Consider the following 57,671-nt stretch of genomic DNA (forward strand, 5'->3'; position numbering starts at 1 on the left):
GCGCTGTACATTCCGTGCCGGGCGAGTTCCCGATCTCCACGACCACGTCGGTCCCATCGCGCCGTACGGCGACATGAGTCGACACCATTCCCGCGTGTTTCATGACGTTTGTCAACGACTCCTGCACGACGCGATAGATCGTCAGACCGTACGCCGGGGACGGAACGAGAAGATCACTTTCGATCGACCTTGTCACCGGGAGCCCGTTAGTCTCGGTGCGGTCCAATAACGCATCCACATCGAACAAACCTGGCGCCATGGCCGGAATATCCTCGGCGCCAGTCCCATCGTCGTCGTACCGCAGCATGTCGACCATTGCGCGAATCTCGGCCAGCGAGCCACGGGCTGTCGAGTGGATAACGTTGACCGGCTCCTTCGCCAGATCGGGCTCGCTTTCTAGGGCAGCGCCGGCAGCGTCGGCCTGCACCGCAATCACGCTCATGCTGTGTCCCAGCACATCGTGAAGCTCACGGGAAATTCGAAGCCGCTCCTGGGCAACGGCAAGGCGCGCAGCATCCTGTCCGTGTTGGTGCATGTAGACGATGCGCTCGCGCCAGACCCTCCCCGCTCGTCCTAGCAGCCAGACGCCGCCAAACACCAGCACGATAAACAAATAGTCCGGTCCGCGCACAAGCCATTCGCCGACGAGGAGCGAGGCCACCAGGACCGCGCCGGCCAGCGCTGCCCATTGCTCGGAGCAGTACGACGCCGTCGAGTACATCGCGATGACCAGAGCCGCCAGGGACCATTGCGATCCCGGAGCCTGTGCCAGCGACGTTTGAAAGAGATCCGCGGCCGCACATGCGAAGGCCGGTACGAGCGGGAACCGACGTCGCCAGGCCAACGAACAGGTCATGACGACGGCAGTCGGGACGGTGACTATGAGTGGCCCTTCGTCCGGCTTGCCGGCCAGTGTCGAGGTAAATGCGATCGCCAGCATGAATACGCCCAGCGCGATGTCGGGGCCGAGTAGCCCGCCGAGCCTCAGTTGCCGCCATGCAGCAACACGCGTGCGCATGTCCATGATCTTAGATCGGTCGGGCCCCGTCGTCGTCCTCCCTTTGGCGGACACCCGCACCAGAAGTTGGCCCTAGCGGAGGACGCGACCGAACCGGTTCCGGAGTGACGCTGAGACTCCAACAACCGCTGAAGGAGACTTCGATGTACATTCCGTGGCTCACCCGAAATATTGCCGCCGGCAGCATGCTGACCGGGGCAGTGGCGCTGGCCGTTGGCAACATCCTGCCGCTCGTGAATCATCCGGCCGACGACAGTTTCGCCGCCATGCTTGCGATGGTATCCAGCAGCCCGTCGCTGTGGCTGTTCGCCGCCATTCTGGCGATCGCGGGACCGATCCTATGGCTGCCAGGTATTCTGGCGACCGCTCAAAGCGCGCAGGATCGCGGCCGTCGTCTGACGTCGATCGGTTCCATCCTTATGGCCGTCGGTTTGGTAATCGGCGTCGGGCATTTCGCGTTGTACTTCGGTGTACTCGGTTCGGCAGTGTCCGGCGGTCTTCCTCTGGACGCGGCACAAAAGATGACTACCGCCGAAGACAGCTACATCGTGGGCAGCGTGCTGCTCTGGGCGTTCCTCGTGGGGCTGACCGTCGGGGTTCTCCTGCTTACGCTAGGAATGCGGATGTCGCAGTCGGTCCCGATCTGGGTCCCGGTCGCGGCGCTCGTCTTCGTGCTCAGCACCTTCTTGGGCGGTCCGGTGGCGACCCTCGTCGGCGTAGCGGCGCTGCTTCTCACGTTCGGATCAATCGCCATTGCATTGTTGCGAACTACGCCCGCGGGGGCCACCGCGACCGAGGCTCGCATGCTGGAGTCAAAGAGGCCGGTCTCGCCATAACGAACGCAAAAAGAATGAAGTCGCGTTAGCGCCGGGGACAATGCGATGATTCCTTCAACAATTGTGGAGGGCCCTACTTGTCATCAGTTCCACTCAGCGAGGAGGTCGTCACCGCGCGACTGCGCGCGGCTGGCTGCGTCTTCGCTGAGGAGGAGGCGCAGATGCTGCTAGCCGAGGCTGGGACGCCGGCCGACCTGGTGGCCATGCTCGCTAGCCGCGAGTCGGGCGCGCCGCTGGAGGTCGTGCTGGGCTGGGCGGAATTCTGCGGTCTGCGAATCTTGGTCGACTCAGGAGTGTTCGTGCCCCGTCGACGCACTGCGCTGCTCGTCCAGGAGGCCATCGCGCTGATAACGCCACACGACGTCGTCGTCGATATTTGCTGTGGCTCAGGCGCAATCGGCGCGGTACTCCTGAAGCGGCAACCCCGCATCGACCTCCGCGCCGTGGACAACCACGCCGCCGCCGTCCGCTGCGCCCGACGCAACTGCGGTCCAGACGGACAAGTGCTTCTGGGCGACTTGTACGAACCGCTGCCGGTCACCTTGCGCGGCCGCGTCAACCTCATCACCGCGAATGCGCCGTACGTCCCCACCGACTCGATCAGCACGATGCCGCCTGAGGCTCGCCTCTACGAGCCGATGGTGGCACTGGATGGCGGGCCCGACGGGCTCGACATGCAGCGCCGGATCGCAGGCGGAGCACCAGAGTGGCTGGCTCCTGGCGGATCGCTCATCATCGAGACCAGCAGACAGCAGGCACCACGGACAGCCGACCTCGTACGCGCCAGTGGCATGCAGGCACGCGTCGTACGATCGACCGAACTTGACGCCACCGTCGTCATCGGCGCTATGTCAACCTTTGCGCGTTAGCCCGGGCCGCTCGTACCGACGGGCTACCCCCCGCGACGATCGCTGGTAGAAGGGGTTCAATAGGCCGTATGAGGGCAAGCACTCAAGATGTCTCATACGCCAACAAACAGCTCGGATTCGCCCGCGGCGCTCATCTGTTGCGAGTGAGCCTGAGTTACTCACCCGGTACGACGTTGCACTTCGAGAGCTATGAACGGACGAACCGGGAGTTCGAAATCCGGCTCGCCAATATCGAAATCACGCACGGCACAGGACATGTGTGGCCCAGCGCCGATCACGATGATGCGCACCAGGCCGGCCAGCTCTGGCGCGGGGACTCGCAGGCAGGTGACGCGGCCGCACATCTGATTGCGCTACTCCGGGCTGGACCAGTGCGGGGTGCGGTCGCGAGTACGGACGGCATACTCGCGATCACGTTTGCGAACAAAGCGCGGATCAGAGCCCTGCCGGAAGATAACTACGAAGGTTGGGAACTTGACGGGCCGAAGGGTCTGAAAATAATCAGTTGCCCCGGCGGTGAGCTCGCGATCTGGACGTAAGCGGCAGGTATGGTCGCCGGGTGACTGCGTCCAGCTTCTACGACCTCGACGTCCGCGCGGCCGATCGACTCGGTCGCCGCGCCGGGGTGCTCCTCACCGTGAATCGCCCCGCACGGGTACCCGAAGAACTCCTTCACGCCGCATGTTCCGCGCTTCTGAGCAACGCCGCCCCCGAGTCCTGCCTGGATGTCGTGGTGCGTAGTCCGGTCGCTGATGTTCGCGACCGGGAGCTATTTGCGAACCTACGGTTCGCCGACAAGGCGGAGATCGACGCGGCCATCGCGACCTATCTCGGTCGGCACGGCTACGACGCCACGCCATTTGGTGCGTTCTGTGCACTCACCACCGCTCGCTACGTGTTGCTACGGAACGGCTCGACGCCGGCGGTTCTCACCGCGCAGGACATCATCTTCTGGCGACATCACCTGCACCACGACGATCGGCATGTGCTGGACGATCTGTCCGGTCTATACCGGACCTGGATAGACTGCCGCGCGCAGCGGCGGTCTATCGACGCGACAATTGCCCGGTTAGGGGACGCGTGGCTGGGCACTCACCCATCGGTCCCCATGGTCGACTTCAACTGACGTGAGTCACGGAGAATGGGGTATGGACTCAAGATCGTCGCGCAACCACGACCGTCAAGCAACAATGAGCGGAGACACCGATGGCGCAGGATGCCGTTACGCCACCGAGCCTCGTCGCTGACTGCGGAAGCTGTTTTGGCCTGTGCTGTGTTGCACTGCGACTGGATGAGTCCGCCGACTTCCCCGTCGACAAGCCGGCCGGCGAACCGTGCCACAACTTGCAAGAGGATTTTGGCTGCGCTATTCATGCGCGCCTGCGCCCCACGGGATGGAAGGGCTGCACGGTCTTCGACTGTTTCGGCGCCGGGCAGCAGGTCTCGCAGGTGACGTTCGCCGGTGTTTCCTGGCGCGATGCTCCCGAGATCGAACACTCGATGTACGCCGCGCTACCGGTCATGCGTCAACTGCACGAGATGCTCTTCTATCTACACGACGCGCGCAGAGTCTCGCCCGACGGTGCGTTGGCGGCGGCGTACGACGAGACGGTCGCGCACACGGCCGATCCGCCCGAACGACTACTCGCGCTCGACGTCACGGCGCTACGTGCTCGGGTCTCGCCCCTGCTGCGCAGTGCGAGCGCGGCGTATCGACGTACGGTCCGGCGGCGCCTCTCCAACGTCGTACCGCGCAAGGTCCATCCTGGTGCAGATCTGATGGCCGCCGACCTCCGCGGCATGGACCTGCGCGCTGCCGATCTACGTAACGCCTACCTCATTGGCGCCGACCTCCGCAGGAGTGATCTGCGCCACGTGGACCTCCTCGGCGCGGACCTGCGCGACGCCGATCTACGCGGGTCAGATCTCCGCGGGGCGATATTTTTGACCCAGCCTCAGCTCAACGCAGCGGCAGGCGACGCCAGCACCGAGATTTCGCCGGCACTGGTACGACCCTCGCATTGGATTGAACGCGGCGAATTCGCACCGGGTTCGGCGGAAATCTAGCGTTTTTAGCGGTAGCGTCGGACGAAGTAGTCAGCGTGCGTCGGTATACAGGCCCGTCGCCGGAGGTATCTGGTTACATCGGCCATGGTCAACCGGTATACTCGCAGGTTGAATACACTATTGCTCCTCGTCGATGGGTGGTGTCCGATGAGCCCTGTTGCGTCCGCGAGTTCGGCACGCTCGCAGTCGATGTCGGATCTTCATCGTTGGGCTCTCGAGAGCGCTCGCTATCGCTCGGCTAACTCCGACGCCCACGCGGCAGTACGTGAGCTGAGCCGTCACCGTGAGCGTGCGACCCGTCAACAGGACGAAGTTCTCGGCGGACGGGTGGCCCTTGATCGTCTGCTTGTCGACGACGAGCCCGATCATCGCCTGCGCGTGCAGAAGGTCGTCGACCTGCCGCTATTACAGAACAAGCTTGTTCAGATCGCGCAACGCACCCGTCACGAACTGCTCAGTCTGCACTCCGGCGACGCGCCGTCCGAGGAAGCGTTTGTATCGGCGCAACGAACCGATCGTGAGCTCGTCGATCGCGGTGTCCGGCTCCGGATCGTCTATCCGCTCGAGTTCGCGCAGCTGCCCCGGGTCCGCGACTACACCGAGACCATGCAAAACCATGGCGCCGAGTTTCAGTTCGCCGATGCGGTGCCCTACCGGATTATCGTATCCGATGCGGCGCGCGCGGTCGTGCCGATCGTTCGCGGCCACCGCAGTGAAGGCGCCATCATTACCGGCGAACCGGCACTCGTCAGTGGTTTGCGTCACCTCGCCCGCGGCATCTTTCGCAGCGGCCGCAACCTGCGCGATATCGATCTCGGCGCGGCCAGTGGCCGTCCAACCGAGCTTGAGCTCGAGGTCATTAGGGCGATGAGTCTAGGGTTGGCCGACGATGCCGCTGCGCGGCGACTGGCGGTCAGCGAACGCACTTTTCGCCGCTACGTCGCCCAAGTCTTCGAGCGCCTTGGCGCGACGAGCCGATTCCAGGCCGGCGTGCGAGCCGTGGAGCGCGGCTGGCTCTAGGCCTGCCTATACACGGTTTTCCGATACAAAGCAAGACTTTGATTCACATTGGCCGGAATAGGACAAGTCCGGCCAAGGAGATGGCACAAGGTGGTCCCGGTAGGTTTTCATAGACACACGCCGGTGAACCGCCACTCCCCCCGTAAGCGGTTGATCGTCGTGAGGACAAGCTAGAACCGTAGACGACAAAAAGGATCAGCCATGAAGCGACTCATCGCAGGAATCTTCGCGATCGCGACCGTTTTCGGAATCGGCGTCGCCGTTACGGCTCCACCAGCCCAATCGCAGAGCTCCCCCATCGCATGCGGAATTTGCTGGAAGTAGTTAGCTAGTCCTCACCTTCACAAGGACCGATCCTCTCGAGGACCGGTCCTTGTGGCGTGTGCGGGCGTCGGCCGGCCTCGGGCGCCAGAATTTGAGGTAGTTCGACCTGCTCACGGCCAAGCTCACGGGTGTCGGCCGCGAAGTACGTAGACTCGTACGACGAGACCTGAAACTGCGTGATTTTGCGCCGTACACAGGAGGTCGATCTATTCCCACCGCAACGTCCGCTCGCCTTCGTCAGCGTCGACTGGTCGTGACACTTTCCGTCCTCGGGCTCCTGGTCGTATTGCTATATCTGGCGTTTCGACCAGCCGCCACGGACGGGCATCGGATGTCGGCACCTTCGCTGCCTGCCCAGTTCATCAAGGCCGCAGTCGGCCCGGCGCAAGCAAGCGAACGCGAGTACGGCGTACCGACGTCTGTCGCACTGGCGCAGGCGATCTTGGAGTCCAATTGGGCGCAGTCCGAACTGACAAGAGAGGGCAACGCCTACTTCGGTATCAAGTGCGGAAAGGACAACGGGAAGTACGCAACCGGCTGCCTGAAAAAGCCGACGAGCGAATGTCAACCGGATGGCACCTGCACGAAGGTCATCGACTCCTTTCGCACTTACGCCACGGCGACGGACTCCTTCCGGGATCACGGGCTGTTCCTGGCAAGCAACGACCGCTACGCGAAGGCGTTTCTCTACTCCGCAAATCCGGACCAGTTCAGTCGCGAAATCGCGCTTGCCGGTTATGCAACGGATCCTGGGTACGCCGACAAGTTGATCGCGCTGATGACGAAGTTCAACCTTTATCAGTACAACAACCCGAAATAATCGTCGACCACAAGACTCTTCGGTCGGATTTAGGCGCACACTGTAATTACGTAATCATGTAAGCAGGAGGCGCGAGATGAACAATTCACGACGAGGACCCGGGCGGCCCGGCGGCTGGCAACACGCGAATCTGCCAGACGCTAGCGATGCGGGTGACTGGCTGACCGGTCGCCTTCCCGCCGACTGGTTTACCACCCCACCTGAAGTGACCACCGATCGCGAAGAGATCCTCGTGATCGGCGCCCTACCGATGCCAGGCGATACCTCTCAGGCCGCTGGTGAAGGCCGAGCGGCCCGATTTCGTGAGGACACCAGGACGCAGCGTATGCAGATCGCAGACGAGGCGGAGGAACGCTACGGACGCAAGGTCGCCTGGGGGGTCCGGGTGGGAGACAAGCGAATAATCTTCACGCATCTGGCAGTTCCGGTCATGACCCGGCTGCGCCAGCCCGAACGACAGGTGCTCGACACGTTGGTGGATGCTGGCGTCGCGCGGTCCCGATCCGATGCGCTGGCATGGTGTGTGCGCCTTGTCGGCGAACACACCGAGGAGTGGCTGGTCAAGCTGCGCGAGGCGATGGCGAACGTCGATGACGTTCGCAGCGAGGGCCCTGCTGTCTAGCCAAGGACATATGGCAACCTTGGGTTTCGACGTTTACATTCAAGGCTCGCCCGGGGGTTTCATCCATGCCCATCCTTCATGTCGGCGCACGCACGCTCGACAGCCACGACCTCACCGACCGCGCTCATCGACTGGCCGGCGGACTGCGCGCGCTGGGTCTAAATGAGGGTGACGTTGTTGCCGTCGTTCTGCGCAACAGCGTCGAGTACGCCGACGTGATCAACGCGGGCAAGATCGCCGGAACCTACTACTGCCCCGTCAACTGGCACTTCACCCCCGAGGAGATCGGTGCGCAGATCGCGGACTGCGGCGCACGGGTTGTCATCGGTCACGGCGATCTGCTGAGCGCCGCGGCAGCAGCATTGCCCGGCGACGCGACGTTGCTCTCGGTTGGTGACGGCGGCCCGCCCTCAGCTCAAAACTATGACCGCTGGCTTGCCGAGCAGGCGACGTACGACGGTCCCGAGGTCGCCCCGCGCGGACACATCGCCTATACCTCCGGGACGACAGGGCGTCCCAAGGCCGTCGTGCGTGGCGTTTTCCCACCCGAGGAGCGATCCTGGCGGTTGCAGCGCATGCAGGATGTAGTCGAAGCGACCTTTGGCATCAAGCCAGGCTGCCGCGTGCTGATGCCAGCACCGATTTATCACAGCGGACCATCGGTAATCATGCAGAACGCGCTCACTCAGGCCGAGGTCGTCGTCGTACACGAACGGTTCGACGCGGAGGCCGTGCTCGCGGACATCGAACGACACAAGATCGACACGCTCTACCTCGTGCCGGTCATGTACGTCAGAATGCTGCGTCTGCCGGCCGAGACCCGCGCGAAGTACGACGTGTCGACGCTGCGTTTTGTCGGTTCAACGGGCGCCCCGTGCGCGCCGGACATCAAACGCGCGATGATCGACTGGTTTGGCCCAATCATCAACGAGACCTATGCCTCGAGCGAGGCCGGCATGGTTACGGTTATCGGCGCGGAAGAAGCACTGGCGCGACCGGGCAGCGCCGGGCGGGCCATCCCCGGCGCGGAAGTCAAGATCTTCCGTGAAGACCACACCCCCGCCGATGTCGGCGAGGTCGGGCTCATTTACGTACGGCAGCCGGCGTACCCGGATTTCACCTATCGTGACAACGACCAAGCTCGGCAAGAGATCGAGCACGCCGGAATGATCAGCCTCGGCGACCTCGGCTACCTGGACGACGAAGATTACCTTTACGTGTGCGACCGCGCCTCCGACATGGTGATCTCCGGTGGCGTGAACATCTACCCTGCCGAGGTCGAGAACCGGTTGCTGGCGCGTGCCGACATCGCCGACTGCGCGGTCTTCGGCGTACCGGATGCCGAATTCGGCGAACGTCTCCACGCCGTTGTCCAGCCGGTAGGATCCGCGCCGCTCGACGCCTCGGAGCTCATCGAGTGGATGCGAGCGGGACTCGCGTCGTACAAGGTGCCCCGTTCGATCGAAATAGCAGAGCTACCTCGCGACGACAACGGCAAAATCGCCAAGCGGAAGCTGCGAGCGAGCTACTGGGAAGGCCAAGAACGACGGGTATAGATGGCGCCACGGCGTGATGCGCTTGCGAGTCATTGCTGCTCACCAGGCACGATTCATCGAACTGTTCAGATGATCAGAACTGTGCAACACTGGGGCTTGTAGGACCATTCGGATCTGGATGTCTCTCTCCCCCCGACTAGACCCGCCGAATGTTGACCTTCGGTACAACTCCTCCCCGAGATGTGCCGAAGGGTGTCCGGGGCCGGTGACAGATCGCCCCGCCACGCCGCGCGCTTACGCTACGACCCGATCACCAATGTCGGCACACCAAGAGCATGGTCTTTGACTGTGAATACGCGCGTGCCCTTCTTGCGACCCGTCCGTAGCTCAGATATCTCGACTCCCTGACCGGCCAGCCGTTCGTGAGCGGCGGCCGCGTCGCGTGCCCGCCACGCGAGTCCCCAAAACCGGTCGTCCTCGTCGTCGCCCACCTTGCGCAGGTCGACGACAATCTCGACTACTAAGTCCCCACAACGGAAGAACAGCTGACGCGCGGAACGCTCGACGAATGTACGGTCCAGTCTCAGATCAAGACCCATTCTCGCGCCAAACAACGCGACCGCGCGGTCCGGGTATGTCGTATGCACGACGATGTGGTCCAGCCCCAAGATCGCGGCGGCGGCATCGTCTGGGTCGACCGCCGGCGGCTCCTCCCGCTCGATGATTCCGAGCGTGAGGCCATTCACGTCCGTGGTGGCGCTCCGGCCGTCCACGACGAGCTCGACACCCCGACGCTGGATGAGCCGCGTCGTCGACGCGAAATCGTCGGCGGCGAACACCGCCGAACGTACGCCCGACTTCTGCGCAGACTCGATCACTAATCCAATGTTCGGGGTCTGGCATCTGTTGTCCGCGTCGGCGGCGCGCCCCAGCAGAGCTTCGTAAGCCGACCGCGTCGCGGGCACGTCCGTTGACGCGATATTGACGTGGTCCAGTGCCCGGATCATGCGAGGATCCAATTCGTCGTACGACGGCGCGCAAATTCAGTCATGAAGCCTTTATGTCACACGACCGCGCCGCCGTTGTCGCCGCATGGCGTCCGAACAGGAAAAGGAATAGACCGGGTGATGCTCGGGCTAGTACCTTCGAGGGACCGCGACACCGCCGGAGGAGCTAAGACCCTTGAACGCTCCGCATTTCACCTCCTCTCGCGCCGATCGCGCACCGCTCATGTTCGACGTAGTCATTGCCGGGTGCGGACCGACTGGCGCGATGCTGGCGGCCGAACTACGGCTGCACGATGTGCGCGTATGCGTGCTGGAAAAGGAGACCGAGCCCGCGTCGTTCGTGCGGATAGTGGGCCTGCATATTCGCAGTCTCGAGCTGATGGCAATGCGCGGCCTGCTAGAGCGCATTCTCGAACACGGAAGACAACGTCCGGCCGGAGGTTTCTTCGCTGCCATTGCCACACCCGCGCCCGAAGGGCTGGATTCCGCGCACGCCTACCTTCTGGGCATCCAACATCCGGTCCTCGTTGACTTGCTCGAGAATCACGCGCTCGAACTGGGTGCGCAGGTCCGGCGCGGTCGTGCGGTGGCCGATTTCGAGCAGGACGACGAGGGTGTGACCATCGAGCTGGCCGGAGGCGAGCAGGTGCGGACGCGCTATCTCGTCGGCTGTGACGGCGGGCGCAGTACCGTGCGCAAACTGCTCGGCGTCGCCTTCCCCGGCGAGCCCTCACGGACCGAGACGCTGATGGGCGAAATGGACGTGGGGACGCCGCAAGACGAAATCGCGGCCAAAGTGAGAGAAATCGGCGAGACCACTAAGCAATTCTGGATCCGACCCGCAGCTGTTGGGGTCTATCAAGTCGTCGTCCCCGCCGCTGGAGTCAGCGACCGCGCGGAACCACCTACCCTCGAGGATTTCAAACAACAGTTGCGGACCATCGCCGGAACGGATTTCGGCGTCCACTCCCCGCGCTGGTTGTCCCGCTTCGGAGATGCCACCCGACAAGCCGAACATTATCGGGTCGGGCGGGTGCTGCTGGCCGGCGACGCGGCACACATCCATCCACCCACCGGCGGGCAGGGCCTCAACCTGGGCGTTCAGGACGCGGTCAACCTCGGCTGGAAGCTGGCCGCTCACATTCGCGGCTGGGCGCCGCAAGCGCTGCTGGACACTTACCAGACTGAGCGCCATCCGGTCGCCGCCCGCGTGCTCGATAACACCCGCGCCCAGATGGAACTGCAGTCCGCCGAACCGGGACCGCAAGCCGTACGCAGGCTGCTCACCGAACTGATGGACTTCAACGAGGTGAACCGCTATCTGATTGAGAAGATCACTGCGATAGACATCCGCTACGACTTCGGCACCGGCCCCGACCTGCTCGGCCGCCGCCTGCGCGACATCGACGTGGCACACGGCCGTCTCTACGACCTCCTCCATCGCGGCCGCGGACTACTACTGGATCGCACCGACACCCTGACCGTCGACGGCTGGTCAGACCGCGTCGATTACCTCGCGGATCCGACGGCGGCACTGGATGCACCGTGCGTCCTGCTGCGCCCCGACGGCCACGTCGCCTGGATCGGCGACGATCAGCATGACTTGGACGACCACCTGTCCCGCTGGTTCGGCAAGGCCGTCACTTGATGCGCCTGAGGATCGCGCCTTCGGGCCGTCCGCGCTGGCTACAGCCGATGACCTCAGCCTTGCGGCGGCGACCGGAAATCTCAACAGCGTCGCGGATAGGCTCGTGCACATGACTCCTCAGCGCACCGATCAACTTCAGACGCCCGCCCTAATCGTGGATAACGACCTGCTTCAGCAGAATCTCGACACGATGGCGACCGCGCTGCCGGGTGCCAGACTGCGCCCACATGTCAAGGCGCACAAGTGCACTGCGCTTGCGAGGCGGCAGTACGACGTCGGGCATCACGGCTTTACCTGCGCCACGATCCGCGAGGTCGAGGGAATGGCCAAGGCGGGGCTCGGCGAGGACCTACTGCTCGCCAACGAAGTCCTCGACATGTCGCGCCTCGGCGTACTCGTCACCGAAGGACACCGCATCACTGTCGCCGTCGACTCTGCGCAAACCGTCAAGGCCGCGCACGACGCCGGCCTTCGCGAAGTCGTCGTCGATGTCAATGTCGGCCTGCCGCGCTGCGGCTGTGCCCCTGAAGATGCCGGCACGCTCGCGGACCTCGCGCGCAGTAATGGCCTGCACGTGCGTGGTGTCATGGGCTACGAAGGCCACCTGATGATGGCCGAGCCCATTGCCGAGAAACGCCATCGCACCGAAGAGTCTATGGAGCTGTTGCTACGCGCTCACGAGGACGTCGGTGGCGAACTGGTCACCGCTGGCGGCACGGGTACCTATGCGGTCAATACGTGGGCTAACGAAATCCAGGCGGGTTCGTACGCATTGATGGATACGGCTTACGGCTCGCTCGACATCCCTTTTGCGCAAGCATTGTCCGTGCTCGGTACCGTCATCTCGGTCAGCCCGAAGTGGGCGGTCGCCGACGTGGGACTCAAGGCATTGGGAATGGACCATGGCAACCCTTCGATACCGGGCGCGAGGGTGCTCTTCTGCTCAGATGAGCACATTACCTTTGCCCCAGAAGAGCCCGTTTCCGTTGGCGACTTGGTGCATGTCCTGCCGGCGCACGTCGACCCGACGGTCGCGTTGCACGAGGCGCTGTACCTCGTGCATGGGGACGAGATTCTCGAACGCTGGACCGTGGACCTACGTGGCTGGTAGCTCGCCTGAGCCGAACAAGATCAGCGATACCCGCGTCTGGCAAATAAGCGCGAGTCAACGCGATTCCGATTCGAGGTAGGTCAGCTACATCTCGGAAAATGAGGTACATCGGCTCGTAACGCGGTTGGAACTTGCGCTTGTAGGCGTGCAGGCTTCGGAATCCGTACGCCGGCTCAAGTGCCGCACCAAGGAGGTCGAATACCTTCTTGACAAGCGGGCCGGACCCGACGCCCGCGCCGACGAGCGGCGCCCCTGAGAGCGAGACCAGCTGCGCGCCCTCACGCTGAAACTGCAGCATGCTTGAGGAGATGAGGAAGTCTACGGCCAACGCGAATCCGTCGTTGGTACGGCGCATGACATCGAGGGTCCAGCCACGAACCGCACCCCGCGACCCATAGATCGGCAACCACGATACGACCGCGTGCACCATGCCCCCGGGGCCAATGGCCAACGCGACCCGGGTCGCGGGATCCTCGGCCTCCTCGATCCCGCCAAGCGTGAACCCCATCTCTGGCAGCTCTTTTTCCGCGACCCACTGATCACTCAAATTCCGCACCTGGTCGACGATGGCGCGCGGCTGCGAGCGCAGCGGTGCGAGCGAGAAGGAGATCCCCTCGCGGTGCGCGCGGTTCATAGCGGTGCGTACGTCCTGCCACCGCTTGCCCTTGAACTTCAGGTCCGGAAGGTCCACGAGCGCATCCTGCGCGACCTGAGTCGCCGACCACCCCCGCGCGGTGGCCCAGTCTGCCGCCGCGCCATCCGCGCCAAATAGGCAGGGAGTCACGGAGCTCTCTTCACACATATCCGCGAACTCGTCGAGCATCGCGCGGGTTTGATGTGGCGCCGCGATTGGGTTTCCGACCGCGATCGCAACCCCGGCGTGCCGCCGGAAGGCGACGGCCGAAGCGCGGTCCGCGGACAGGAAATGCCAGTTCCCGCGCCAGGTGGACATCCACGAAAGGTTTTGGCCGCCGTATCGCATGAGCAGTTCGCGGGTCTTCGTCGATGACTGCGTCGTGCGTGCTCTGTCGCCACTAGTGGCAGTGGTCGGGCGCAGTCCGAGCAACAGACCGAGCTCGCCAGCCCACAGCAACATCGTGACGAATGCGAACGCCGCCGAGCCACCGCTGATACCGAGGACATCGGGCCACAGTGCGAAGCTCACGCCCACAAAACCGGCGGCACCGACAAGGACCATGAACGCGCAGGTCACGGTGGAGCCGATCCACGCAAGCCGGTGTCCGCGTCGTACGCCATTGGCGAGCACCACAGCACCAGCAATCACGAGCACCTTTTCGATTCCGGACACCACGCCGAGACCGTCCTGGCCGAGCGGCGCATCGAAAACCGCCGCGGTTGCGAGGATCTGGACGGCACCGAGGGCCAGCATGCCGAACGCCGCCGACGTGCGCATCGTGCGTGGCTCATCGCGCAGTTCGGGCTGCCCCGCTGACTGCCGGCTGATGAGCAGCGGCCCGACGAGCAGTCCGGGCACTACGACGATGAGGTGCATGACGTCCGCGAGCGTGCCGATGTACAGGAACGAGATGCCGACGTAGCTCACGAGCGCAAGCCGCGCCCATCCGCGCCACGGCGCCCGAACCAGCGCGGTTGCCGCGGCAGCAACAGCGAGCATTCCGGCCGACGGACCGACATCGGTAGTAAGCACGACTTGATCGGCCCACCCCCAACCGTGCCCAGCCAGCAGTTGCAACAGCCCCGCCGCTCCGATCGCCCCGAAGATGTGCCCGGTAATCGCGACGACGGCTACCCGCGTCGTACCCACGCGGTATTCCGCGTATCCGACGAGCAACGCAAACCCGGCGACGATCGGCAGATAGAACAGCGGCACAAGGCCGAAGAAGGCGCCGGTCACAATCGACCACCAGTGCCCCTCGGCGAACGACGGCGCGCCGTACGCGACGTCGGCATACCAGCTAAAAGACGTCACGTCGGTCCACAAAGCGCCGGTGACGATGCCGAGCAGCAGCGTGATTGCACACACGGTGGAAGTAAACGGGGTACGGCGGATGACCGTACGGATGGAACTGCTGAACGCACCGATACGGGCGAGGTTTTTGGGCATGACTCGACCGTAGGATTTCGCGGTCGGATTTCCGATGGCCCGCTCACCACACTTCAAGGTGGTGCTAACTCCACTGATCGGCGGAAGATTCCGCCCGTCGGCAAATTTGCGGCGATCGGCGTGCCGGTGATCCGGCCGCCGACGACGTCAGGCATGGTGGAGGGATGAGTCGCCAAGTACTAGTCGCAGTAGACGGCAATTCACTGCTTCATCGCGCGTTCCATGCCACAGCCGCGTCTGCCATGCGGACCAGTGACGGTCGAGCCAGCTGGGCGGTGCATGGGTTCACCTCCCTGCTCATCGGCGCCGTCACCCGTGCTGGCGCCGACGCGCTCGTGATCGGCTTCGACGACCACACGACAAGCGTCCGCAAGGACGCGCATCCGTCGTACAAGGCCACCCGGCTCGAGAAACCACCCGAATTAGTCGCACAGATCGCCGGCACAATCAGCATGTTGCGCGATGCAGGCATATGCGTCGTCGTACCGGACGGTCTCGAGGCCGACGACGTACTCGCGTCGGCAAGCAGGGCCGGATGCGCGGCCGGCTGGCGGGTCGTCATCGCTACGTCGGACCGCGACTCATTCGCACTCATCAACGAGCACACGTCGGTGTTACGCCTACTCAACGGCGGCATCGCGGGTAGCCCGGTGCTTACCCCGGACCGACTACACACGATGTACGGCGTACGTCCGGAGCAGTATCGCGACTACGCTGCCATGCGCGGTGACGCATCCGACAATCTCAAGGGAATCCCCGGGATTGGCAAGAAGACCGCTCAAAAGCTTCTGGCGCGCTACGGGAGCACCCAAGCGGCTTTCGACGCCGTAGACGCCGATCCCGGCGGCGTCGGAGCTACTCTCGGTCGCGCGATGGCCACGAAACTTGCCGATGCCACCAATCGTGCGGCATTCGCCACCACGAGCAAGATCATGACCATGCGAACCGACGTACCGCTCGGACTCGACTTCGACGATGCCGATGGACTCGGGCGGCTTCCGCTGTCCCCCGACCTGTTGATCCCGGCACTTGACTCGTGGGAGCTGACGGGGCTTCAAGAGTCCGCACTGCGCACCTTAGGCGGCTTTGCTGCCGTCTCGCGCACCCAGGTCGATCCGTACGCCAACCTTCAGTTCCCGGTCGCTGAGCCACCGGATCACTCCGACGACGCAACGGGGCTCCCCACCTCCAGTACGACCGTGACCGCACAGCCGCGTCGATCCGAGCCGGCCGACCAGCTCGAGCTCACCCTCTTCTGAATTCGCTCATCCGGCAATCATGCTCGATCATCCAGTTCACGTATCCCAAGATCGAGGGCGGCGTAGGCGGGGTCACCGTCCATCAACGGTTCGCGGCCCGATGGTTGTGTGGGAGTCGGCAAAAGCGCCAACCGGTGACGCAGCGGTCGGCGTACTGACTTGGCGCAGGTAACCTCGACCTGCTCGTCGTACAGGACCAACGACATCGTTCGGTCGGTCTGGCCTGGAAGGCTGCACTCCACCTGTCCATCGGCGACCTCGACCAGCAGTCGCATCCCCCACCACCGCACTCGGAACGCCAACCGGGTGATGCCTTCAGGAAGCGCGGGCGCAAGAGTCAGCAGGCTGTGGTGTTCTCGCAAACCGCCAAACCCCTCAACCAAAGCCGACCAGCCACCGGCCAACGACGCGATGTGCAGGCCGTCTTTAGTGTTGTGGTGCAGATCGTGCAAATCCATCAACGCAGCCTCGTGCAAATACCGGTGGGCGAGCTCCAGGTGCCCGACCTCCGCGCACATCACGGCTTGGGTGCACGCCGATAGCGAGGAGTCCCGCACCGTACGCCGTTCGTAGTAGTCGATATTGCGCGCCTTCTGATCCGGGGTGAACGAGTCGCCGCACCAATGCATTGCAAGCACTAGATCGGCCTGCTTAATGACCTGTTTGCGGTAGAGCTGGAAGTACGGCGAGTGCAACATCAGCGGGTATTGATCAACAGAGCCGTCGAAGTCCCATTCGCCGTACCGGGTGAAGTTGCCGCATTGCGGATGTACGCCGAGCTCCTCGTCGTACGGTATGAAGACAGCAGACGCCGCATCCCGCCAGGCGGCAACGTCCTCAACCGAGACACCGAGTTGCGCAGCGTTCTGCGGATGCCGCACGCACGCATCGGCCGCCGCCCGCAAGTTGCGCGCGGCCATCAGGTTGGTGAACACGTTGTCGTCAGCGACCGCGGTGTACTCGTCCGGGCCGGTGACACCGTCGATGTGCCACGCCCCATGCCTGTCGTGATGACCGATCGACATCCATAGCCGGGCCGTCTCGACCAGTACGGCGAGTCCGCACTCCAGTTCCAGCGCAAGGTCGCCGGTCACCAACCGATAGTGCTCGAACGCGGAGGCGATGTCGGCGTTGATGTGAAACGCCGCCGTACCCGCCGGCCAGTAAGCGCTCGCCTCCTCACCGTTGATCGTGCGCCACGCAAAAGCAGCGCCGTCGAGACCCAGTGTCTTGGCCCTGGCACGAGCAAGGTCCAGCGTGGAAGCCCGCCACCGCAGGGCATCCGCGGTGGCATCCGGGATCGTTAGCGTCAACAGCGGCAGTACGTATCCTTCGGTGTCCCAAAACGCGTGCCCGTCATAGCCGGGCCCCGTGAGGCCTTTGGCCGCGATCGCCCGACGCTCGGTGCGAGCACCGGCCTGCAGCACGTGAAACAGCCCGAACCGGACCGCCTGCTGCACCACGGGGTCGCCGTCCACTTCGACATCCGCAGACTTCCAGAAGTCGTCGAGATAGTCGCGCTGCGTCCCGGTCAACCCGCTCCATCCGGCGTACGACGCCCCGGTCAAGGCGGCCTCGACCTGATCACGCACGGCCGGCGCGGACCGTGTCGACGACCAGCCATAGCCGATGTACTTCACGACGCGCAGCTTCTCCCCCGGCTGCAGCGTGCAGACAACCGTCGTACGCGCCCAGTCGTCGCGGATCTCGCTGTCGACCGTGTGCCGGCCGGGCGCCTCGACGACGTGCTCCATACCGGCGCCCATCAACAGTCCGCTGCTTTTGGTGCGGTGCAACAGAACTGCACCTGACTTCGTCACGTCGGCGTCGATCGGGAGCAGCGGCCGTTCGAGCGCTGCGGCCACCCGGGGATCGTCCCCGACATTGACCGGCGGCGCCTCGTTGGCGACCAGTTCTGACTGCAAAATTATCCGTGTCTGCAGGCCGACCGCTTCCACTTCATATTCGATGGCGGCGACCGCGCGGTGCACGAACGACACCAGGCGCGTCGAGGTCACCCGCACATGGCTGCCTGCCGGCGACCGCCAGTCCGCCGTCCGCCGTAGCGTGCCGGCCCGGAAGTCCAGCGTCCGCTCGTGATCCAGCAACTCGCCGTATCGCACGTCGAACGGGGTGTCATCCACTAGAAGCCGCATGATTTTGCCGTTAGTTACGTTGACTAGCGTCTGCCCCGACTCTGGATAGCCGTAACCTGCCTCGGCGTACGGCAGCGGACGCCCCTCGTAAAACGAGCCGAGATACGTGCCCGGTATCGCGTGCGGTTCGCCCTCGTCGAGATTGGCCCGCAGTCCGACATGCCCGTTGGACAATGCAAAAAGGGACTCCATCTGTGCGAGCTGATCGACATCGAGGAAGGTCTCGCGTAGGCACCATGGCTCGACCGGAAACCTCACCGGGTCAGTCACAACAGCTCCTCCAGATCCTGCACCACAATGTCGGCGCCGTGCGCCCGCAGCGCGTCGGCCTGGCCGAGCCTGTCAACGCCGATGACATACCCAAAGTGCCCGGCCCGACCCGCAGCGACACCTGCCAGAGCGTCCTCGAAAACGGCCGCGGCGTGCGCAGGTACGCCGAGCTCAGAAGCGGCCTCGAGAAACGTATCCGGTGCGGGTTTGCCTGGCAAAGACCGCTTCCGCGCCACAACGCCGTCGATACGGGTCTCAAACGACGCAGCCAGGCCGGTGACATTGAGGACTTCCTCTGTGTTGGCGCTGCTCGACACGACCGCGCAACGAAGACCCGCCTTGCGCGCCGCATCGACGAATCGACGGCTCCCGTCGTACACCTTGACACCGTCACGCCGGATCAGGCTCAGCAGCAGCACGTTCTTGCGATTGCCGACGCCATGGACGGTTCCGTCGCCGGGGGGGTCGCCTGGATCGCCCTCCGGCAGCGTGATCGCTCTGCTCGCAAGGAAGTCGCGCACCCCGTCCTCCCGTTTCTTGCCGTCGACGTACGCCGCGTAGTCCGCGTTGGCGTCGAACGGCACGAACGTCGCGTCGCGGTGCTGCAGAAACTGGTCGAACGTCTCCTTCCATGCCGCTCGGTGTAAGTCCGCGGTCTTGGTCAGTACACCGTCCAGGTCGAAGAGGCAGGCTGTAATCGTGTCCGGCAGGCCGCGCACGAGTCAGTCTTCGGTGCGTGTCACGCGCGACTCGCTCAATGCCGCGTCAACGACTAGGCCAGTACCGATCCCGAGCAACCAACTGTCCTTGGCGATGGCTACTCCGGCACCGGTTGGCCGCAGGTACTTGTCATGCAGGGCAGGCGTTTTGATGTACATGCCGACCAACGCGCCTGCGAACCCCGTCAGCGCCAGCCCGGCAAGCCCAGCTGGAACAATCGGTAACAGTAGTGCGGATCCGACGGCGATCTCGCCGACGGCCAGTGCCTTGAGGAACAGCTTCGGCTCGACCTTCTTCACGACCGGGTATGCCCCAGCTGCGGTCGCGTGGATCCCGTTGGCGGTGGCCTCGTCGCCCGAGAGCTTCCCGACCCCGGAATTAAGAATGAAAGCGCCTGCGGCGATCCTGGCCGGGGCCCGGCGAAGCTTTGCGGCTAATGACATCAAGACTCCAATCAACGCGATAACCCGACTGTAGCGAACTCGACGTACCTACGCGTGATTACGTTCGTGGACCAGACGCAACCCGATCAGCGTCAGCATCGGCTCATAGTCACTGATCGTGTCGCATTCTTCGCGCACAACGTCGGCGTACACTCCGGTCGCGACGACCGTCAGATCATCAAGAGACACACCCAACGACTCGCCGATCCGATCCACGATCCCATCGACTTGCCCGGCAAAGCCAAACACCATTCCGGACTGAATCGCCTCGACCGTATTCTTGGCGATGACGTTGCGCGGACGGACTAACTCAACCGCGCGCAGCTGAGACCCCCTACGTGCCAGCGCATCGAGGGAAATTCCCATACCTGGGGCGATCACTCCCCCGATAAACTGGGCCTTATCATTGACTACGTCGAAGGTCGTCGCCGTACCGAAGTCCACGATCACGCACGGACCGCCGTAGAGCGACACTCCGGCCAGCGCATTGACGATTCGGTCGGCGCCGATCTCCCGTGGATTATCGGTCAGGATAGGTACGCCAGTCTTCGTTCCCGGCTCTACTATGGAGACTTGGCAGCCGCCGTACCGACGCGAGATCAGCTCGCGCATCTCGTGCAAGATCACCGGCACCGTCGACGCCACGGCAATCGCATCGATCACGCCGTCGGCGCTTTCGGTACGTTCGACCAAGCCGCTGATCAACACGTGCCACTCGTCGGCGGTACGCCGCTCGTCCGAGGCGACCCGCCAATGCGCCTGCAGACGGTCAGCGTCAAACAGGCCGACCACGGTGTAGTTGTTACGGATGTCCAGACATAGCAGGGTCATACGACCATCATCTATGGACGAGGTCCCCGCGCACCAGCCCAGCCTGTCCGGTCTGCTCGGCGGGGAGGGTCTGCGCGGCGTCAGCTCCGGTCCCGACGATCCGATTGTCGGCGTCGACGAAGACGACGTGCGACTTGAGCGCGCGGGCCTCCGCGTCGGTGACCTGCGCATAGGCAATCAGAATGACGAGGTCACCGGGATGGACCAGATGCGCGGCCGCGCCGTTGATCCCGATGATCCCGCTCCCGCGTTCGCCGGCGATCGTATAGGTCTCCAACCGTGCGCCGTTGTCGATGTCGACGATGTGCACGAGTTCGCCCGGCAGAATGTCCGACGCTTCCAGCAGGTCTTGATCGATCGTCACCGAGCCAACGTAGTGAAGGTCGGCCTGCGTGACAGTGGCGCGGTGGATCTTGCTCTTCATCATGGTTCGCAACATGTCAGCGTGCCTCCCTGTCAACGAGGACGGCGGCATCGCCGAGCGACAGGCCCATGTTGTCGAGCAGCCGCGTCGTACCGACCCTCGCGGCTACTAACAAACGCGCCTCGGCCCCGGGCTGCGGCGTACCCATGTCGGTATTGGTCAACTCGAGGTAGTCCAGGTCGACCCCGTCGGCTGCTGTGACGACGTCGTACGCCGCGGCCAGCACCGCTTCGGCTCCCTCGTCCGCGGCGTTAACTCCGGCACGCAGGGCGCGCGACAGCGCCACCGCCCGTCGACGTTCGGCCGCATCGAGGTAGCGGTTACGCGAGGACATCGCAAGCCCGTCGGCCTCACGGACCGTGGGCGCTCCCAGCACCTCGACCGGCATGCACAACGTGCGGGCCATCGAACGAATCAGCGACAGTTGCTGGTAGTCCTTCTCGCCGAACACGGCCAAGTCTGGGCGCACGAGACCGAACAGCTTGGCGACGACAGTGAGGACACCGCGGTAATGCGTCGGCCGGGTCGCACCTTCGAGGACCGTCGCCAGCGGTCCAGGGTCGACGGTGATCCCGGCGCGTCCCGGTCCGTCCGGATACATCGTGTCTACCTCGGGCGCGAAGATGACATCGACACCAAGCTGGGCGCATTTGGCCAGGTCATCGTCCCAGGTACGCGGATATGAGTCGAAATCCTCGTTGGGTGCGAACTGGGTCGGGTTGACGAAGATCGACACCGCGAGACAGTCACTGCGCTCACGCGCGTATGCCATCAAAGCGGCATGGCCGTCGTGCAACGCTCCCATCGTCGGTACGAGTGAGATCGTCTGACCGTTCGTGCGCATCGGCCGTAGCGCGGCGTCAAGTTCCTCGCGGGTCCGGGCAATGATCGGGCTGCGGCGACTAGGCGGGCGGGGGTTGACTCTGGTCGTACTTGAGGTGGCGGCATTGGCCGACTGCGCGCTGCGGTCGGCAAGAAGGCTGCCAGAAACGGGTGCATTGGTCCTCATGGAGGGGCCTTTCGTTCCAGTCCCGCTGCGCGTGGTCGGCAGGTAGGGGTACCAGACAATTGGATGCCCTCAGTCTAGAACCGCTCGGCCCCGTCGCGCCTTTCCATGGCCTAAATCACCGCTATTCGAACGGCGCGAGATCGCCCGATCCGCGGCGCAGGATTCGTGGCGTGCCATCCACGAAATCGATGACCGTAGTAGGAGTCTCGCCGCAGTCGCCAGAATCCAGTACGACGTCCACGACCGCGTCGAGTTCTTCTTTGATCTCCCAGCCTTGGGTCATGGGCGCCTCTTGGTCGGGCAGCAGCAGTGTGCTGGTCACCAGGGGTTCACCGAGCTCTGCCAGCAGTGCCTGCACGACCTTGTTGTCGGGTATCCGAACACCTACGGTCTTCTTCTTGGGATGCAGCATGCGACGCGGAACATCGCGCAGCGCGGGCAGGATAAAGGTGTAACTGCCTGGCGTCGTCGCCTTGATCTTGCGGAACACCGCATTGTCGACGTGCACGAACTGGCCAAGTTGCGCGAAATCCTTACACACCAAAGCGAAATGGTGATTTTCGCTCAGCTTCCGGATCTTCCGAATCCGGTCGAGCCCCTCTTTGTTGCCCAGGCCGCAACCGAGCGCGAAGCACGAATCAGTTGGATAGACAATCAGCCCACCGGCCCTGATTTCGTCAGCGGTCTTCGCGATAACGCGCGGTTGCGGATTGTCCGGGTGTACGTCGAAATACTTCGCCATTACCTCACCTTAACCTGGCCGTGCTGGTCAGATAGAAATGGAGCGCTTCAGGTCGCCTGACCTGAAGCGCTCCATTATCAAACTGGATCACCGTCGCGCCGACTAGTGCATCATGGCCGGGGCCGCGGTCTCACTTCCGTCGGGCGCGGTCGCCTTCTTGCGCGGTAGCAGGATCGCCGGGACGATACACAGGATGACGAGCACAAGTCCAACGGTGAACGTCGTCCCGAACGAGCTCGCCGCCTCGCTGAAGCCCTGCTGCAACGCCGCAGGAGGTATTGCCTTCGCGATCGATGGGTCGTCAACCGATGCCATGGCCGCTCCCGCGAACTGATGCGAAAGGACCTGGTTGGTCAGCACGACCGACATCACGGCCGTGCCGATGGAGCCAGCGGCCTGTTGCACGATGTTCATCAGTGTCGAACCACGGGCGACGTGCTCGTGGGTCAAACTCGCCAGCGCTGCCGACATGATCGGCATCATCGTCGCGCCGAGCCCGAGACCCATCACGAACAGCGCGCCCAGCAACAGGACGTACGACGTGTCCGCGCCGACCTGGGTGAACACGAACATGCCCGCCGCCAGGACGACAACGCCGCCCATCACAATCTTGCCCGGACCGATCTTGTCCGCGAGCATGCCAGCTATCGGCATGGTGATCATCGCGCCGATGCCCTGGGGGGCCAGCAACACGCCGGCCGCCAAGGTGGTTTCACCGCGGACCTGCAGGAAGTAGCTCGGGAAGAGCAGCGATGCGCCCATGAACGCGACCGAGAACAGGGTCATCGCGATGACCGCGACTGTCAGGTTTCGATTGGCGAACAGCCGCAGGTCGATCAGCGGGTGCTTGGTACGCAACGCGTGGAAGACGAACACGACGATCAAGGCCAGTCCCACGATCGCTGGAATCAGGACCTTTGCCGACGCTACCGTGCCCTCACCGGGAATGGATGAGACACCGAATAGGAACAGAGCCAGGCCCGGCGACATCATCAGCATGCCCTTGAAGTCGAAGGACTCCGAGGGTTCCGGGTTGTCCGATGGGAGTACGACGAACGAGTAGATCAGCGCGGCGATACCGATCGGCAGGTTGATCAGGAAGATCCAGTGCCAGCTGACACTCTCGATCAACCAGCCGCCCAAGATCGGACCGGCGATGGGACCGAGCAGCATCGGGATACCGAGTACGGCCATCACGCGGCCGACACGATGTGGTCCCGCGGCGTGCGTCAGGATCGTCATACCTAGTGGCATCAGCATGCCGCCACCCAGGCCCTGCAGGACTCGGAAGGCGATGAGGGAAGGCATGTCCCACGCGGTGGCGCAGAGCACCGAGCCGACGACGAACAGGCTGAGCGCAAGGAGGTAGAGGCGTTTGGTGCCGAATCTATCCGCGGCCCAACCGGTCACCGGAATGATCGTGGCCAGCGCCAGCGTGTAGGCCGTCATCGACCATGCGGACATCGACGGCGAGACGTGGAACTCGTTTTGGAACGTCGGCAGCGCGACACTGACGACTGTGATGTCCAGAATGGACATGATGGCGCCAAGTACAACGACGCCAGCGATCTTAAACACCCCGGCATCGAGCTTGTCCGACTCGGGGTTGGTCATCTTTTCCAGGTCGGGACTCGTACTCACCACAGGATCGTGGTGTGCACCGGGTCCCTCTCCCGGCGGCTGCTCGGGAGTAGTGGTCGACACTGTGGGGTCTCCTCAGATTTGGTGCGGACACGCTCTTATGAAGCGCCCGCCGATTTCGGACATGACGAGGCACGAGGAACTAGACTTCAGCCGCACAGAACCGTGCTACGGCTGCGGCCAAATCGAGTGTATGGAGTCGGTACGACAAAAAGCTCGGACGACGCCTGACATCGCCCAGCCCCCCGGCGAACGTCACACCAGAAACGTAATGACCTGCCCGCCAATTCTGCAACTGAATTTATTCGAGCGGTTCGAAGTTCACCGTCGGCGAACAGAGTTTTTACGCACACCCAGACGAGAAGTGAGTGATAGGGCGGGTGCCTCTACTCCCCTGGCTGCAGAGAAATCCCGGCATAGTTCGGTGCGCGGCGTTCGCCGAATGCGGCGACGCCTTCGGCCATCTCCTTGTTGCTGATCGCCTCGTGCATGAGTTGGTCCGACTCGGCCAGCGCGGCGTCCAGATCCTTGAGCAGGTGCGCGTAGACCTGTTTTTTGATCACGGCCATTGCGTTCGGGGAGGCGGTGCGCGCGAGGGTGTCGGCGTACTTGAGGGCGTCGTCAAGGACGTTCTCAGGGGTGCTCAGATAGTTGACCAGACCGATGGAGAGCGCGTCCTCGGCAGTGATGACGCGTCCCGACATGAGCAGATCCAAGGAGTGGCTCAGTCCGACGATCTTAGGCAGCAGCCACGAGATTCCGTGCTCCGCGATCAGCCCGATCTTGGAGAACGACGTAGCCATTTTCGCTCCCTCTGCCGCGAACCGCACGTCGCACATCATCGACTGTACGAAGCCAAGTCCGGCACAGGGGCCATTGATTGCCGCGATCAACGGTTTGCTGATCGAAAGGGGGAACGTCTTCTTGCGGGCCTGGATCCTGCCTGCGGTGATCTCGCCGGAGGCGCCGATATCGCTGAGGTCGTCCATGTCAGCACCGGCGCAGAATCCGCGACCGGCGCCGGTGAGCACAATTGCGCGCACTGACTCGTCGGCCGCGGCCTCGGTGAGCGCATCGAAATACATCGTCTCCATCGTGGGCGTCCAGGCGTTCATTCGATCCGGACGCGACAAGGTGATAACCATGGTCGAGCCTTCGCGACTGACGATAACGGGGGTGTCGGTGCTATTTGCTTCAGCGGTGTTCACAGTGTTCTCCGGTTGTCGTGAGAAAAATGGGTATGCCGATCAACTTTTGCCTTGAGCATTCCACGCGCCGCTGTCGGACCGTGGCTCGCGGGGCATGCCGAGCACGCGCTCGGCCAGCAAGTTGCGTTGGATCTGATTGGTGCCGGCATAGATCGTGCTGGCGCGTCCGGAGAGGAATGCGCCCACCCACGTCGCCGTGTCCTGCGTCGAGCCCGGAGCGTCCGGGCCATCGATGATCGTCGGGAACCGTCCTGTCAGCACTAGTGCGTCGTCACCCAGCAACTCCATCGACAACTCGGTCACAACCCGGTGGTATTCGGTCCAGTACAGCTTGGTCAGCGCGGACTCCGGCCCTGGCGCCGCCCCGGTCAGGCCGCGGGTCAGCGCCTTGTAGCCCAGAAGCCGCATCCCGATTACACGGCCCTTGCACCATGCCAGCTTCCGGCGTACGGCCGAGTCCTCGATCTTGCCTTGACGACGGGCCAGCTCGATCAGCCTGGACAGCTCTTCTTCGAAGCGCGCGGCGAGAATCGCGGCCGCGCCGCCGCGTTCAAACTCCAGCAGCCCCATCGCTACCTTCCACCCCTGGTTTACCAGGCCGATGGTGTTGTCCTCTGGCGTCAACGCGTCGGTGAAGAACACCTCATTGAACCCGGAGCGTCCATTGAGCTGCCGAATTGGGCGTACTTCCACGCCAGGCTGGTCGATCGGGCACGCCAGCAGTGTCAGGCCCTTGTGTTTGGGGGCATCGGTATCCGTGCGCACGAGGACGAATATCCAGTTTGCGTTCTGCGCCTCCGACGTCCAGATCTTCTGGCCGTTGATCCGCCAGGTGCCGTCTTCCAGGACAGCCTTCGTGCCGATATTGCCCAGGTCCGATCCGGCGCGAGGTTCCGAGTAGCCCTGGCACCAGACATCGTCGCCGCGCAGCAGCCGCGGGATGAAACGCTGTTTCTGTTCCTCTGTGCCGAATGCGAGCAGCGTATTTCCGAACATCTGGATGCTGAAGACGTCGTTGTCGGTGCCGTTCGGCAGGCCCGCGCGCGTCAACTCCTCCGCCAACACGACCTGGTGAGCGAGGGTGAGTCCTTGGCCACCGTACTTCTTCGGCCAGTTGATCGCCAGATATCCGCCGGCGTAAAGCTTCTTGCGCAGGTCTTGGGAGAACGCCGTGTAGTCCTCGTCCGCGAGCCGACCGCTGCCATGCCAGTCGGGCGGCAGTAGGTCCGCCAGAAATTGGCGGACTTGCAGTCGGTATTCCTCGACCTCGGGGGTGAAAACCGGTTCCATGGGTGCCTTTCTGTCCCGAGCGTCCGTCAGTTGCAGATCATGTCGGCAACACGATCAAGATGAAAATTACGGTCCTGAAGAAGGACCGAGTTGACTCGAGCCCGTTTGAAGTACAGATGCGCGGGGTGCTCCCATGTGAATCCGATAGCGCCGAGGATCTGAATAAGCTCGGACGATGCCAGCACCGCGGCATCAGTGGCGGCCTGTTTCGCTAGCGATACGAGCATCGGCGCGTCGTCGGCCGCTACCGACAGTTGGTACGCCGCGTAGTAGACCAGCACTCGCGCGGTCTCCAGCTCCAGAAGGGCATCGGCGCACTTAGTCTTGATCGCCTGGAACGAGCCGATCGGGCGACCAAACTGGATGCGGTCGGACGCCCACGCAACTGCCCGGTCGATTGACTCCGCAGCGACCCCAATCAGCTCAGCCGACAGCGCGTGGCTGGCGAAGTCGGCGCTCGCGGCGATCACACTCGCGTCGCCTCCAACCGACTCCGCCGCAGCCGCGTCGAACGTGAGGTGCCCGATCTGCCGCGTCGGGTCCAGCGACTCGTCAACGGCGACGGTGAGACCAGAGGCGTCTCGGCGTACGACGAACAACCCTGGACCGGCGTCCGTTGTCGCGGCCACGAGGAAATGCGTGGCGTCGGCAACGTTGGTGACCAGTTTCTTGGTACCGCTGATCGTATGACCGTCCGAGTTGGCACTGGCGGTCGTTTCGTACGCCGTCGAGTACCAGTCCACACCGTCTTCGGCGTACGCGAAGGTGAAGACGACGGTGCCTGCGGCGATCTGAGCTAAGTAGTCCTTGGCCGTCTCCGCGCAGGCAAGGAGAGCGCGAGTTGCTACTAGTGTTGAGAAGTAGGGCCCCGCATAGCAGCGCCGGCCGACCTCTTCGAGTACGACGGTGCTCTCTACGACTCCGGCACCGCTGCCGCCGAGGGCTTCAGGGATGCACAGGCCCTGAGCGCCGATCTGCTCGGCGAGCCGCTGCCATGTATCGCGATCGAGACTCTGGTCTCCGTCCATCGCCCGCTGCAGCGCGTCGTCGCCGGCGCGGGCAATCAGGAAGTCGTGGACCGCGGTCTTAAGCGCGTTTTGCTCGTCGTTCAGCTCAAACTTCACTAGTCTCCCGATCGCGTCGCAGGCAGGTCACTGTGGCCGAAGCTATCCGATATCGGCCACAGAAATGACATTACAGTCATCTTTGTTCCTAATCGCGAGTCAAGAGCAGACCGGAGGAGATGTCAAGACCCGCGTCCGCGCGTCGGTTGGGTATCGGCACACACCCAACAGGCAACCACTCAATCGATGCCAAGCTCGCATGTCGGCGGTGCAAGGAAAGATCACCGCGTCGTTGTTGACTATCGCGGACGGAACTCTTTGGCAGCGTACTTTCCTATCTTGCGGGTGGAGTAGGCATCGCCCGCCGCGCCGACACCTCCGCCTAACACCGGCACCCGCCGACCAACGAAGCCTACCGCTCGCTTGCCAAGCGTTCGCGAAATCAGTTCGCTAGTGAGTTCGGTGGCGATTACCTTCGCGAGTTCGGGGTCGTACTCCTCGACATGCGCAAGCTGGTACGGCGTACCCGGCAGACTCTTTTTGCGGACAAGCCTCTTGACAGAGTCGGGCCCGATCATGCATGCGAGAACGGCACTCCGAGTCCGCGGATCGGCGAGGTCCAATCCGTGCAGATGGGCAATGCCGCCTACAAGGTGGCATTGCACCAATGCGAGGGCCGCAATGTTGGTCGGCGCGAGAACCGCCATCGAAGCGATCCCACCGAGATTGGTTACGAAGCCCTGCGAACCGGCGTACTTCAGGTGCGAAGAGATCAGCAGATCAATCGCTTCGTTTGTGTCCCCCGCGACCTGGGCGAGGCGTTTATCGGCCGATCGCGCAGCACCCGGAAGTCTGCCAGTGCCGTCGATGGCGCGGTTGAACGCCTCCCGCACGAAGCCCGAAGAATATTCGGGGACCTTGGAGTGCGACAAGGCGCGACTAGCGAGGTCTTTGAGATCCATCTGAGCCTCATGACTGTTGGCGGGTCAGGAAGAACGATTCTCTCAGGAAAAGTAACGCCGCGGGTTGTTAATGAGCATGTCGTCGAGTTGCGCCTCGCTCACGCCCGCCTCGCGAAGGCCGGGTACAACGTCGTTGGGGATGTGCAGGAGGTTCCAGTTGGGCGCGAAAGACTCGCTGCTTGCGTTCCATTCCTTGCCCGGAAAGTAGTCGATGAAGCAGGACACGTCGTGCGCGAGCACGATGCGGTCGGCGTACCCCTGCTTGCAGAGCGTGGCGATCGTCGCGATCCGGTCCGCTGTCGTGTTGAATCCGTCCAGACCGAATCTGTCACAGCCGATCGTGGCGCCCTTGTCTGCAATCCACTTGAGATAGTCCAGATCGTTGGTGTCGCCGGCATGACCGATGACAACTTTAGTCAGGTCGACCTTGTGCTTCTCGAAGTGCTCCAGGGCGATTCGTCCGGTTTGGTGGCGCGAGTTGGTGTGCACCGTGATCGGTGCACCGGTCGCGTTGTGCGTCTCGGCTACCGCTGTTGCGATACGCGTCTGGCCGGGAGTCAAACCACTCTTTTCCACGACGCATTTGAGTGCCGCGGCCTTGACTCCGGTGTCCGCGATGCCCTCGCGAATGTCCTTTATGAACAAGTCGATCAGCGGCTCGGGGCCGCCGAACAAGGTGCCCGGTCCGCGATGCTCGAACGTCTTGGAGATGTCACCAAAGCTGTACATCCCCGTCGCGGCGATGATGTTGATGTCCACGGCCTCGTTAACCCGCTGAACCCACGGGAGGTAGCGACCGAGGCCCACAACGGTGAGATCCAGAATCGTATCGATCCCGGCGGCTTTGGCCGCGGTGAGCTTCTCGATGGCGTCGGCGATCCGCACTTCCTCATCGAACAGCTGCGGGTAGTTCTGCATGACGTCTGGATCGACGATGAACACGTGCTCGTGCATCAGCACTTTTCCGAGCTGGTCGACGTTGACCGCACCACGGACGGTTTCTACCTGTGTTGCCACGCTGTCCTCCGAGTTGTCGTCAGCAGGTCGCCTCCACACACTCTTTCGATTCGGAGGGCGCCGCCGGGTATGCATACGCGTCGTTCGGACTTATCAAATCAGGTCCATGGACCGCTCTGGCATCCACGCTATCCAGCGCGCGCCCACGCAGGGTGAGCGCGGCGGATACGGCGACCGAAACCACGCCAATCACGATAGGAATCCGGAAACCGAGGCCGGCGCCGATCGCCCACCCGCCGAGTGCTGGGCCGAGCGTATTTCCGACATTGAACGCGGAGACATTGACCGAGCTGGCCAGGGTAGGTGCGGATCCTGCAAGGCTGAACACGCGGGCGTTGAGCGGCGCGGCAGCGGTGAACGCGGTGACACCAAAGGCGAACACCGCGACGTACATCAGCGGAGTGCTGCGAACGACCAGGAAGGTGGCGACCAGTACGACGGCGAGCCCACTGAGTGCCCCGAGGAGTGTGCGCCAGGGGTAGCGATCTGCGAGCCGTCCGCCGAGCCACACACCGCCCAGGCTGCCAACGCCGAACAGCGCGAGAAATACTGGGACGACTGACTCGCGTACGCCGGTCAGTTCGGTCAGGATTGGCGATATATAGCTGAAGATCGCCATTACCGCGAGTTGAAATGCCGCGGTGGCCCCGAGCGCGAGCCACAGTCGACCTCGACGAAATGCGACAAGCTCGCTGCGAACCTCGGGTATCGGTTCGGACGCTTCGGCCGTTGAGGCTCGCGGCACCCAAAGGGCGAGCGCGACGGCCGCAGCCAAGGCAAGGAGACCGACCGCGAGGAACGCCGAGCGCCAACCGAGATGTTGGCCCAACAGCGTACCCAGTGGCACCCCCGCAACGTTGGCAATGGTCAGCCCGCCGACGAGCATGGCCAGCGCCCTCGCTCGCACTTCAACGGGTGAGGCCTTAACGGCGGTCACGGCTGCCACCGCCCAGTAACCACCGGTCGCTGCGGCCGCAATCACTCTCAGGATGACGAGCATCGTGAAGCTCGTGACCACCAACGACAGGGCGTGCGCAGCCACAAATACACCTAGCATGGCGAATAGCGTCGCCTTGCGAGGCAGGCGCAGCGTCGCCACGGCCATGATCGGCGCGCCTAGCACCATGCCAATGGCGAACGCCGAGATCAGCGCGCCGGCTTGAGGAATGCTCACGGCGGTATCGCTGGCGATCTGGGGCAACAGGCCAGCGACGAGAAACTCGCTTGTCCCGACGGCGACAACGCCCGCGGCTAAGGCGAACACTGCGGGCGGGATGCGACTTGCACCGCCCGTCGTTGCTATTGTGGAACGATCGTTCTGTAATGTAGTCACAAAAATTCTCCCGGACCGATGATTCGGATTGTGAGTTCTGGATCGGCGCATGTGCACCGATCAACTTGATAGGTCTGGTACGACTGCTGTCGTCCCTGTGACAGGTCTCGAACTAGACCAGCAGCGCTCGCGCGTGTGCGGCCGCCGCCGCTAGTCGCGGATCTAGGTCGTCATTGTTGGAAAAGACCTCCATGCCTTGAAGCAGCACCATCAGAACCTGCGCCAAGGCATGGGTGTCGGTCGTTTGGATTTCGCCGCACGCCTTGGCGCGCCCGAGCGTATGAGCGAGAGCGCTTTCGATATCGTTCCAGTTTTTGGTGACGCGCGAGGTCACATCGTCGTCGTCAGGCTGACAGGCGTTGGCTGCCTTGATCATGAAACAGCCACCCGGGACCTCGGGCTGTGGCGTGGCATAACGCGTGATGAGCGCGCGCACCGCTGCGAGCGGTGACCCCTCGGCCGCGAGGATGGTCAATGGCGAACCGTCGTTGCTCGAGCTGTAACAATCGAGCGCCTTGAGGTAGAGATCTCGCTTGCTGCCGAACGTGTCGTAAAGGCTTGCCCGGGAGATACCGAGATGGCTACACAGTTGCTCCATCGAGGTCGCTTCGTAACCGTGCGCCCAGAACAGTTCCATCGCACTCGCGAGCGCGACGTCCGGATCAAACTCCTTTGTTCTGGCCACGCGAAGACGTTACCACGATTCCGGAACGTGCGTTCTTGAATAGCCCTGCCCTCGGCTACATGCGCAGTGAAGCGGAGCCGTTTCGTGACGGATGGTCGTCGTTTCGTGACGGATGGTCGTCGTTTCGTGACGGATCGTGAGCTAGGTGGCGGGGGTCAAGGTTTCCTCGTCGGTGACCGCCGCCGTGAACTGGGCGTTGTACAGGTCGAAATACGCGCCTCGGGCCGCGAGCAGCTGAGCGTGGTTGCCCTGCTCGACGATCTGTCCAGACTCCATCACCAAGATCAAATCGGCATCCCGAATCGTGGACAGTCGATGCGCGATGACGAAGCTCGTCCGGTCGGTGCGCAAGGCCGCCATCGCGTGCTGGACAAGGACTTCAGTGCGGGTGTCCACCGAGCTCGTGGCCTCGTCCAGGATCAGCAGCGACGGCTGCGCGAGGAACGCACGGGCAATAGTCAGCAGCTGCTTCTCCCCCGCGCTGACGTTGCTGCCCTCTTCGTCGATGAGCGTGTCGTAGCCATCGGGAAGGCTGCTGACGAAGCGGTCGACGTAGGTCGCCCGAGCGGCGTCGAGGATCTGCTCCTCAGTCGCTTCGACGTTGCCGTAGGCGATGTTGTCTCGGATCGTGCCGCCGAACAACCACGTGTCTTGTAAGACCATGCCGATATTCGACCGTAGCCGGTCACGGGTCATGTCAGCGATGTCGACGCCGTCGAGTGTGATGCGGCCCGAGTTGAGCTCGTAGAAGCGCATGATCAGGTTGACCAACGTGGTTTTGCCTGCGCCGGTCGGGCCTACGATCGCGACGGTATGTCCGGGTTTCGCGCTCAGTGACAGGTCCTCGATCAGCGGCGTTTCAGGCTCGTAGCGGAACGATACGTGTTCGAACCGCACCAGTCCGCGCTTCTCGTCCGGAACGGCCGGAACGGCCGGATCACGCGTCTGCTCGTCGGCATCGAGCAGTTCGAAGACGCGCTCAGCCGAGGCGACACCGGACTGCAGGAGGTTGGCCATCGAAGCCAATTGGGTCAGCGGCTGAGTGAATTGGCGCGAGTACTGAATGAACGCCTGCACGTCACCCAGGCTCATGGAGCCGGATGCGACCCGCAACCCGCCGATCACGGCAATAAGCACATAGTTGATGTTCCCGATGAACATCATGGCCGGCATGATGATGCCGGAGATGAACTGCGCTCCGAAGCTGGCCTGGAACAACTCTTCGTTTTTGCGCGCGAAAACCTCTTCCACTTCGCGATGGCGACCGAATACTTTGACCAACTCGTGCCCGGTGAACGCCTCCTCGATGTGGCCGTTGAGCGATCCGGTGTGCTTCCACTGAGCGATGAACTGTTTCTGCGAACGCTTGGCGATCGTCTTCGTGAGGATCATCGAAACCGGGATCGTCACGAGTGCGACCAAGGCCAGCAAGGGCGAGATCACAAACATCATGATTATCACGCCGATCACCGTAAGCAGCGAGTTTAAAAGCTGGCTCATCGTCTGCTGGAGACTCTGCTGCACGTTGTCGATGTCGTTGGTAACCCGGCTGAGTATCTCGCCGCGCTGATGCTTGTCGAAGTACGACAACGGCAGACGGTTGATCTTGCTTTCGACATCGGCCCGTAGGCGATACACCGTCCGGTTGACGATCCCATTCAAGAGCAGTCCCTGGAACAGGTTGAAGAACGAACCGACGACGTACACGCCGAGCGCCAGCAACAGCACCCGACCCAGATCGCCGAAATCGATTCCCTGCCCGGGCACGATGACCGTGTGCGATAGCAGGTCGGCAAGGCTGGAGTTGCCGTCCGCCCGAGCTTTTGCGGCGACCTGCGCGACGGAGACACCGTCCGGGATTCTTTTGCCGAGAAGTCCGGAGAAGATGATGTCGGTCGCCCTGCCGAGAATCTTCGGGCCGAGGACCATCAACACGACGCTCAGGATGGAGAAACCGAAAACGCCGTACACGCGGACCTTTTCCGGCGACAGACGTCGGATCAGTCGTTTCGCCGAGGGCCCGAAATCCATCGACTTCTCGGCGGGCATCCCGACGCCGCGCATCGGACCGTGGCCGCCGCCACCAGCCTGCCGCTGGCTGGATGCGGTTTGCGAGGACGCCGATGACCTCTTGGCAGGTACCTCTGGGTTAGTCATCTCAAACCGCCTCTGCTGCGCTGAGTTGAGACTCGACGATCTCCGTGTACGTCGGACAACTCACGACGAGGTCGTCGTGTCGACCTATACCGACGATTACGCCGTCTTCGAGCACGACGATCTGATCGGCGTCCTGAATCGTGGACACGCGCTGCGCGACGATAATGACCGCCGCGTCACGGGTCGCCGGGCGTAACGCCGCGCGAAGGCGAGCGTCCGTGCCGAGGTCGAGCGCGGAGAACGAGTCGTCGAACAGATAGATCATCGGCTGACGCACGATGGCCCGCGCGATCGCGAGCCGCTGACGCTGCCCACCGGACACGTTGGTGCCGCCCTGACTGATCGGCGCCTCCAGCCCCTCAGGCATTGCCTCGACAAAGTCGACGGCCTGCGCGATTCTGAGCGCGTGCCACAGCTCGTCATCGGTTGCGTCCGGGTTGCCGTAGCGCAGGTTGCTCGCAACCGTACCGCTGAACAGGAACGGCTTTTGCGGTACCAGACCGATCCGGCTCCAGAGGATCTCGGGATCGAGCCGGCGTACGTCGACCCCTTCGACTCTGACGGTCCCGCCGGTCACGTCGAACAGGCGCGGTATCAGCGACAGCAACGTGGATTTACCGGCGCCGGTACTTCCTATAATCGCGGTGGTCTGTCCGGCCTTCGAGGCGAAGGAGATGTCCCGCAGCACCGGTGCCGCCGCTCCCGGATACTCGAAGGTCGCGTGGTCGAAAACGACGTCGCCACTTGCAAGGACCTCGACGACCGGGTCCGCCGGCGGCACAACGGAGGTTTCGGTGTCGAGAACCTCTTGGATGCGATCTGCGCAGACCGCCGCCCGCGGAATCATCATCGTCATGAATGTGGCCATCATGACTGACATGAGGATCTGCATCAGGTAGTTGAGGAAGGCAGTCAATGCGCCGATCTGCATGTCACCGGAGTCGACGCGAGCGGCGCCGAACCACAGTACGGCGACACTCGAGGCGTTGAGCACGAGCATGACGATCGGGAAGATCATCACCATCAGCTTCCCAGCGCTCAGCGCGACTTGGGTGACATCGAGGTTGGCCTTCTCAAACCGCTTGGTCTCGTAGGGCTCGCGTACAAAAGCCCGCACAACGCGGATGCCGGTAATCTGCTCTCGCAGCACGCGGTTGACGGTGTCGATCCGTGTCTGCATCAACCGGAACCGCGGAATCATCCGGCTGACGATCAGGCCAATAGCGACCGCCAGCACCGGCACGCTGACCAGCAATAGCCAGGACAGTCCCAAGTCCTCGCGCAGCGCCATGATGATGCCACCGACACACATGATTGGTGCGGCAACCAGCATCGTGCAGGTAAGCACGACGAGCATCTGCACCTGTTGAACGTCGTTGGTGTTGCGGGTGATCAGGGACGGCGCCCCGAAGTGCGCGACCTCCCGGGCCGAGAAGGACCCGACGCGGTGGAAGATGGCCGACCGCACGTCGCGGCCAAACCCCATAGCCGTTTTCGCGCCGAGGTAGACGGCCGCAATCGAGCACGCGACTTGCACCAGCGTGACACTCAGCATCCATCCACCAGTGCTGATGATGTAGCCGGTGTCGCCCTTGGCGATGCCGCCATCGATGATGTCGGCGTTCAGACTTGGCAGGTAGAGGGACGCCATCGTGCCGACCAGTTGAAGCGCGACCACCCCCAATAGGAGGTTTCGGTACGGCCGAAGATAGCCGCGTAGCAGTCGAAATAGCATTATTTTCCCTTGCGTGCGGCAGATTTAGCCTTGGGTTCGGTCGGACGGCGGACGCCATCCAGGACGATGGAAACTATGGTCTGAAGGTCGAAGTTCGCCTCCCGGCTCAGGAGCGGGTGCGAGTTGGTGAACACCAGCCAGCTCAAGACACGGGCGACCTCTTGCGGGCCGAACTTCAGTGACGTCGCATCCTCACCGATGACGTCGATGATGCCGGCGACCAGTGCGGCATCACTGTCGTGCCCGTCGCTGGTTCGCCACCTTGCTTTGCGCAGTGTCTCGGGCGTAGGCGGCCCGTTGTGCCCTAAGGAATTCAACACGAGGAAGACATCTGAGAGCCGACTCTTGAGGACGCCGGCTACGGCAATAAGTCGTTCCTCCAGTGGCAACGTGCGATCGATCGCGCCGAGCGCCTCGACCGCAGGCATCGGATCGAACGCGCTATGTATCGCCGCGTCGATCAGGCTCGCCTTATCGTCGAAGACCCTGAAGATGGTTCCCTCCGCTACGCACGCGGCTTGGGCAATCTGACGAGTGCTGACATCCCGACCATATTTGCGAAGAAGCGGCAGTGTCGCCGCGATAAGCGCTGCACGACGCTCCTTTGGCGGCAACGGTCTCGCCCGTCCAGATGGTGTACCCATGGCCCCACAGTAAATGAGTGAGTACTCACTCACAACTCTTTTTTAGGAGTTTTTCCATTGACCGTTTTATTGCCCACGGCGCCCGACCGCGCCATCGTACGATCTGACGGTGGCTACACCTCCGACTGAGATCCACGCCGTTGCTGCGCCGGCCAATCGCTGGTTGCCGGTCGCGGCGTACGGCGCGGCCAGCGCAGCAAACCAAATGCTCTGGCTCACTTATGCGCCCGTCACGACCGAGGCCGCCCATCACTACGGTGTCTCGATCGGCGCCATTGGCTGGCTGTCGCAGATCTTCCCGATGTTGTACGTCCTACTCGCGCTGCCCATGGGCAGAATCATCGACCGCTGGTTGCCACAAGGTTTGGCGGCCGGTGCCGCACTCACGGCGATCGGCGCGATCATCCGGCTCGGCGGCGCCAGTTTTGCAGTTGTGCTTATCGGTCAGGTGCTGATCGCGATCGCACAGCCGCTGATCCTGAACGCCGTGACGAGACTGCCGGCGTCGTACCTGAGGCCGGAATCGCGCGCAACAGGAATCGCCGTCGCATCGGCCGGCACGTTCGCCGGCATGGTGTGTGCCCTGCTGTTGGGCGCGCTCATCGGCGGACGGCAGATATATACCCTCCTCGTCGTACAGGCCGCCCTTGGCGTTGCCGCGGCGATCTGGCTAACGGCGGCATTGCGCATCCGGCGCGAACACGCCCCCGTAGACGCCGAACGCGTCGCGCTGCGACGAGTCCTCGGCGACCCACTGATTCGAATCCTCACTGGGATGGTGTTAGCCGGCTTTGGCGTGTTTGTGGCGATGACGACCTGGCTGCAGCCCCTGCTCGCACCAGCCGGTATCACTGAGACCCAGGCAGGTCTGTTGTTGCTGACGATGGTGCTCGCCGGGGTGATCGGCGCCGCCGTACTGCCCACCGCGATTGTTCGTGCGCACGGAGAGCGCGCATTCCTATGCATCGCAGTCGCAGCCGCGGCGTTGTGCTGTCTACTGCTCGCCGTCGTACCGACCCTGCCAACCGCGTTCCTCGCGGTGATCATCGTCGGCGCCGCGTTGCTCACCGCGCTGCCGGTGATCCTCGAGATTGCCGAGCGGCGCGCCGGACCGGCCGGCGGTAGCGCGACCGCCTTGTTGTGGATGGCCGGAAACTTCGGCGGCCTGCTCGTCGCGGTCATCGTGCAACTTCTGGTGCACCAGCCAGCCGTGTCGTTCGTCGTGATGAGCGCCTGCCTTGTTGCGGCGCTGCCATTGCTTCGGCCGCTACGCGATTACCTCCCGCGCCCACGACAGTAGCTAGTCGAGCGACCTGGCCAGGTCCAAGAGCGTGCCCAGTGTTTTGAGCTTGGTGTCGACGTCCTCGCCGGCAAGCGAAACGCGTAGCGTCGTGACTCCTGCGGCACGGTAAAGCGTTAGGCGCTCCCGAATCATGTCGGGTGTACCAACAAGGTTGGTCTTCAGACCTATCTCGGTCGGCACTCGCGCGGCGGCCGCTTCGCGCTCGCCCTCGAGCCACAACCGCTGCACCGCGGCGATATCGTCACCGAATCCCTGCCGCGCGAATGCGTCGTTGTAGAAGTTTTTCTTCGCGGACCCCATGGCGCCAAACGTGAAGGCGTAGCCGTTCGCGTGCCGGCGCGCCGCCTCGTCGACATCCTCGGTGAACTCCGCCGATACCGCGACCATCAGGTCAAGATCCTTAAGAGACCGACCGACAGCCTCTGCGGCGGCCCGGATTGGGTCAAAAAAGATCTCACCGGACTCAGGTAAGAACGAATTACCGATCCACCCGTCGGCCAGCTCCCCCGTCAATTTCAGGTTGGCCGGGCCGAGTGCCGCGAGATAGATAGGCACGTCGACCGGTTGCTCCATTGATCGGATGGCGCGACCTTCGCTGTCCGGCAGCGGAAGTGGGTAGATCTCACCTACGTGGCTGAGCCGATCGCCACGGGTCACGGCGCGGATGATTTCGATCGTCTCGCGGGTGCGCGCTATGGGTTTGGCGAACCGTACGCCGTGCCACCCCTCCATCACCTGCGGACCGGACGCGCCCATGCCGAGGATGAACCGGCCACCGGAAAGCGCCTGCATCGACATGGCCGACATCGCAAGCATCGCCGGCGTACGAGCGCCAAGCTGCACGATGCCGGTGCCGAGCTTGGCCGTCTTGGTCTGGCCCGCCAAGTATGCGAGCGGCGTGAAGGCGTCGTACCCCCACGCCTCGGCTGACCAGAGCGAATGGGCTCCGAGACGGTCGGCCTCCACTGCGAGGGTCAGGCCCTCGGGCTGATGCGGCTTGACGTTGACCGCTATCGCGATCGACACCGCTAGCTGCCGTCGCCCGCAGGCCGTTCGGCCAGCGCCTTGACGCCCTCGAGCGTGAGACGCATGTTGGTCTCGTGCTCTTGGAGGCGGCGCTCGATGATGCGCTCCTCTTTGTCCGGCATCGCCTTGATCGCTGGTGAGAGTCCCGACTCGCCTGGGCCGATCTGCATCTTGTGCCGCAGTTTGGTGCCGCCGTCTGCTTGCTCGATGAAGAACCACCACCTCGCCGATGGACTGTCGACATCGGATACGGCGTAGGAGAACTCGCGCCCGCTGTCGGCCGCGGTAACGATGCACGTCGTCGTCCACTCACCAATTGCTTTGTGGGCGTTGCGGCCCTCGAAGCGGGCGCCTCGTGTCGGCCCCGATGCGCCATCGAGCCACGTCGCGCCCTGGAACTCCGTCGAGAACTGAGCGGGCAGGTTGATGTCACTAACAATGTCGTAAACGCGTTCGGGCGAGGCATCGATCACGATGTCGACCTCAACGGTGGGCGTGTCCACATATCGCATGTTGGCTCCTGTGCCTCGTGTTTGGTCCGGCGTACGTCGGCGGTTACGCGCCAGCGACCCGCGCCTGCAGGCGGCGCATCCCGCCGAGCCAGCGATCGTAGTCCGAACCCTTACGCCGGTAGAATTCCAGCACCTCTTCGTGAGGCAGCACCAGGAACCGTCCGGCACGCATCGTGTCCAGCACCGCGCCGGCGACCACTTCGGGCTCGAGGATCGTGCCGGCGCTTTCCACGACGCGGGCGCCCAGTCCCTCACCGTCTTCGTCACCGGCCTCGAGGCCACCGTTGAGCATGTCGGTATTGACACCCATAGGGCAGAGACAGCTGACTTGGATCCCGCGATCGCCGTACGTCACCGAGAGCCATTCGGAGAACCCGACAGCGGCGTGCTTAGTTGTCGAGTACGCCGCCGATCCGATCTGTGTGAGCAATCCGGCCGCCGAAGCGGTCGACACGAAGTAGCCGGCGCCGCGCTCTAGCCATGCCGGCACCAGGAGCCGAGCGGCGCGCACGTGCGCCATCACATTGACTTCTAGCGCGGACTCCCAAATCTGGTTGTCCTCACCGATTCCCGCACCGTCGCCGACACCGGCGTTGGCGAAGTAGAAGTCGACCGGTCCGTACGTCGACTCGGCGAGATCAATGAGGCGCTTGATATCCGCCTCCGCGCTGACGTCGGCCGCCGCGGCGATCGACTTGCCGGGGTGGGTGGATTCCAGCCCTGCGACAACCGCGTCGACCCGGGACTGCTGCAGATCGGCGACGACCACATTGGTGCCCTCGCTGACAAGCGCGGTCGAGAGCGCCGAGCCGATACCGCCGGCGCCGCCGGTAACGATCGCTACCTTGTTTTCGAAATCCATGCTCACTGCACCTCGCGTATTAGAAGTTGATGAAATGGCCGACGGAGCCGTGGATTGCTTCCTTGACGGCCTCGGCCAGCGTCGGATGTGCGTGTACGTTGCGCCCGACTTCGTGTGCAGTCAGGTCCCATTGCTGGGCGAGGGTCAACTCGGGTAGTAGTTCGGTGACGTCCGGGCCGATCATGTGGGCGCCAAGAATTTCGCCGTACTTCTTGTCGACCACGATCTTGACGAATCCCGTGGCGTCGCCAAGCCCGTGCGCCTTGCCGTTGGCCATGAACGGAAACTTGGAGACGTTGACGTCGAAGCCCTTTTCCTTCGCTTGCTCTTCGGTGTATCCGAAGGCTGCGACCTGTGGCTGGCAGAACGTCGCGCGCGGCACCATGTCGTAGTTGATCGCCATGGTCTCGGCACCAGAGAGAGTCTCGGCCGCCACGATGCCCATCGCCTCGGCGGTGTGCGCAAGCATCGACTTAGCAGTGCAGTCACCGATGGCGTAAATGCCCTCGACGTTGGTTCGCATGTAGTCGTCGATCGCGATTGCGCCTCGGTCGGTCAGCTTGACTCCGGTCGCCTCGAGGCCGAATCCCTCGGTGCGCGGCGCGAAGCCGATTGCCTGCAGCACCTTGTCGGTCTCGATAGTCTGCGAGTCGCCGCCTGCCGCCGGACTGACGACCACCTTGATCTTGTCGCCCGACTGGTCGATCGAGTCAACCTTGGTCGCGGTAAGGACCTTGACGCCGAGCTTCTTGTACTGCTTCGCGAGTTCGGCAGACACGTCCTTGTCCTCGAGCGGCACCATCCGGTCGAGGAACTCCACGATCGTGACGTCGACGCCGTAATTGGCTAGGACGTAGCCGAACTCGCTGCCAATCGCGCCCGCGCCCACGATGACGATGCTGGCGGGCAACTGCTCGGTCATGATCTGCTCTTCGTAGGTCACGACCCGGTCGCTGAGCTCGACACCGGGAATTGTCTTGGTGGTCGCGCCGACTGCGAGAATGCAGTTGTCGAACGTCACCGTTTCTTCGTTGCCGTCAGCGAGCTTGACCTGGAGCGTCTTCGCGTCGGAGAACGTGCCCCAGCCGTTGAACTCGGTGATCTTGTTCTTTTTCATCAGGAAGTGCACGCCCTTGACGCGGCCGTCGGCAACCGTCCGGCTGCGTTTGTACGCCGCGCCGAAATCGAAGGTCGCGTCGCCGCTGATCCCGAAGGTCTTAGCTTCCTTGTTGAAAATATGCGCCAGCTCGGCGTTGCGCAGCAACGCCTTGGACGGGATGCACCCGACATTGAGGCAAACGCCGCCCCAATACTTCAGTTCGACGATCGCCACCTTCTTTCCCAACTGCGCCGCGCGGATCGCCGCGACGTACCCGCCGGGTCCGGCACCAACAACTACAACGTCGAAATGAGAGGCCATGCCCTAAGAATTCCAGACGCTCCGAGAGCACTTCAACTCGGTCCGGAAACTGATCAGGCACCGATGATCAGGACGGACCCTTGGACTCCAGGATTAGGACGGAGCCTTGCGCTGTGGCGAGCACTTTGCCCGCCTCATCAAGAATCTCGGCGTTGGCGAACCCCACCCGGCGGCCAGACTTGGCCAGCCAGCCGCGGGCGCTGATCAGACCACTTTGCTCAGTCATTGGGCGCAGGTAGTTGACCTTGAGCTCGATAGACGTATATGGAACGCCCGCCGGGAGTGTGGAGCGTACGGCGCAGCTCACCGCGACATCGAGGATCGTGCAGGCAAAGCCGCCGTGCACCATGCCGATCTGGTTGTACACCGAGGAATCGGGACGGCACTGCACCACACAGCTGCCGTACTCGGCTTCGCTGAACCACCACTCGAGGGTGTAGCCAATCGGCCCATTAGGGATCAGCCCATCGCGGATCGCCTGCATGGACTCCAAACCGGTCATCTCGGCGACCGCCGCCTTGGTGACCAACGGGTCGTACCAAGTCACTTCTTTACGTCGCGGCTCGCCCCAATCCAGAGTGGCGGAAGGAGAGCGGGCCGGTGGTCCGTCTGTGGCCCTCCCCCGGGCCGCATTGCCTTCGGTCGCAATGCTGTCGGCAGCCGCCGAAGCGGTGACGGAAGCGTCTTGTTCGGGTGGCATCTACCGCTCCCATTTCGGTCATTCTCGGGTCCGGCTTACTCAACCACACCGGCACCGAACGGCCACCGTGTGGTGTCCCGCTGCGCGCACGACCACGACTTTCGTTACGGTTGTCACCAGAGCGCGAAACAACATAGGCTATCCAGGCACGGGATGTTGAAAATTCGAATAAGTACCTAATTCGTGCTGTGATCCACAGTGTGCCCGCCTGACTGCAATGGAGTGTGGAATGCCCATCTACGACAATGTCTCTGATCTCGTCGGTCGTACGCCGCTGGTCAAGATCAATCGCCTCATTGACCCGGCAAAAGCCACGGTTCTGGCCAAGCTTGAGTTCTATAACCCTGCCAACTCGGTCAAGGATCGCATCGGCGTCTCCATCGTTGACGCGGCCGAGAAGTCCGGCGACCTCAAGCCCGGTGGGTCCATCGTCGAAGGCACGAGCGGCAACACGGGCATCGCGCTGGCAATGGTCGGCGCATCACGGGGCTACAAGGTGATCTTGACCATGCCCGAGTCTGCGTCGAAGGAACGCCGCGCGATCCTGCGCGCGTACGGCGCTGAGCTCATCCTCACGCCGGCCGCCGAGGGCATGAAGGGCGCCGTGGCCAAGGCCGAAGAAATCGCCAAGGAGCGCGGCGCCGTCGAGGCAAAACAGTTTGCCAACAAGGCCAACCCGGCCGCTCACCGCGCCGGCACCGGCCAGGAGATCCTGGACGACACCGACGGCAAAGTCGACATCTTCATTGCGGGCATCGGCACCGGCGGCACGATTACCGGCGCCGGTCAGTTGCTGAAGGAAAAGATCCCGGGCGTAAAGGTCATCGCCGTTGAGCCGGCCGAGTCACCGGTCCTCACCGGTGGGCAGGCGGGCCCGCACAAAATCCAGGGCCTGGGCGCCAACTTCGTCCCGGAGGTCCTCGACCGCGACGTGTACGACGAGGTCCTCGACATCGATGGCGAGAGCGCACTGCAATGGGCTCGTGACGCTGCGGCCCAGGAAGGCCTGCTCGTCGGCATATCTTCAGGTGCCGCGCTGAAGGCCGCATCGGATGTGGCAAACCGTCCCGAGAATGCCGGCAAGACAATTGTCGTCATCATTCCGTCGTTCGGCGAGCGCTACCTGACCACGGACCTGTACAAGAACTACATGGACTAGTTGGTGCCCGCTACCACCAACAGCTCGTCGTACGCCCCGGAACGGGTGGGCCTGCTCGCCCGCTTCCGGGAAGACGTCGAGGCGGCGCGAGAGCTCGACCCCGCCGCCGGATCGACGTTGGTTACCGCGCTGACATCTCCTGGCCTGCACGCAATCTGGGTGCACCGAGTCACGCATCGCATGTGGCAGCGACTGGGCCTACGTACTGCGGCCCGGCTCGTTGCCTACCTCTCGCGCAGTTTCACAGGAGTGGAGATACACCCTGGCGCTCGGATCGGTAGACGCTTCTTCATTGACCATGGCATGGGTGTCGTGATCGGTGAGACGTCGGAGGTCGGTGACGACGTGATGCTGTATCACGGCGTGACTCTCGGCGGCCGCTCACTCGATAAAGTCAAGCGGCATCCGACCCTCGGAGACCGGGTCACCGTCGGGACCGGCGCACGGATCCTCGGTGCGGTCGTCATCGGCGCCGACAGCCAGGTCGGCGCGAATGCCGTCGTGGTCAAGGACGTCCCTGCTCACTCGGTCGCCGTCGGCGTACCTGCCAAAGTCAGTGCGCGGCAGGTGCCGCACACCGACTCCGACTCCGAAGCGGCGATGTACTACATCTAAGCCCGCTAGCTGTTCGGTTCGTCGAGTCCGAGGAGCGCGTTTTCGATGACCTCGCTCAGCGCGGGGTGGATCCAATAGGGTTCAGCGGCGACCGCGTCCACGGTCTGCTCGAACTGCGCAGCCTGAATCAAGGGCTGAATCAAGCTCGAGGCTTGGTATCCCATCAGGTGCGCGCCGAGCAACCTCCGCGTGCCAGGATCGGCGAGCACCTTGACCAGACCGACCTCATCCTCCATCGCCCAGCCGTACGCGACATCGCCATACTTCTGGACCTTGACGAGGTACGGCGTACCGACCTCGCGCAGCTCCTGCTCGGTCTTGCCGAATGAGGCGATCTGCGGGTTGGCGAACACGGCGTGCGGTACGACGCGGTGGTCGGTTGCCTGCGGCGCGTCCGAGTGCGCGAGGTTGTACTTCACCGTCTTCGCTTCGCGGTTGGCGACATGCTTGAGCTCGTAGTCGCTGCTTATATCACCCAGCGCGTAGACGCCCTCGACGTTGGTCCGCTGGAACTCGTCGACCACGATCCGACCGTCCGGATGGGTAGCGATCCCGCCGGCGGCCACGTCGAGAAGATCGGTATTGGGTTCGCGTCCGATCGCAAGCAGTACGACGGGAGCCGAGACGTCGAAATCGCCGTCGTCCGACGTACACGACAACGTCCACGCCGCCCCGTCGTACACCGCCTTGTGTGGTGACGCGTTAAGTCGCAGGTCGAAGCGATCCTGCGCAAGCGCGGTGAACGACTCGGATACCGTCTCGTCCTCGAACCGGAGCACCGCATCACGCCGGACCAGCCACGTGACCTCGGTGCCGAGCGCGTCAAATACGTGCGCGAACTCCGCGCCGATGTAGCCGCCGCCGATGATGATCATCCGCTCCGGCAGCTCATCGAGCCGCATGACCGTGTCGTTGGTGTGGACACCGCGTGTGGGGTCCGCCTTGTCGAGGCCCTCAATATCTAGCAGCCGCGGACGACCACCCGCGGCGATAACGATCCGGTCAGCGGTGACCGTGTCACCTGTACCGGTATCGAGTGTCTTGTCGCCGACGAACCGCGCCGTGCCGGCGTACACGGTGACATTGGGCGACTCGCGACGATACTTCTCCCCCGCTGGCGGAATCTGGTCGATCCGTCCGAAGATGCGGTCCCGGATCTCTCGCCAGTGCACCTGAGGGGCGGTGAAACTCAGCCCCAGCCGGTCCGCGTGGGCGGCTTCCTCGGCGATATCGGACGGGTAGACGAACATCTTGGTCGGGATGCACCCGACGTTGAGACAGGTGCCGCCAAACACGCCACGTTCCATGATCGCGATATCGAGATCATCGAACTCCGGCCCGATGATCGAGTTGCCCGACCCGGTACCGATGATGACGAGGTCGTGGTGGCGTTGGCTCATGCGAGTCTCCAATAACTATATTCGCCCGGTGGTTTCATTTCGGGCCGTCTCCCAGCATAGGTACCGTTACGCTCGAGCGCGTGGCTGACTACAACCTTGCGCGTGCCTACATCGCCGCCCATGGCGATCCACTGGAGCTGGCCCGGATCGACGCCGCGATTAGCTATCCCGAAGCGCCCGCTCTGAGCGCGGCGGCGCGCGACGTGCTGCGCGACGGGCGCCTGCCAGACGGTGCCGCGCAGGCGCCGTGGTCCGCGGGCACGGCAAGTATCGAGTCCACCGCGAGCATGCTCGGCATCGTCGACGAACTGAAGTTAGACGAGGATGCAACGGCTGACTATCTGGCGAGGGCGCAAGGCGAGGACGGCAGTTTCGTCGAAACCGCGCCCGGCGCTCCGCAATGGTTGGCTCGCGACGAGCCTGACGCAGTGATCTTTCTTACCGCCTACGTCGCGCATCGGCTCGGCCGGCACGGTAAGCACGGGGACGCCGTCTACCGAGCCGTCGACTTCCTGGCGCCGCACCTGGGATCCATGCCGGTCGGCTACCTGCCGACGTACTGGTACGCCGCCTCCGCGTACGCCGCCCTGGGTGACCTGCCCTCTGCAGAAGCAATGCTGACCAAAGTCGCCCCCGACGTAGAGGACATCGGGCCGACCGCATTGGCATCGCTCGGCTGCGCGGTCGGATGGTCGTCGGTGGCGAGCGGTGTACGGTTCCGGCTCACCTGGCGGCAGGAGCCGGACGGACGATGGGCAAGCGAACACGGCACACCGGCCGACGTAGTCACCACTATCGAGGCGACTCGCGCATTGGCCATAGGGTCGTACCTCGAGCGAGACCAATAAGGAGAACGCACACACATGACCTATCCGCCTGGTAACCCTCAGCAGAATCGGTACGGCGGCCCTCCGTCGCGGGACCATCTCGCGCCCGGTTACCCCGCGCCCGGGCGGCCGACGTACCCACAGGGGCCGCCGCCACAGAGTTACCCGCCGCCACCGCAGCGGTCCGGCCCGCCGGTATCGGGCCCGGGCGGAACCATCCAGCTCGACTGCTCATACAACAAGTTGGGGTTCTTTCTCGCGTTCACCGGCCCGCACATCAGGGTCGATGGCTATGGACAGGACGGAACCTGGGGCCGGACGGCTATCGCGCTCCCACCCGGTACGCACTCCATCGAGGTGCACACCCGATATCTGGGCCAGATGGGCCCGGCCCACATGCTTGTCAACGTCTATCCCGGCCAGCAGATCCCTGTCTTCTATCGGGCCCCCACCGCGATCTTCTTTAAGGGAGCGATGGGTCATCAGCCTCAGCCGACACCCGGGATGTGGTTGACCTGGGTGATGTTCGCGATCGCCGTACTCGTCGTCGCGACCGCCTTCCTCTTCTAGAACGACGGCAGGAGCACACGACGTCGCGAGTGTGTTGGCGCTGTGAAAACAGTCCCAAAATGACGCACTAGGGTCACAAAAGGTCCACCATATAGACATGTCCGCACTCCCGGAGACGATACAAGTGAGCCCGTTCGCGAAGCGTCGTCACAAGACACGCGTGCCCAGCCTGTTTCTCGAGTTCGATCGCGAAGAGTGGCAGGAACTCGCCGAAAGTACGCCGCTGCCGCTAAGCGAGGACGAGATCACTGAGCTGCAAGGGCTCGGCGACAGTATCGATCTCGAAGAGGTGAAGTCGGTCTACTTGCCGTTGTCCCGGCTGCTCAACCTCTACGCATCTGGCACCCAGCACGTGTGGGCCGCCCAACGAGAGTTCTTGCGTTCGGATGACAAGAAGGTGCCGTTCATCATTGCGGTATCGGGCTCGGTCGCCGTCGGCAAGTCGACCACGGCTCGGCTCCTGCAGGCGTTGCTCTCGCGTTGGCCGGATCACCCGCGCGTAGAACTCGTCACCACTGATGGTTTCCTCTATCCAAACGCGGAGCTTGAACGCCGCGGACTCATGGAGCGCAAGGGCTTCCCCGAGTCGTACGATCGCCGCGCTCTCGTTCGCTTCGTCGGCGAAATCAAGGCAGGTCGCTCTGAAGTCTCAGCGCCCGTGTACTCGCACCTCGTCTACGACGTCATCCCGGATCAACGCAAAGTCGTCCGCAGCCCGGACATCGTCATCATTGAGGGCCTTAACGTGCTGCAGCAAGGAGATAGCCCAGGCTCGACCGAGGTCTTCCTGTCCGACCTTTTCGACTTTTCGGTGTACGTCGACGCGCCCGAGCCGATCATTAAGAAGTGGTATCTGCAGCGTTTCGAGGCCCTGCGCGAGACCGCGTTCCTCGACCCCAGCTCGTTCTTCCGCAGGTTCGCGGAGATCAGCAGGGAAGAGGCCCTCGCGACGGCCAGCAACATCTGGGACACCATCAACGGCCCCAACCTGAGTGAGAACATCGCTCCGACGCGCTCACGCGCGCGACTCATCCTCACCAAGGGCGCTAACCACGAGGTCGAGCGGATCCGGCTGCGCCGCATCTAGCACAATCCGCGAGCTCCCGTCCCGCCCTCGCAACTGCACACAAATGTATGGCTCCGCAGCGCCGAGGACGAAGTCTTGCAGCCAAACGGCACAGATGTGAGCCAGCGACACGATCGTGACGGACGAGCGGACATTCGTGACGGGCGAGCGGATTTACGTGACGGACGAGCGGACATACGTGACGGATGGCCGGTTTTTCGTGACGGACGAGCGGACATTCGTGATCGTGACGGACGAGCGGACATTCGTGACGGGCGAGCGGATTTACGTGACGGACGAGCGGACATACGTGACGGATGGCCGGTTTTTCGTGACGGACGAGCGGACATTCGTGACGGATGGCCGGTTTTTCGTGACGGGCGAGCGGCTAGTCCTCGAAAGCCTCGGGCGGCGGGCAGCTGCAGACCAGGTTGCGGTCGCCGTACGCGCCGTCGATCCGCCCCACCGGGGCGAAGTACTTAGACTGCCTCGTCGCTGCGGTCGGGAACACTGCTTCCTCGCGACTGTACGGGTGCGGCCAGTCGCCGGCGAGCGACAACGCCGTGTGCGGCGCGTTGACCAACGGGTTGTCGGCCTTGTCCCACTCCCCTGACTCCACTCGGTCCGCTTCCTCGCGAATCGCGATCATCGCGTCGATGAACCTGTCGAGCTCACCGAGGTCCTCGCTTTCGGTCGGCTCGACCATCAGGGTCCCGGCGACCGGGAAGCTCATCGTCGGGGCGTGGAAGCCATAGTCGACAAGCCGCTTAGCCACATCGTCGACCGTGACCCCACTGGACTTGGTAAGTGGCCGGATGTCGAGGATGCACTCGTGCGCCACGAGGCCGCTTGGCCCGGCGTACAGCACCGGGTAGTGCTCGCGCAGCCGCGCGGCGATGTAGTTGGCCGCGACTATCGCCGCAACGGTCGCGTCGCTCAGCCCGTCCGCCCCCATCATCCGGACATATGCCCACGAGATCGGCAAGATGCCGGCCGATCCCCAAGGGGCCGCTGATACCGGGCCCGGTCCGGTCGCAGGACCGGCCTCGGCGACGAGCGGATGGTTGGGCAGGTACGGCGCAAGGTGCGCGCGTACGCCGATCGGCCCCACCCCGGGACCGCCACCGCCGTGCGGAATGCAGAACGTCTTGTGCAGGTTGAGGTGACTGACGTCCGAGCCAAACTTGCCCGGCTGCGCGAGCCCGACCAGAGCGTTGAGGTTGGCGCCATCGACATACACCTGACCGCCGGCGTCGTGCACCATTGCGCAGACCTCGGTGATGGTCTCCTCGTAGACGCCGTGTGTCGAGGGGTAGGTGATCATCATCGCGGCCAGGTCGTCCTTGTGTGCCTCGATCTTGGCGGCAAGGTCGGCAGTGTCGATGTTGCCGTTGTCGTCGCAGGCGACGACGACGACCTTCATGCCGGCCATCACAGCGCTCGCGGCGTTAGTGCCGTGCGCGGAGCTCGGGATCAGGCAGACGACGCGTGCGCCGTCTCCGTTGGCCTCATGGTATTTCGAGATCGCCAGCAGGCCTGCGAACTCGCCTTGACTGCCGGCGTTGGGTTGCAGGCTGACCGCGTCGTATCCGGTGACCTCGGCGAGCCAACCCTCAAGGTCCGCGAACAGCTGCTGGTAGCCAGCGGTCTGGTCGACCGGCGCGAACGGGTGCAGCCCGGCGAACTCCGGCCAGGTGATGGCCTCCATCTCGGCGGTCGCGTTGAGCTTCATCGTGCACGAGCCGAGAGGAATCATGCCGCGATCGAGCGCGTAGTCCTTGTCCGAGAGGCGGCGCAGGTAGCGCAGCATCGCGGTCTCCGAGTGGTACGCCGAAAACGTCGGATGCGTCAGGAACTCGCCGGTACGACGCAACTCGGCCGGGATCGTGTCCGCGTCGGCGGCAGGAAGCGACGATGCCCCGAAGGCCGCCAGTACGACGCGCAGGTCGTCGTCTGAGGTCGTCTCGTCGCAGGAAATCGCGATCGTGTCTTCGTCGACGTACCTCAGGTTGACGCCGTCGGCGCATGCCTTGTCGACGATCGCGCGGGCCGCACCGGGCACCCGTGCGGTTACGGTGTCGAAGAAGCTGTCCGCCACGACCTCGACGTCTGCGGCGCGCAATCCGGCGGCGAGCGCGGCAGCGTGCGCGCCGACGCGCTCGGCGATCGCGGTGAGCCCCGCCGGACCGTGGTAGACGGCGTACATGCTCGCCATGACGGCGAGCAGGACCTGCGCGGTGCAGATGTTGCTGGTGGCCTTCTCTCGGCGGATGTGCTGTTCGCGGGTCTGCAACGCCAAGCGGTACGCCGGTGCGCCTGCAGAGTCGACCGAAACGCCGACCAACCGGCCGGGCATGGTGCGTTGCAGGCCCTCCCGCACGGACATGAACCCGGCGTGCGGACCGCCGTACCCCATCGGTACGCCGAACCGCTGCGCGGAGCCGACGACGACGTCCGCGCCCATCTCGCCGGGCGACTTGAGCAGGCACAAAGACAGCAGGTCCGCGGCGACGATTGCCAGCGCGCCGATCTGGTGGGTCGCCTCGATCAGTCCGGTCAGGTCCCGCACGGCGCCGGTAGACGGGTACTGGGTCAGTACGCCGAAAACGTCCGCCGTGTCGACCGATTCCTCGAACGCCGCCTGCGGCAGGTCGCCGGTCGTGTCGATCACGACGACGCGCAGTCCGAGAGCGCGCGCCCGGGTCTGCACGACGGCCAGCGTCTGCGGGAACACGTCGCGATCGACAAGCAGTGTGGGGGTTTCGGTTTTCTTCTTGGCCGCGCGCATGGTCAGCGTCATGGCTTCAGCCGCCGCCGTACCTTCGTCGAGCAGGGAGGCGCCGGCGATGGCGAGTCCGGTCAGGTCACAGATCATGGTCTGGAAGTTCAGCAGCGCCTCGAGCCGGCCCTGCGAGATTTCCGGCTGGTACGGCGTATAGGCGGTGTACCAGGCCGGCGATTCGAGGACGTTGCGCTTGATGACGCCAGGGGTGATCGTGTCGTAGTAGCCCATGCCGATCATGGAGCGCTTCACCACGTTCTGGGAGGCGAGCGCGCGCAACGCCTGCAACGAGCCCGCTTCGCTGAGCGCTGGCGGCAGATTGAGGGCCCGGTCCAGCCGGATCTGCGTCGGCACGGCGGTGTCGATCAGCTTGTCGACACTCGGCGCGCCGATCGCGGCAAGCATGCGTTCGGTGTCCGCCGCACGAGGACCGATATGCCGGTCGGCGAACGTCGCACTCACCGAAGCGAGAGGTTTCGTGGTCGAGTTGCTGTTATCAGACACGTGTCTCCAGAAGGCTGATCCGGGATAAAGCGGGCAGGTTAACGCTCTCCCCCTCTGTCCTGGTACCTGAGAGTCTCGGCGCTTCGGTCAAGCGTCTTACACCGTCGGTCTACGCGAACGAGTCCGCGCGTACTGCGTCTCCAGAGGTGCCTAGGTCACACGGTCCGGGTGCCTGAGAGATTCCGGGGAGTGTTGCTCCTTCGGCGTTTCGGCGTGGCCTGCCAGAGTGCGGCGAGTGTCGTACCGAAATTCTCCCGTGTGACGTTGTCGGCGTTATGAAGGTTACCAGCGGATCGGCGTACGGCGCGACGCTGTGATTCACCCGGCACGGACGGTGCACTGCCGCGCCCGTTCGAGCAGCAGGTCACGCTCGCGCGCGTTGTCAGTTAGCGACGCGGCTAACTGGAACTGCGCACTCGCCTCGGCGTACCGGCCCAGTCGTTCGAGGAAGTCGCCGCGCACGGCGGGAAGCAGGTGGTAGGCGCGCAGCGCCGGCTCAGACTCGAGCGTGTCAATGATCGTCATCCCGGCCTCGGGACCATCGGCCATGGCGACCGCGACGGCCCGATTGAGCTCTATGACCGGCGAGGGTACGACCCGGCCGAGGACCCCGTACAGCCGGGCGATCTCGGCCCAGTCGGTGTCCTTGCCGATGGGTGCCCGTGCATGACACGCGGCAATTTGCGCTTGCAAGACGTAGGGGCCGGGCTCGGCGCCGAGCGTCAGCGCCCGATCAATCGCCGCGAGACCACGCCCGATCAGTAGCCGGTCCCAGCGACCACGATCCTGGTCCAACAGCAGGATCGGCGTACCCTCGGAGTCTGTCCTGGCGCCGAACCGGGAAGCCTGGATCTCCATCAGCGCGACCAGCCCATGCACTTCGGGCTGCTTTGGTGCGAGTTCGGCCAGGATGCGGCCCAGCCGCATCGCGTCTTCGCACAGTCCGGGCCGGATCAGGTCCTCGCCGGCGCTGGCCGAGTAGCCCTCGTTGAAGATCAAGTAGACGACCTCGAGGACCGAGCCGAGTCGGTCGGCAAGTTCGGCGCCGACGGGGACCTCGAACGGTACTCCGGCGTCGGAGAGGGTCCGTTTTGCCCGCACGATCCGCTGCGCAATTGTCTTGGTCGGCGTCAGGAACGCGCGGGCGATCTCCTCGGTCGAGAGTCCGCCGAGCAGTCGCAGGGTGAGAGCGACTCGCGATTCGGTGCTGAGGACCGGATGGCAGGACACAAATACCAGTCGCAGCAGGTCGTCACCGATCTGGTCGTCCAGCCGCTCGACGACGTCCGTTTCGAGGCCCTCGTCGTGCTCCTGCAGGTCGCGGGCGAGTACGGCGTACTTGCCGTCCAGGTTCTTCGCCCGCCGGATGTGGTCGATCGCGCGGCGTTTGGCCGTTGCCGTCAGCCACGCTCCGGGGTTGTCCGGTACGCCGCTCGCCGGCCACTGCTCCATCGCGGCCACCAGCGCGTCTTGCGCGAAGTCTTCGGCGAGCCCGACGTCACGCACCATTCGGGCCACGGCGGCGATCACCCGCGCCGACTCGATCCGCCACACAGCACCGATCGCGCCTTGCGTACCTGTGTTGTTCACGCGGTCAAATAGATCATCTGACCGGTGCAGGTGCAAGGCGCGATCGCGACTACTACTTCTGCTGCTGCGCCTCGACCCGTTCGCGCAGCTTGTCCTCGGCGGCGCGGGCCTCGGGCGTGAACTCCTCGCCGAAGTCCTCGGCTTCGAACACCTTGCGAACCTCGACTTCAAACTCATCCCAGCCCGGGTTGGGAATGCGCTTGGTCCATTCGATGGCCTCGTCCCTCGACTTGACCTGAAGGATCCAGAAGCCGGCGACCAGTTCCTTGGTCTCGGCGAAAGGACCGTCCGTGACCTTCTTTGTACCGTCGGCTTCGAACTTAACCCTGGCCCCCTTCGAACTGGCCTGTAGGCCTTCGGCCGCGAGCAGGACGCCCGCATTGGCGAGGTCCTCATTGAACTTTTGCATCCCGTTGATGATCTCTTCGCTGGGCGCGACGCCTGCCTCGCTGTCGGCGTTGGCCTTGAGGATAACCATGTATTTCATCGTGACTCCTTGTGTCGCCCGGATGCCCGTCTCGGTGACTGGTCGTTCTCCCAGGCTCTATGCATACGTCGAACGAGCGATGGCCGGATCGACACCGGCGCCTCACTTTTCGAAAGTTTTTCACAGAACGTGCAAAACCCGCCAAAACGCTGAGTTTTGGCGGGTCCTGACGAGGTTGGTATTGGGTGGGTACCGCTAGGCGGTCGCGGCGCGGGCCTGACGACGGCGGGCGAGCTCGTCCACCGACGTGCTCTCGCTTCCTCCGTCGGCGCGGATGGACGGCATGTGCGCGAGCGAGCCGGTGAGCTCCTTGAGGGCGCCGCTGACGGCGATACCGAAGACGCCTTGCCCGCCTGCCAGGAGGTCGACGACTTCTTCGGCGGACGTGCACTCGTAGACCGAAACTCCGTCCGAGAACAACGTGATACCGGCGAGATCGTCGACGCCGCGATCACGCAGGTGCTCGACCGCGATGCGCACGTTTTGCAGCGAGATGCCCGTATCGAGCAGTCGCTTGACGACCTTGAGAACGAGAATGTCCTTGAAGGAGTACAGCCGCTGCGAACCCGAGCCGTGCGCGGTCTTAATCGAAGGGCTGACGAGCTTGGTGCGCGCCCAGTAATCAAGCTGACGGTAAGTGATGTTTGCGGCGTTGCACGCGACCGGGCCGCGGTATCCGACGAGGTCTGCCGAATTGGCCGCCTCTTCACGCGCATCAGGGAACAATGCGGCCTGAATAGGGCGTTCGCTCACTGCATCCTCCTGGACTACTCATGTGATCTGCCTGTGCTCTTCGATGCCCGTTCGTTGTTGCCAGCGCTTGCGCAGAACTTGCATTCGTCGTGCGCGCCTATCAGAACTGTGGCACCTCTACCTTGCCTCGCGTTGTTGCCACGCCAGATTGGAATTATCTGGCCGAAGAACACCGACGTAATTCAAGGTACGCATCGGCACGATGGTCCGTCAATCACGGTCCCGGCGTGTCGAAAGCCTAAACCTCAACTTCAAGGTTACGGAATGGACACAGGGCCACCCGACGTGCGCGGCGACCGACGCTCACGAGCCGGCGAAGTCGTCCGGCGAGACGTTGTCGAGGAACTCACGGAACTTCTCGACCTCGTCCTCGGAGCCTTCGCCGTTGTTCGTATTAGTAGCCTCATCGATCGTGATGCCGACCTCGTCGAGCAGATCGTCGTCGGCGAAGATTGGCGCACCGGTGCGCAACGCGATCGCGATCGCGTCGGACGGCCTTGCACTGACCGGGTCGACCCCTGGGAAGTCGAGCTCGGCGAAGTACAGTCCGTCCTTCATGCCGGTGATCCGGACCCGCTCAAGGTTGCTGCCCAGCGCCGCGACGACGTTGACTAGAAGGTCGTGTGTCATCGGCCGCGGCGGCTTGATCCCCTGCTGTTCGTAGGCGATGGCCGTCGCTTCGACGCTGCCGATCCAGATCGGTACGTAGCGTTCGCCTTCGCTCTCGGTGAGCAGGACGATCGGCTGGTTGGCAGGCAGTTCTACCCGCACGCCGACAACGTTTAGTTCACGCATCGTAAATCCTCAATCCTCAGCCGATGTGTCGCCCGGACCCGTGGCCAGCTTGCCTCGGTCGGGGAAGTCTTCCATGAGCTCGATGGTCATAACCGGCTCATAACTTGAGAGTACTTCTTATGAGTTGAGCTGGCTGCGCAGACCCGAACGAACCAAGGCCGCGTGCAACCGCACCGACAGCGCTGCAAGCTCACTGATCGTCTCCTCGGCCTTGCCACGCGCCTCGGGGGTGCGGTGCCGCATCATCGGCGTCACCACCTGAGCGAACAGTCCCACTTCACGTTCGGCGGCCGTGCGAAATGGCCGCAGGTGCCTCGCTTCAATGCCGAACTCCGCCATCTGTGCGACCGCCTTGGCGACCTCGAGTGCATCGGCGTCGTACGACCCGTTGCGCTGTGGGGCAAGCACGCCGTACTGCTCCATCGACTCGAGCAGTTCCTCGGTGAGATCGGAGGCCTCAAGCAGCTCCGCGCGAGAAAGCCGCAACTGAGGCTGCGCCCGACCGAACTCCTCAGCCGAGGGCAGTCCATCGCGATCCCGGGCCATGGCGAGCACTGGAACCCGTGGCTTGCCCGCGTCGCTGGGCGCCTCGAAGCCGCGATCGATCGCGTCAAGGTTCTCCTTGATCACCTTGAGCGGCAGGTAGTGATCACGCTGCTGGGTAAGCACGTAACGCACCCGCGCGAGGTCACCGTGCGAGAACTTGCGGTACGACGAGGCTGTTCTGGCCGGCTGGATGAGACCGGCGTCCTCGAGATAACGAATCTTGGAGATCGTGATGTCGGGGAAGTCCGGCAGCAACGCCGCACGAAGCTCACCGATGCTGATTGTCTCGGAGTTGGACAGCGAGGCCGCCGCGTTGTCGCGAACGCTCACTGGCCTTCGCCCTGGGCCGCGTCATCGGTGGTGGCGCGATGCCCAATCAAGAAGATCAATCGGAACTTACCGATCTGCACCTCGTCGCCACTGGCGAGAACGGCACTGTCGATCAGTTCGCGGTTGAGATAGGTGCCGTTGAGGCTACCCACGTCGTGGACACCGAACTTGCCGTCCTCGCGACGGAACTCCACGTGTCGCCGAGAAACCGTGACGTCGTCGAGGAAAATATCGCTGTCCGGATGTCGACCGGCGGTCGTCACCTGCTGATCAAGCAGGAACCGGCTGCCGGCATTTGGGCCGCGCTTGACGACGAGTAACGCCGTATCGGCTGGTAGACCGTCGATCGCCTCCAGCCCGGAAGCCTCTTCGGCCTCGACCGCCTCGGGTTCAGCACCGAGCGCAGAAAACTGGCGCGTCGTCTCACCGTTAGGCAGCGAGGAGAAGTCAGGTTCAGAGGAATCGGCTGGCATGTCTACAAGCCTACGGGGGCAGGGAAAGAAGGGTCAACATGAGGTTGATTGTTACCTATCTCAAACAAACTATAACCCTCAACTTTACATAGAGACTTGGTGGTGACCTGGAGCGGTGATGTGGAATCGAGTGCGCCGCTAGCCGATGGTGGCTTGGTACGCCGCGGCGTCAAGCAGCGCGTCGATCTGGGATTGGTCGCCGATCTCGATGTCGACCATCCAGCCGGCGCCGTATGGGTCCGAGTTGACCGACTCCGGCGTGGAGTCGAGATCCTCGTTGCGACCCACGACCTTGCCGGTGATCGGCGCGAACAGGTCCGACACGCTCTTCGTCGACTCGACTTCACCGAAGGTCTGTCCCGGTTCGGCCGCGTCGCCGACCTCGGGCAGTTGCACGAACACGATGTCCCCAAGGGCTTCTTGTGCATAGTCGGTGATGCCGACTCGAGCGACACCGTCCGGAAGGTCACCGCCGACCTTCACCCACTCGTGCTCAGTGGTGTACTTGAGGTCTTCGGGAATCATGTGTAGCTCCTTGGATCTAGTCAGGTGAGAACTCTGGCTGCCGCTATTTCGACGGACCGGCCGGCTCAGCGTAGTCAGGCTTTTGCGGGTCTCGCAACGCGGTGATATCGATCTTGCCCGACTGGGTCACCGTCACAACGCCGCCGACCAGCTTGACACTCGAGACGACTCCACCGGGAATCGACATCGCCGCGCCGATTGTCGCAGGGTCGCCGATCGCGAGTACGTCGACCGGCATCTTCACAGGACTGCCGTCGACAACAACCGCGCCGTCCCCGCCGGTGATGGCGCTGGTCACCCCGATCCGCACGGTCCCGACTTGGATGGCCTCGGCGCCGGCGGCCCGGAGCTCTTGGATCACATTGAGCATGACGTCGGGCGACAACGCTGACTTCGGGTCGGTGATGTGCAACGTGATGCCGGGCCCGGTCGCGCCGACCGTGCCGGCGAGAATCGCCAGTTGTGCGGCCTTCTTCTGAGCCTGTTGCTCGGCGGCCTGAGCCTTGTCCCCACCCGACGAGAGATCCTGCTGAGTGTTCTTCAGGTCGGTGATCTCGCCCTGCAGCCGCTGCTCACGTCCGTCCAGATCGCTGAGGATCCGGACAAGATCTTCCTGTCGAGCGCCGGCGAGGTTTTGGCCGGCGGCGGAGTTTTGGCGGACTTGTACGGCGACCGCGAAACCGAGCAACACGCACAAGATGCCGATCGCAATCCCGGCCCTGCTACCGAGTTTGGCCGACCGCCGCGTGGTGCGAGCCGAGTCCTCGGAAATGGTCTCGTCGGCGGAGTGGTCGGCAGCAGAGTCGTCGGCAGCCGAGTTGTCGGCAGCGGACTCTTCGAGAGCGTGCTCGTCGGGGTCGGGATTTGTGTCGTCCCGTGAGTCCTCGCTCATGCTCGGAACACGTGCCGTCT

Annotated in this window: 54 protein-coding genes, 1 pseudogene and 1 riboswitch (2 of these 56 cut by a window edge); of the genes and pseudogenes, 18 read left to right on the plus strand and 37 right to left on the minus strand. The window is 63.5% G+C overall.

Going from position 1 to position 57,671, the window contains the following annotated elements; all coding sequences use genetic code 11:
* Positions 1-1,018: the 5' portion of a sensor histidine kinase gene (locus CLV47_RS15320; RefSeq protein WP_170111104.1), read on the minus strand. The gene continues 158 nt to the left of window position 1, outside the view; only the first 1,018 of its 1,176 coding nucleotides appear in the window; its start codon is at positions 1,016-1,018; the stop codon falls past the left edge of the window.
* 143 nt (positions 1,019-1,161) lie between these two features.
* On the opposite strand from CLV47_RS15320, the gene CLV47_RS15325 reads away from it, so the two are divergent.
* The 9 genes from CLV47_RS15325 (at position 1,162) to CLV47_RS15365 (ending at position 9,132) form a co-directional block, all read left to right on the plus strand.
* Complete coding sequence (locus tag CLV47_RS15325) at positions 1,162-1,854, plus strand: hypothetical protein (protein ID WP_146135399.1); 693 nt, start codon at positions 1,162-1,164, stop codon at positions 1,852-1,854.
* A 77-nt stretch (positions 1,855-1,931) separates the two neighbouring features.
* Entirely contained in the window at positions 1,932-2,723 is a 792-nt protein-coding gene (locus CLV47_RS15330) for a putative protein N(5)-glutamine methyltransferase (protein WP_106349942.1), read from the plus strand.
* 68 nt (positions 2,724-2,791) lie between these two features.
* Positions 2,792-3,262 carry a DUF6188 family protein gene (locus CLV47_RS15335; RefSeq protein ID WP_106349943.1) on the plus strand — a complete coding sequence of 157 codons (471 nt, stop codon included), beginning with the start codon at positions 2,792-2,794 and terminating at the stop codon, positions 3,260-3,262.
* A gap of 20 nt (positions 3,263-3,282) precedes the next feature.
* Positions 3,283-3,849 carry a hypothetical protein gene (locus tag CLV47_RS15340; protein ID WP_106349944.1) on the plus strand — a complete coding sequence of 189 codons (567 nt, stop codon included), beginning with the start codon at positions 3,283-3,285 and terminating at the stop codon, positions 3,847-3,849.
* A gap of 80 nt (positions 3,850-3,929) precedes the next feature.
* A complete protein-coding gene (locus CLV47_RS15345; RefSeq protein WP_106349945.1) occupies positions 3,930-4,790 on the plus strand; it encodes a pentapeptide repeat-containing protein in 861 nt (286 codons plus the stop codon).
* 147 nt (positions 4,791-4,937) lie between these two features.
* The gene (locus CLV47_RS15350) at positions 4,938-5,810 is read left to right on the plus strand and encodes a LuxR C-terminal-related transcriptional regulator (RefSeq protein ID WP_106349946.1); all 873 of its coding nucleotides are present in this window, start codon (positions 4,938-4,940) and stop codon (positions 5,808-5,810) included.
* A 577-nt stretch (positions 5,811-6,387) separates the two neighbouring features.
* A complete protein-coding gene (locus tag CLV47_RS15355) occupies positions 6,388-6,954 on the plus strand; it encodes a glucosaminidase domain-containing protein (RefSeq protein ID WP_106349947.1) in 567 nt (188 codons plus the stop codon).
* 76 nt (positions 6,955-7,030) lie between these two features.
* The gene (locus tag CLV47_RS15360) at positions 7,031-7,576 is read left to right on the plus strand and encodes a hypothetical protein (RefSeq protein ID WP_106349948.1); all 546 of its coding nucleotides are present in this window, start codon (positions 7,031-7,033) and stop codon (positions 7,574-7,576) included.
* Positions 7,577-7,641: 65 nt separating this feature from the next.
* On the plus strand, positions 7,642-9,132 hold the full coding sequence (locus CLV47_RS15365; RefSeq protein ID WP_106349949.1) for an AMP-binding protein: 1,491 nt from the start codon (positions 7,642-7,644) through the stop codon (positions 9,130-9,132).
* Positions 9,133-9,371: 239 nt separating this feature from the next.
* On the opposite strand, the gene CLV47_RS15370 is transcribed toward CLV47_RS15365, so the two are convergent.
* Positions 9,372-10,079: a VOC family protein gene (locus CLV47_RS15370; protein WP_106349950.1), complete on the minus strand. Its 708-nt coding sequence runs from the start codon at positions 10,077-10,079 to the stop codon at positions 9,372-9,374.
* A 223-nt stretch (positions 10,080-10,302) separates the two neighbouring features.
* Here CLV47_RS15370 and rox point away from each other — a divergent pair, with 223 nt between their 5' ends.
* Complete coding sequence (gene rox / locus CLV47_RS15375; protein WP_106349996.1) at positions 10,303-11,727, plus strand: rifampin monooxygenase; 1,425 nt, start codon at positions 10,303-10,305, stop codon at positions 11,725-11,727.
* A gap of 109 nt (positions 11,728-11,836) precedes the next feature.
* Positions 11,837-12,838 carry an alanine racemase gene (locus tag CLV47_RS15380; protein ID WP_106349997.1) on the plus strand — a complete coding sequence of 334 codons (1,002 nt, stop codon included), beginning with the start codon at positions 11,837-11,839 and terminating at the stop codon, positions 12,836-12,838.
* Positions 12,839-12,947: 109 nt separating this feature from the next.
* Here the strand turns inward: CLV47_RS15380 and CLV47_RS22665 are convergent.
* Positions 12,948-14,924, minus strand: a pseudogene (locus tag CLV47_RS22665) (bifunctional lysylphosphatidylglycerol flippase/synthetase MprF); the annotation flags it as partial.
* 164 nt (positions 14,925-15,088) lie between these two features.
* On the opposite strand from CLV47_RS22665, the gene CLV47_RS15390 reads away from it, so the two are divergent.
* Positions 15,089-16,183 (plus strand): 5'-3' exonuclease, encoded by a 1,095-nt coding sequence (locus tag CLV47_RS15390; protein ID WP_106349952.1) that lies wholly within the window; start codon positions 15,089-15,091, stop codon positions 16,181-16,183.
* Positions 16,184-16,200: 17 nt separating this feature from the next.
* Here the strand turns inward: CLV47_RS15390 and CLV47_RS15395 are convergent, their stop codons facing one another.
* The 18 genes from CLV47_RS15395 to CLV47_RS15480 all read right to left on the minus strand — a co-directional run bounded on the left by CLV47_RS15395 (position 16,201) and on the right by CLV47_RS15480 (position 36,514).
* Positions 16,201-18,609 carry a glycoside hydrolase family 65 protein gene (locus CLV47_RS15395; RefSeq protein WP_202862619.1) on the minus strand — a complete coding sequence of 803 codons (2,409 nt, stop codon included), beginning with the start codon at positions 18,607-18,609 and terminating at the stop codon, positions 16,201-16,203.
* The gene (locus CLV47_RS15400) at positions 18,606-19,328 is read right to left on the minus strand and encodes a beta-phosphoglucomutase family hydrolase (RefSeq protein WP_106349953.1); all 723 of its coding nucleotides are present in this window, start codon (positions 19,326-19,328) and stop codon (positions 18,606-18,608) included. The genes CLV47_RS15395 and CLV47_RS15400 overlap by 4 nt, the downstream gene beginning before the upstream one ends.
* A gap of 3 nt (positions 19,329-19,331) precedes the next feature.
* Positions 19,332-19,772: a hypothetical protein gene (locus CLV47_RS15405; protein WP_106349954.1), complete on the minus strand. Its 441-nt coding sequence runs from the start codon at positions 19,770-19,772 to the stop codon at positions 19,332-19,334.
* A 48-nt stretch (positions 19,773-19,820) separates the two neighbouring features.
* Positions 19,821-20,603 carry a type III pantothenate kinase gene (locus tag CLV47_RS15410; RefSeq protein ID WP_106349955.1) on the minus strand — a complete coding sequence of 261 codons (783 nt, stop codon included), beginning with the start codon at positions 20,601-20,603 and terminating at the stop codon, positions 19,821-19,823.
* A 7-nt stretch (positions 20,604-20,610) separates the two neighbouring features.
* Complete coding sequence (gene panD / locus CLV47_RS15415) at positions 20,611-21,042, minus strand: aspartate 1-decarboxylase (RefSeq protein ID WP_106349956.1); 432 nt, start codon at positions 21,040-21,042, stop codon at positions 20,611-20,613.
* 1 nt (position 21,043) lies between these two features.
* Positions 21,044-22,036 carry a pantoate--beta-alanine ligase gene (panC, locus tag CLV47_RS15420; RefSeq protein WP_106349957.1) on the minus strand — a complete coding sequence of 331 codons (993 nt, stop codon included), beginning with the start codon at positions 22,034-22,036 and terminating at the stop codon, positions 21,044-21,046.
* Between the two features lie 121 nt (positions 22,037-22,157).
* Positions 22,158-22,778, minus strand: coding sequence for an L-threonylcarbamoyladenylate synthase (locus CLV47_RS15425; protein ID WP_106349958.1), 621 nt, complete (start codon positions 22,776-22,778; stop codon positions 22,158-22,160).
* Between the two features lie 102 nt (positions 22,779-22,880).
* A complete protein-coding gene (locus CLV47_RS15430; RefSeq protein ID WP_202862620.1) occupies positions 22,881-24,482 on the minus strand; it encodes a DHA2 family efflux MFS transporter permease subunit in 1,602 nt (533 codons plus the stop codon).
* A gap of 323 nt (positions 24,483-24,805) precedes the next feature.
* On the minus strand, positions 24,806-25,627 hold the full coding sequence (locus CLV47_RS15435) for an enoyl-CoA hydratase-related protein (RefSeq protein WP_202862621.1): 822 nt from the start codon (positions 25,625-25,627) through the stop codon (positions 24,806-24,808).
* Between the two features lie 39 nt (positions 25,628-25,666).
* Positions 25,667-26,917 carry an acyl-CoA dehydrogenase family protein gene (locus CLV47_RS15440; RefSeq protein WP_106349960.1) on the minus strand — a complete coding sequence of 417 codons (1,251 nt, stop codon included), beginning with the start codon at positions 26,915-26,917 and terminating at the stop codon, positions 25,667-25,669.
* A 26-nt stretch (positions 26,918-26,943) separates the two neighbouring features.
* Entirely contained in the window at positions 26,944-28,041 is a 1,098-nt protein-coding gene (locus CLV47_RS15445; RefSeq protein WP_106349961.1) for an acyl-CoA dehydrogenase family protein, read from the minus strand.
* A gap of 239 nt (positions 28,042-28,280) precedes the next feature.
* Positions 28,281-28,943: an EcsC family protein gene (locus tag CLV47_RS15450; RefSeq protein ID WP_106349962.1), complete on the minus strand. Its 663-nt coding sequence runs from the start codon at positions 28,941-28,943 to the stop codon at positions 28,281-28,283.
* Between the two features lie 42 nt (positions 28,944-28,985).
* The gene (locus CLV47_RS15455; RefSeq protein WP_202862622.1) at positions 28,986-29,960 is read right to left on the minus strand and encodes a phosphotriesterase family protein; all 975 of its coding nucleotides are present in this window, start codon (positions 29,958-29,960) and stop codon (positions 28,986-28,988) included.
* Between the two features lie 19 nt (positions 29,961-29,979).
* Positions 29,980-31,293, minus strand: a complete 1,314-nt coding sequence (locus tag CLV47_RS15460; protein ID WP_202862623.1) for an MFS transporter — start codon at positions 31,291-31,293, stop codon at positions 29,980-29,982.
* Positions 31,294-31,405: 112 nt separating this feature from the next.
* A complete protein-coding gene (locus tag CLV47_RS15465; protein WP_106349964.1) occupies positions 31,406-31,978 on the minus strand; it encodes a TetR/AcrR family transcriptional regulator in 573 nt (190 codons plus the stop codon).
* A 141-nt stretch (positions 31,979-32,119) separates the two neighbouring features.
* On the minus strand, positions 32,120-34,135 hold the full coding sequence (locus tag CLV47_RS15470) for an ABC transporter ATP-binding protein (RefSeq protein ID WP_106349965.1): 2,016 nt from the start codon (positions 34,133-34,135) through the stop codon (positions 32,120-32,122).
* 1 nt (position 34,136) lies between these two features.
* On the minus strand, positions 34,137-35,870 hold the full coding sequence (locus tag CLV47_RS15475) for an ABC transporter ATP-binding protein (protein ID WP_106349966.1): 1,734 nt from the start codon (positions 35,868-35,870) through the stop codon (positions 34,137-34,139).
* A complete protein-coding gene (locus CLV47_RS15480; protein ID WP_106349967.1) occupies positions 35,870-36,514 on the minus strand; it encodes a TetR/AcrR family transcriptional regulator in 645 nt (214 codons plus the stop codon). Before CLV47_RS15480 ends, CLV47_RS15475 begins: the two co-directional genes overlap by 1 nt.
* Positions 36,515-36,623: 109 nt before the next feature.
* On the opposite strand from CLV47_RS15480, the gene CLV47_RS15485 reads away from it, so the two are divergent.
* A complete protein-coding gene (locus CLV47_RS15485; RefSeq protein ID WP_106349968.1) occupies positions 36,624-37,814 on the plus strand; it encodes an MFS transporter in 1,191 nt (396 codons plus the stop codon).
* On the opposite strand, the gene CLV47_RS15490 is transcribed toward CLV47_RS15485, so the two are convergent.
* The 5 genes from CLV47_RS15490 to CLV47_RS15510 form a co-directional block, all read right to left on the minus strand.
* On the minus strand, positions 37,815-38,843 hold the full coding sequence (locus CLV47_RS15490; protein ID WP_238145459.1) for an LLM class flavin-dependent oxidoreductase: 1,029 nt from the start codon (positions 38,841-38,843) through the stop codon (positions 37,815-37,817).
* A 2-nt stretch (positions 38,844-38,845) separates the two neighbouring features.
* The gene (locus CLV47_RS15495; protein ID WP_106349969.1) at positions 38,846-39,355 is read right to left on the minus strand and encodes an SRPBCC family protein; all 510 of its coding nucleotides are present in this window, start codon (positions 39,353-39,355) and stop codon (positions 38,846-38,848) included.
* 43 nt (positions 39,356-39,398) lie between these two features.
* On the minus strand, positions 39,399-40,217 hold the full coding sequence (locus CLV47_RS15500; protein WP_106349970.1) for an SDR family NAD(P)-dependent oxidoreductase: 819 nt from the start codon (positions 40,215-40,217) through the stop codon (positions 39,399-39,401).
* Between the two features lie 19 nt (positions 40,218-40,236).
* Positions 40,237-41,637, minus strand: a complete 1,401-nt coding sequence (gene lpdA, locus CLV47_RS15505) for a dihydrolipoyl dehydrogenase (protein WP_106349971.1) — start codon at positions 41,635-41,637, stop codon at positions 40,237-40,239.
* Between the two features lie 67 nt (positions 41,638-41,704).
* Entirely contained in the window at positions 41,705-42,337 is a 633-nt protein-coding gene (locus CLV47_RS15510) for a PaaI family thioesterase (protein ID WP_106349972.1), read from the minus strand.
* Between the two features lie 229 nt (positions 42,338-42,566).
* Here CLV47_RS15510 and cysK point away from each other — a divergent pair, with 229 nt between their 5' ends.
* Complete coding sequence (gene cysK / locus CLV47_RS15515; RefSeq protein ID WP_106350002.1) at positions 42,567-43,496, plus strand: cysteine synthase A; 930 nt, start codon at positions 42,567-42,569, stop codon at positions 43,494-43,496.
* Positions 43,497-43,499: 3 nt separating this feature from the next.
* The gene (gene epsC, locus CLV47_RS15520; RefSeq protein ID WP_202862624.1) at positions 43,500-44,111 is read left to right on the plus strand and encodes a serine O-acetyltransferase EpsC; all 612 of its coding nucleotides are present in this window, start codon (positions 43,500-43,502) and stop codon (positions 44,109-44,111) included.
* A gap of 5 nt (positions 44,112-44,116) precedes the next feature.
* Here epsC and CLV47_RS15525 read toward each other — a convergent pair whose 3' ends face one another.
* A complete protein-coding gene (locus CLV47_RS15525; protein ID WP_106349974.1) occupies positions 44,117-45,511 on the minus strand; it encodes a mycothione reductase in 1,395 nt (464 codons plus the stop codon).
* 80 nt (positions 45,512-45,591) lie between these two features.
* Here CLV47_RS15525 and CLV47_RS15530 point away from each other — a divergent pair, with 80 nt between their 5' ends.
* The 3 genes from CLV47_RS15530 to coaA all read left to right on the plus strand — a co-directional run bounded on the left by CLV47_RS15530 (position 45,592) and on the right by coaA (position 47,995).
* Positions 45,592-46,359, plus strand: coding sequence for a prenyltransferase/squalene oxidase repeat-containing protein (locus CLV47_RS15530; RefSeq protein ID WP_106349975.1), 768 nt, complete (start codon positions 45,592-45,594; stop codon positions 46,357-46,359).
* Between the two features lie 15 nt (positions 46,360-46,374).
* Positions 46,375-46,908, plus strand: a complete 534-nt coding sequence (locus CLV47_RS21855; RefSeq protein WP_146135401.1) for a hypothetical protein — start codon at positions 46,375-46,377, stop codon at positions 46,906-46,908.
* A 97-nt stretch (positions 46,909-47,005) separates the two neighbouring features.
* Positions 47,006-47,995 (plus strand): type I pantothenate kinase, encoded by a 990-nt coding sequence (gene coaA, locus CLV47_RS15540; RefSeq protein WP_106349977.1) that lies wholly within the window; start codon positions 47,006-47,008, stop codon positions 47,993-47,995.
* Positions 47,996-48,362: 367 nt separating this feature from the next.
* Here coaA and gcvP read toward each other — a convergent pair whose 3' ends face one another.
* The 10 genes from gcvP to CLV47_RS15590 form a co-directional block, all read right to left on the minus strand.
* Entirely contained in the window at positions 48,363-51,260 is a 2,898-nt protein-coding gene (gcvP, locus tag CLV47_RS15545; RefSeq protein WP_170111105.1) for an aminomethyl-transferring glycine dehydrogenase, read from the minus strand.
* A 150-nt stretch (positions 51,261-51,410) separates the two neighbouring features.
* A riboswitch (glycine riboswitch) is annotated at positions 51,411-51,527 on the minus strand.
* Between the two features lie 51 nt (positions 51,528-51,578).
* Positions 51,579-52,850, minus strand: coding sequence for an RNA polymerase sigma factor (locus tag CLV47_RS15550; protein WP_170111101.1), 1,272 nt, complete (start codon positions 52,848-52,850; stop codon positions 51,579-51,581).
* Between the two features lie 52 nt (positions 52,851-52,902).
* Entirely contained in the window at positions 52,903-53,337 is a 435-nt protein-coding gene (locus tag CLV47_RS15555) for a YciI family protein (protein WP_106349979.1), read from the minus strand.
* Between the two features lie 195 nt (positions 53,338-53,532).
* Entirely contained in the window at positions 53,533-54,090 is a 558-nt protein-coding gene (locus CLV47_RS15560; protein WP_106349980.1) for a MerR family transcriptional regulator, read from the minus strand.
* A gap of 303 nt (positions 54,091-54,393) precedes the next feature.
* The gene (locus CLV47_RS15565) at positions 54,394-54,885 is read right to left on the minus strand and encodes a bifunctional nuclease family protein (protein WP_106349981.1); all 492 of its coding nucleotides are present in this window, start codon (positions 54,883-54,885) and stop codon (positions 54,394-54,396) included.
* A 117-nt stretch (positions 54,886-55,002) separates the two neighbouring features.
* Positions 55,003-55,761: a transcriptional regulator FtsR gene (ftsR, locus tag CLV47_RS15570; RefSeq protein ID WP_202862625.1), complete on the minus strand. Its 759-nt coding sequence runs from the start codon at positions 55,759-55,761 to the stop codon at positions 55,003-55,005.
* Positions 55,758-56,234, minus strand: a complete 477-nt coding sequence (gene odhI, locus CLV47_RS15575) for an oxoglutarate dehydrogenase inhibitor Odhl (RefSeq protein ID WP_106349982.1) — start codon at positions 56,232-56,234, stop codon at positions 55,758-55,760. The genes ftsR and odhI overlap by 4 nt, the downstream gene beginning before the upstream one ends.
* 138 nt (positions 56,235-56,372) lie before the next feature.
* Entirely contained in the window at positions 56,373-56,759 is a 387-nt protein-coding gene (gene gcvH / locus CLV47_RS15580; protein ID WP_106349983.1) for a glycine cleavage system protein GcvH, read from the minus strand.
* Positions 56,760-56,802: 43 nt separating this feature from the next.
* A complete protein-coding gene (locus CLV47_RS15585; RefSeq protein WP_106349984.1) occupies positions 56,803-57,651 on the minus strand; it encodes a DUF881 domain-containing protein in 849 nt (282 codons plus the stop codon).
* Positions 57,648-57,671 carry the final stretch of a small basic family protein gene (locus CLV47_RS15590; protein ID WP_106349985.1) on the minus strand. The gene runs 309 nt beyond the window's last position, so 24 of the gene's 333 nt are visible here — the last part of the coding sequence; the start codon falls outside the window, past its right edge; the stop codon is at positions 57,648-57,650. Before CLV47_RS15590 ends, CLV47_RS15585 begins: the two co-directional genes overlap by 4 nt.

It is taken from the genome of Antricoccus suffuscus (assembly GCF_003003235.1).
Taxonomy (GTDB): domain Bacteria; phylum Actinomycetota; class Actinomycetes; order Mycobacteriales; family Antricoccaceae; genus Antricoccus; species Antricoccus suffuscus.

Bases quoted from the DNA above. Each gene is read 5' to 3' on its own strand.
- CLV47_RS15480 (WP_106349967.1), bottom strand. From the start codon at position 36,514: ATGGGTACACCATCTGGACGGGCGAGACCGTTGCCGCCAAAGGAGCGT.
- cysK (WP_106350002.1), top strand. From the start codon at position 42,567: ATGCCCATCTACGACAATGTCTCTGATCTCGTCGGTCGTACGCCGCTG.
- CLV47_RS15335 (WP_106349943.1), top strand. From the start codon at position 2,792: ATGAGGGCAAGCACTCAAGATGTCTCATACGCCAACAAACAGCTCGGA.
- CLV47_RS15525 (WP_106349974.1), bottom strand. From the start codon at position 45,511: ATGAGCCAACGCCACCACGACCTCGTCATCATCGGTACCGGGTCGGGC.
- CLV47_RS15410 (WP_106349955.1), bottom strand. From the start codon at position 20,603: ATGACCCTGCTATGTCTGGACATCCGTAACAACTACACCGTGGTCGGC.
- odhI (WP_106349982.1), bottom strand. From the start codon at position 56,234: ATGCCAGCCGATTCCTCTGAACCTGACTTCTCCTCGCTGCCTAACGGT.
- CLV47_RS15440 (WP_106349960.1), bottom strand. From the start codon at position 26,917: ATGGAACCGGTTTTCACCCCCGAGGTCGAGGAATACCGACTGCAAGTC.
- CLV47_RS15565 (WP_106349981.1), bottom strand. From the start codon at position 54,885: ATGCGTGAACTAAACGTTGTCGGCGTGCGGGTAGAACTGCCTGCCAAC.
- CLV47_RS15380 (WP_106349997.1), top strand. From the start codon at position 11,837: ATGACTCCTCAGCGCACCGATCAACTTCAGACGCCCGCCCTAATCGTG.
- rox (WP_106349996.1), top strand. From the start codon at position 10,303: ATGTTCGACGTAGTCATTGCCGGGTGCGGACCGACTGGCGCGATGCTG.
- CLV47_RS15450 (WP_106349962.1), bottom strand. From the start codon at position 28,943: ATGGATCTCAAAGACCTCGCTAGTCGCGCCTTGTCGCACTCCAAGGTC.
- CLV47_RS15500 (WP_106349970.1), bottom strand. From the start codon at position 40,217: ATGGATTTCGAAAACAAGGTAGCGATCGTTACCGGCGGCGCCGGCGGT.
- CLV47_RS15325 (WP_146135399.1), top strand. From the start codon at position 1,162: ATGTACATTCCGTGGCTCACCCGAAATATTGCCGCCGGCAGCATGCTG.
- CLV47_RS15510 (WP_106349972.1), bottom strand. From the start codon at position 42,337: ATGCCACCCGAACAAGACGCTTCCGTCACCGCTTCGGCGGCTGCCGAC.
- CLV47_RS15370 (WP_106349950.1), bottom strand. From the start codon at position 10,079: ATGATCCGGGCACTGGACCACGTCAATATCGCGTCAACGGACGTGCCC.
- panD (WP_106349956.1), bottom strand. From the start codon at position 21,042: ATGTTGCGAACCATGATGAAGAGCAAGATCCACCGCGCCACTGTCACG.
- CLV47_RS15365 (WP_106349949.1), top strand. From the start codon at position 7,642: ATGCCCATCCTTCATGTCGGCGCACGCACGCTCGACAGCCACGACCTC.
- panC (WP_106349957.1), bottom strand. From the start codon at position 22,036: ATGAGGACCAATGCACCCGTTTCTGGCAGCCTTCTTGCCGACCGCAGC.
- CLV47_RS15555 (WP_106349979.1), bottom strand. From the start codon at position 53,337: ATGAAATACATGGTTATCCTCAAGGCCAACGCCGACAGCGAGGCAGGC.
- gcvH (WP_106349983.1), bottom strand. From the start codon at position 56,759: ATGATTCCCGAAGACCTCAAGTACACCACTGAGCACGAGTGGGTGAAG.
- CLV47_RS15405 (WP_106349954.1), bottom strand. From the start codon at position 19,772: ATGTCATTAGCCGCAAAGCTTCGCCGGGCCCCGGCCAGGATCGCCGCA.
- CLV47_RS15360 (WP_106349948.1), top strand. From the start codon at position 7,031: ATGAACAATTCACGACGAGGACCCGGGCGGCCCGGCGGCTGGCAACAC.
- CLV47_RS15495 (WP_106349969.1), bottom strand. From the start codon at position 39,355: ATGCGATATGTGGACACGCCCACCGTTGAGGTCGACATCGTGATCGAT.
- CLV47_RS15470 (WP_106349965.1), bottom strand. From the start codon at position 34,135: ATGACTAACCCAGAGGTACCTGCCAAGAGGTCATCGGCGTCCTCGCAA.
- CLV47_RS15350 (WP_106349946.1), top strand. From the start codon at position 4,938: ATGAGCCCTGTTGCGTCCGCGAGTTCGGCACGCTCGCAGTCGATGTCG.
- coaA (WP_106349977.1), top strand. From the start codon at position 47,006: ATGTCCGCACTCCCGGAGACGATACAAGTGAGCCCGTTCGCGAAGCGT.
- CLV47_RS15425 (WP_106349958.1), bottom strand. From the start codon at position 22,778: ATGGCGAAGTATTTCGACGTACACCCGGACAATCCGCAACCGCGCGTT.
- lpdA (WP_106349971.1), bottom strand. From the start codon at position 41,637: ATGGCCTCTCATTTCGACGTTGTAGTTGTTGGTGCCGGACCCGGCGGG.
- CLV47_RS15475 (WP_106349966.1), bottom strand. From the start codon at position 35,870: ATGCTATTTCGACTGCTACGCGGCTATCTTCGGCCGTACCGAAACCTC.
- CLV47_RS21855 (WP_146135401.1), top strand. From the start codon at position 46,375: ATGACCTATCCGCCTGGTAACCCTCAGCAGAATCGGTACGGCGGCCCT.
- CLV47_RS15390 (WP_106349952.1), top strand. From the start codon at position 15,089: ATGAGTCGCCAAGTACTAGTCGCAGTAGACGGCAATTCACTGCTTCAT.
- CLV47_RS15585 (WP_106349984.1), bottom strand. From the start codon at position 57,651: ATGAGCGAGGACTCACGGGACGACACAAATCCCGACCCCGACGAGCAC.
- CLV47_RS15345 (WP_106349945.1), top strand. From the start codon at position 3,930: ATGGCGCAGGATGCCGTTACGCCACCGAGCCTCGTCGCTGACTGCGGA.